57 protein-coding genes and 1 pseudogene (2 of these 58 only partly in view) are annotated in these 54,853 nt (G+C 70.7%); 36 read left to right on the top strand and 22 right to left on the bottom strand.

The annotated features are described in order from the left end of the window. Window positions 1–905, bottom strand: the 5' portion of a protein-coding gene (locus ACFQ6X_RS05100; protein ID WP_383176073.1) for a carbohydrate ABC transporter permease. 58 nt of this gene lie to the left of the window's left edge; 905 of the gene's 963 nt are visible here — the first part of the coding sequence; it begins with the start codon at window positions 903–905; the stop codon falls past the left edge of the window. Between the two features lie 3 nt (window positions 906–908). After that, window positions 909–1,835 (bottom strand): carbohydrate ABC transporter permease, encoded by a 927-nt coding sequence (locus ACFQ6X_RS05095; RefSeq protein ID WP_383176070.1) that lies wholly within the window; start codon window positions 1,833–1,835, stop codon window positions 909–911. 271 nt (window positions 1,836–2,106) lie between these two features. On the opposite strand from ACFQ6X_RS05095, the gene ACFQ6X_RS05090 reads away from it, so the two are divergent. The 5 genes from ACFQ6X_RS05090 to ACFQ6X_RS05070 all read left to right on the top strand — a co-directional run bounded on the left by ACFQ6X_RS05090 (window position 2,107) and on the right by ACFQ6X_RS05070 (window position 9,234). Beyond that, window positions 2,107–3,096 (top strand): LacI family DNA-binding transcriptional regulator, encoded by a 990-nt coding sequence (locus ACFQ6X_RS05090; protein ID WP_383176181.1) that lies wholly within the window; start codon window positions 2,107–2,109, stop codon window positions 3,094–3,096. A 221-nt stretch (window positions 3,097–3,317) separates the two neighbouring features. Beyond that, window positions 3,318–4,145 carry a PP2C family protein-serine/threonine phosphatase gene (locus tag ACFQ6X_RS05085; protein WP_383176067.1) on the top strand — a complete coding sequence of 276 codons (828 nt, stop codon included), beginning with the start codon at window positions 3,318–3,320 and terminating at the stop codon, window positions 4,143–4,145. Window positions 4,146–4,231: 86 nt separating this feature from the next. Next, the gene (locus tag ACFQ6X_RS05080; RefSeq protein WP_383176064.1) at window positions 4,232–5,203 is read left to right on the top strand and encodes an MASE1 domain-containing protein; all 972 of its coding nucleotides are present in this window, start codon (window positions 4,232–4,234) and stop codon (window positions 5,201–5,203) included. Between the two features lie 406 nt (window positions 5,204–5,609). Further along, the gene (locus ACFQ6X_RS05075; RefSeq protein ID WP_383176061.1) at window positions 5,610–7,058 is read left to right on the top strand and encodes an RICIN domain-containing protein; all 1,449 of its coding nucleotides are present in this window, start codon (window positions 5,610–5,612) and stop codon (window positions 7,056–7,058) included. A 145-nt stretch (window positions 7,059–7,203) separates the two neighbouring features. Beyond that, the gene (locus ACFQ6X_RS05070) at window positions 7,204–9,234 is read left to right on the top strand and encodes a glycoside hydrolase (RefSeq protein ID WP_383176058.1); all 2,031 of its coding nucleotides are present in this window, start codon (window positions 7,204–7,206) and stop codon (window positions 9,232–9,234) included. A gap of 71 nt (window positions 9,235–9,305) precedes the next feature. On the opposite strand, the gene ACFQ6X_RS05065 is transcribed toward ACFQ6X_RS05070, so the two are convergent. Beyond that, window positions 9,306–11,057 carry a beta-galactosidase family protein gene (locus ACFQ6X_RS05065; protein WP_383176055.1) on the bottom strand — a complete coding sequence of 584 codons (1,752 nt, stop codon included), beginning with the start codon at window positions 11,055–11,057 and terminating at the stop codon, window positions 9,306–9,308. A 188-nt stretch (window positions 11,058–11,245) separates the two neighbouring features. Beyond that, window positions 11,246–12,640, bottom strand: a complete 1,395-nt coding sequence (locus ACFQ6X_RS05060; protein ID WP_383176052.1) for a hypothetical protein — start codon at window positions 12,638–12,640, stop codon at window positions 11,246–11,248. A 200-nt stretch (window positions 12,641–12,840) separates the two neighbouring features. Here ACFQ6X_RS05060 and ACFQ6X_RS05055 point away from each other — a divergent pair, with 200 nt between their 5' ends. Further along, a complete protein-coding gene (locus tag ACFQ6X_RS05055) occupies window positions 12,841–14,151 on the top strand; it encodes a molybdopterin-dependent oxidoreductase (RefSeq protein WP_383176049.1) in 1,311 nt (436 codons plus the stop codon). Between the two features lie 325 nt (window positions 14,152–14,476). Here ACFQ6X_RS05055 and ACFQ6X_RS05050 read toward each other — a convergent pair whose 3' ends face one another. From ACFQ6X_RS05050 to ACFQ6X_RS05040, 3 genes are read right to left on the bottom strand one after another with little or no spacing between them, the layout of a single operon-like run. Beyond that, a complete protein-coding gene (locus ACFQ6X_RS05050) occupies window positions 14,477–15,316 on the bottom strand; it encodes a class I SAM-dependent methyltransferase (RefSeq protein WP_383176046.1) in 840 nt (279 codons plus the stop codon). Then, window positions 15,313–15,990: a DUF2064 domain-containing protein gene (locus ACFQ6X_RS05045; RefSeq protein ID WP_383176043.1), complete on the bottom strand. Its 678-nt coding sequence runs from the start codon at window positions 15,988–15,990 to the stop codon at window positions 15,313–15,315. The genes ACFQ6X_RS05050 and ACFQ6X_RS05045 overlap by 4 nt, the downstream gene beginning before the upstream one ends. Next, window positions 15,987–16,691, bottom strand: coding sequence for a glycosyltransferase family 2 protein (locus tag ACFQ6X_RS05040; protein ID WP_383176040.1), 705 nt, complete (start codon window positions 16,689–16,691; stop codon window positions 15,987–15,989). The genes ACFQ6X_RS05045 and ACFQ6X_RS05040 overlap by 4 nt, the downstream gene beginning before the upstream one ends. A 123-nt stretch (window positions 16,692–16,814) precedes the next feature. Between ACFQ6X_RS05040 and ACFQ6X_RS05035 the strand changes: the two genes are divergently transcribed. Both ACFQ6X_RS05035 and ACFQ6X_RS05030 read left to right on the top strand, forming a co-directional pair. Further along, entirely contained in the window at window positions 16,815–17,669 is an 855-nt protein-coding gene (locus ACFQ6X_RS05035) for a response regulator transcription factor (protein WP_383176037.1), read from the top strand. After that, entirely contained in the window at window positions 17,666–18,772 is a 1,107-nt protein-coding gene (locus ACFQ6X_RS05030) for a sensor histidine kinase (protein WP_383176034.1), read from the top strand. Before ACFQ6X_RS05035 ends, ACFQ6X_RS05030 begins: the two co-directional genes overlap by 4 nt. A 14-nt stretch (window positions 18,773–18,786) precedes the next feature. Here ACFQ6X_RS05030 and ACFQ6X_RS05025 read toward each other — a convergent pair whose 3' ends face one another. Continuing rightward, window positions 18,787–19,869 (bottom strand): NAD-dependent epimerase/dehydratase family protein, encoded by a 1,083-nt coding sequence (locus ACFQ6X_RS05025; RefSeq protein ID WP_383176031.1) that lies wholly within the window; start codon window positions 19,867–19,869, stop codon window positions 18,787–18,789. A 333-nt stretch (window positions 19,870–20,202) separates the two neighbouring features. On the opposite strand from ACFQ6X_RS05025, the gene ACFQ6X_RS05020 reads away from it, so the two are divergent. The 9 genes from ACFQ6X_RS05020 (at window position 20,203) to ACFQ6X_RS04980 (ending at window position 27,595) form a co-directional block, all read left to right on the top strand. Continuing rightward, the gene (locus tag ACFQ6X_RS05020; RefSeq protein ID WP_383176028.1) at window positions 20,203–20,817 is read left to right on the top strand and encodes a DUF1707 domain-containing protein; all 615 of its coding nucleotides are present in this window, start codon (window positions 20,203–20,205) and stop codon (window positions 20,815–20,817) included. Between the two features lie 85 nt (window positions 20,818–20,902). After that, entirely contained in the window at window positions 20,903–21,262 is a 360-nt protein-coding gene (locus ACFQ6X_RS05015) for a hypothetical protein (RefSeq protein ID WP_383176025.1), read from the top strand. A 273-nt stretch (window positions 21,263–21,535) separates the two neighbouring features. Next, complete coding sequence (locus ACFQ6X_RS05010) at window positions 21,536–22,420, top strand: HipA family kinase (RefSeq protein ID WP_383176022.1); 885 nt, start codon at window positions 21,536–21,538, stop codon at window positions 22,418–22,420. Continuing rightward, window positions 22,417–22,800: a DUF3037 domain-containing protein gene (locus tag ACFQ6X_RS05005; protein ID WP_383176019.1), complete on the top strand. Its 384-nt coding sequence runs from the start codon at window positions 22,417–22,419 to the stop codon at window positions 22,798–22,800. Before ACFQ6X_RS05010 ends, ACFQ6X_RS05005 begins: the two co-directional genes overlap by 4 nt. A gap of 202 nt (window positions 22,801–23,002) precedes the next feature. Further along, complete coding sequence (fabG, locus tag ACFQ6X_RS05000; RefSeq protein WP_329213274.1) at window positions 23,003–23,764, top strand: 3-oxoacyl-ACP reductase FabG; 762 nt, start codon at window positions 23,003–23,005, stop codon at window positions 23,762–23,764. A 22-nt stretch (window positions 23,765–23,786) separates the two neighbouring features. After that, the gene (locus ACFQ6X_RS04995) at window positions 23,787–24,542 is read left to right on the top strand and encodes an SDR family oxidoreductase (protein WP_383176016.1); all 756 of its coding nucleotides are present in this window, start codon (window positions 23,787–23,789) and stop codon (window positions 24,540–24,542) included. Window positions 24,543–24,660: 118 nt separating this feature from the next. Further along, window positions 24,661–26,238, top strand: coding sequence for an ABC transporter substrate-binding protein (locus tag ACFQ6X_RS04990; protein WP_383176013.1), 1,578 nt, complete (start codon window positions 24,661–24,663; stop codon window positions 26,236–26,238). Window positions 26,239–26,315: 77 nt separating this feature from the next. Continuing rightward, window positions 26,316–26,999, top strand: coding sequence for a uracil-DNA glycosylase (locus ACFQ6X_RS04985; protein WP_383176010.1), 684 nt, complete (start codon window positions 26,316–26,318; stop codon window positions 26,997–26,999). 110 nt (window positions 27,000–27,109) lie between these two features. Then, on the top strand, window positions 27,110–27,595 hold the full coding sequence (locus tag ACFQ6X_RS04980; protein ID WP_383176007.1) for a hypothetical protein: 486 nt from the start codon (window positions 27,110–27,112) through the stop codon (window positions 27,593–27,595). A gap of 655 nt (window positions 27,596–28,250) precedes the next feature. Here ACFQ6X_RS04980 and ACFQ6X_RS04975 read toward each other — a convergent pair. After that, entirely contained in the window at window positions 28,251–28,763 is a 513-nt protein-coding gene (locus ACFQ6X_RS04975; RefSeq protein WP_383176004.1) for a DinB family protein, read from the bottom strand. Window positions 28,764–28,804: 41 nt separating this feature from the next. Next, a complete protein-coding gene (locus ACFQ6X_RS04970) occupies window positions 28,805–29,419 on the bottom strand; it encodes a TetR/AcrR family transcriptional regulator (RefSeq protein ID WP_383176001.1) in 615 nt (204 codons plus the stop codon). Window positions 29,420–29,500: 81 nt separating this feature from the next. Between ACFQ6X_RS04970 and ACFQ6X_RS04965 the strand changes: the two genes are divergently transcribed. Continuing rightward, window positions 29,501–30,712, top strand: a complete 1,212-nt coding sequence (locus ACFQ6X_RS04965) for an FAD-dependent monooxygenase (RefSeq protein ID WP_383175998.1) — start codon at window positions 29,501–29,503, stop codon at window positions 30,710–30,712. A gap of 32 nt (window positions 30,713–30,744) precedes the next feature. Further along, on the top strand, window positions 30,745–31,650 hold the full coding sequence (locus ACFQ6X_RS04960; RefSeq protein WP_383175995.1) for a Gfo/Idh/MocA family protein: 906 nt from the start codon (window positions 30,745–30,747) through the stop codon (window positions 31,648–31,650). On the opposite strand, the gene lnt is transcribed toward ACFQ6X_RS04960, so the two are convergent. The 3 genes and pseudogenes from lnt to ACFQ6X_RS04945 form a co-directional block, all read right to left on the bottom strand. Further along, window positions 31,574–33,217, bottom strand: coding sequence for an apolipoprotein N-acyltransferase (gene lnt, locus ACFQ6X_RS04955; protein ID WP_383175992.1), 1,644 nt, complete (start codon window positions 33,215–33,217; stop codon window positions 31,574–31,576). The two genes, ACFQ6X_RS04960 and lnt, sit on opposite strands and share 77 nt — an antisense overlap. Before the next feature lie 167 nt (window positions 33,218–33,384). Next, window positions 33,385–33,861: a nuclear transport factor 2 family protein gene (locus tag ACFQ6X_RS04950; RefSeq protein WP_383175990.1), complete on the bottom strand. Its 477-nt coding sequence runs from the start codon at window positions 33,859–33,861 to the stop codon at window positions 33,385–33,387. Between the two features lie 79 nt (window positions 33,862–33,940). Then, window positions 33,941–34,120, bottom strand: a pseudogene (locus ACFQ6X_RS04945) (aminoglycoside phosphotransferase family protein); the annotation flags it as partial. A 136-nt stretch (window positions 34,121–34,256) separates the two neighbouring features. On the opposite strand from ACFQ6X_RS04945, the gene ACFQ6X_RS04940 reads away from it, so the two are divergent. Continuing rightward, complete coding sequence (locus ACFQ6X_RS04940; RefSeq protein ID WP_383175987.1) at window positions 34,257–34,625, top strand: VOC family protein; 369 nt, start codon at window positions 34,257–34,259, stop codon at window positions 34,623–34,625. Window positions 34,626–34,640: 15 nt separating this feature from the next. Here the strand turns inward: ACFQ6X_RS04940 and ACFQ6X_RS04935 are convergent, their stop codons facing one another. Further along, entirely contained in the window at window positions 34,641–34,811 is a 171-nt protein-coding gene (locus ACFQ6X_RS04935; protein ID WP_351168434.1) for a hypothetical protein, read from the bottom strand. Between the two features lie 174 nt (window positions 34,812–34,985). On the opposite strand from ACFQ6X_RS04935, the gene ACFQ6X_RS04930 reads away from it, so the two are divergent. The 5 genes from ACFQ6X_RS04930 (at window position 34,986) to ACFQ6X_RS04910 (ending at window position 38,429) form a co-directional block, all read left to right on the top strand. After that, the gene (locus ACFQ6X_RS04930) at window positions 34,986–35,477 is read left to right on the top strand and encodes a hypothetical protein (RefSeq protein ID WP_383175984.1); all 492 of its coding nucleotides are present in this window, start codon (window positions 34,986–34,988) and stop codon (window positions 35,475–35,477) included. Between the two features lie 134 nt (window positions 35,478–35,611). After that, complete coding sequence (locus ACFQ6X_RS04925; protein WP_383175981.1) at window positions 35,612–36,040, top strand: hypothetical protein; 429 nt, start codon at window positions 35,612–35,614, stop codon at window positions 36,038–36,040. A gap of 357 nt (window positions 36,041–36,397) precedes the next feature. Further along, on the top strand, window positions 36,398–36,970 hold the full coding sequence (locus ACFQ6X_RS04920; RefSeq protein WP_383175978.1) for a hypothetical protein: 573 nt from the start codon (window positions 36,398–36,400) through the stop codon (window positions 36,968–36,970). A gap of 470 nt (window positions 36,971–37,440) precedes the next feature. Continuing rightward, window positions 37,441–37,641 (top strand): hypothetical protein, encoded by a 201-nt coding sequence (locus ACFQ6X_RS04915; RefSeq protein WP_383175976.1) that lies wholly within the window; start codon window positions 37,441–37,443, stop codon window positions 37,639–37,641. A 20-nt stretch (window positions 37,642–37,661) separates the two neighbouring features. Next, entirely contained in the window at window positions 37,662–38,429 is a 768-nt protein-coding gene (locus ACFQ6X_RS04910) for an RNA ligase family protein (protein WP_383175973.1), read from the top strand. Window positions 38,430–38,589: 160 nt separating this feature from the next. Here the strand turns inward: ACFQ6X_RS04910 and ACFQ6X_RS04905 are convergent, their stop codons facing one another. Together ACFQ6X_RS04905 and ACFQ6X_RS04900 are read right to left on the bottom strand one after the other, a co-directional pair. Next, on the bottom strand, window positions 38,590–39,462 hold the full coding sequence (locus ACFQ6X_RS04905) for an undecaprenyl-diphosphate phosphatase (protein WP_383175970.1): 873 nt from the start codon (window positions 39,460–39,462) through the stop codon (window positions 38,590–38,592). A gap of 195 nt (window positions 39,463–39,657) precedes the next feature. Continuing rightward, a complete protein-coding gene (locus tag ACFQ6X_RS04900) occupies window positions 39,658–40,368 on the bottom strand; it encodes a TVP38/TMEM64 family protein (protein ID WP_351168424.1) in 711 nt (236 codons plus the stop codon). Window positions 40,369–40,417: 49 nt separating this feature from the next. Here ACFQ6X_RS04900 and ACFQ6X_RS04895 point away from each other — a divergent pair, with 49 nt between their 5' ends. The 3 genes from ACFQ6X_RS04895 to ACFQ6X_RS04885 all read left to right on the top strand — a co-directional run bounded on the left by ACFQ6X_RS04895 (window position 40,418) and on the right by ACFQ6X_RS04885 (window position 43,585). Further along, entirely contained in the window at window positions 40,418–41,134 is a 717-nt protein-coding gene (locus ACFQ6X_RS04895) for a DNA alkylation repair protein (RefSeq protein WP_383175966.1), read from the top strand. A gap of 333 nt (window positions 41,135–41,467) precedes the next feature. Beyond that, the gene (gene tuf / locus ACFQ6X_RS04890) at window positions 41,468–42,637 is read left to right on the top strand and encodes an elongation factor Tu (RefSeq protein ID WP_329213324.1); all 1,170 of its coding nucleotides are present in this window, start codon (window positions 41,468–41,470) and stop codon (window positions 42,635–42,637) included. Window positions 42,638–42,739: 102 nt separating this feature from the next. Beyond that, entirely contained in the window at window positions 42,740–43,585 is an 846-nt protein-coding gene (locus ACFQ6X_RS04885) for a spermidine synthase (protein ID WP_383175962.1), read from the top strand. On the opposite strand, the gene ACFQ6X_RS04880 is transcribed toward ACFQ6X_RS04885, so the two are convergent. Both ACFQ6X_RS04880 and ACFQ6X_RS04875 read right to left on the bottom strand, forming a co-directional pair. After that, the gene (locus tag ACFQ6X_RS04880) at window positions 43,547–44,875 is read right to left on the bottom strand and encodes an MFS transporter (RefSeq protein ID WP_383175959.1); all 1,329 of its coding nucleotides are present in this window, start codon (window positions 44,873–44,875) and stop codon (window positions 43,547–43,549) included. The genes ACFQ6X_RS04885 and ACFQ6X_RS04880 overlap by 39 nt on opposite strands. A 66-nt stretch (window positions 44,876–44,941) precedes the next feature. Then, window positions 44,942–45,982: a hypothetical protein gene (locus tag ACFQ6X_RS04875; protein WP_383175956.1), complete on the bottom strand. Its 1,041-nt coding sequence runs from the start codon at window positions 45,980–45,982 to the stop codon at window positions 44,942–44,944. Between the two features lie 108 nt (window positions 45,983–46,090). On the opposite strand from ACFQ6X_RS04875, the gene ACFQ6X_RS04870 reads away from it, so the two are divergent. Further along, entirely contained in the window at window positions 46,091–46,528 is a 438-nt protein-coding gene (locus tag ACFQ6X_RS04870) for a DUF4442 domain-containing protein (protein WP_383176178.1), read from the top strand. 136 nt (window positions 46,529–46,664) lie between these two features. Continuing rightward, complete coding sequence (locus ACFQ6X_RS04865; RefSeq protein ID WP_383175953.1) at window positions 46,665–47,330, top strand: DedA family protein; 666 nt, start codon at window positions 46,665–46,667, stop codon at window positions 47,328–47,330. A gap of 60 nt (window positions 47,331–47,390) precedes the next feature. Here the strand turns inward: ACFQ6X_RS04865 and ACFQ6X_RS04860 are convergent, their stop codons facing one another. Then, window positions 47,391–47,921 (bottom strand): gamma carbonic anhydrase family protein, encoded by a 531-nt coding sequence (locus ACFQ6X_RS04860; RefSeq protein ID WP_383175950.1) that lies wholly within the window; start codon window positions 47,919–47,921, stop codon window positions 47,391–47,393. Between the two features lie 152 nt (window positions 47,922–48,073). Between ACFQ6X_RS04860 and ACFQ6X_RS04855 the strand changes: the two genes are divergently transcribed. Further along, complete coding sequence (locus ACFQ6X_RS04855) at window positions 48,074–48,820, top strand: acyltransferase (RefSeq protein WP_383175947.1); 747 nt, start codon at window positions 48,074–48,076, stop codon at window positions 48,818–48,820. A gap of 39 nt (window positions 48,821–48,859) precedes the next feature. Here the strand turns inward: ACFQ6X_RS04855 and ACFQ6X_RS04850 are convergent, their stop codons facing one another. After that, window positions 48,860–49,726: an EamA family transporter gene (locus tag ACFQ6X_RS04850; protein ID WP_383175944.1), complete on the bottom strand. Its 867-nt coding sequence runs from the start codon at window positions 49,724–49,726 to the stop codon at window positions 48,860–48,862. A gap of 93 nt (window positions 49,727–49,819) precedes the next feature. Between ACFQ6X_RS04850 and ACFQ6X_RS04845 the strand changes: the two genes are divergently transcribed. Together ACFQ6X_RS04845 and ACFQ6X_RS04840 are read left to right on the top strand one after the other, a co-directional pair. Then, window positions 49,820–50,404 carry a helix-turn-helix domain-containing protein gene (locus ACFQ6X_RS04845; protein ID WP_383175941.1) on the top strand — a complete coding sequence of 195 codons (585 nt, stop codon included), beginning with the start codon at window positions 49,820–49,822 and terminating at the stop codon, window positions 50,402–50,404. A 31-nt stretch (window positions 50,405–50,435) separates the two neighbouring features. Further along, on the top strand, window positions 50,436–50,990 hold the full coding sequence (locus ACFQ6X_RS04840) for a YbaK/EbsC family protein (RefSeq protein ID WP_383175938.1): 555 nt from the start codon (window positions 50,436–50,438) through the stop codon (window positions 50,988–50,990). A 32-nt stretch (window positions 50,991–51,022) separates the two neighbouring features. On the opposite strand, the gene ACFQ6X_RS04835 is transcribed toward ACFQ6X_RS04840, so the two are convergent. Then, complete coding sequence (locus ACFQ6X_RS04835) at window positions 51,023–51,829, bottom strand: aminoglycoside N(3)-acetyltransferase (protein WP_383175933.1); 807 nt, start codon at window positions 51,827–51,829, stop codon at window positions 51,023–51,025. A 35-nt stretch (window positions 51,830–51,864) separates the two neighbouring features. After that, window positions 51,865–52,281, bottom strand: a complete 417-nt coding sequence (locus ACFQ6X_RS04830; protein ID WP_383175928.1) for a CoA-binding protein — start codon at window positions 52,279–52,281, stop codon at window positions 51,865–51,867. Between the two features lie 84 nt (window positions 52,282–52,365). Between ACFQ6X_RS04830 and ACFQ6X_RS04825 the strand changes: the two genes are divergently transcribed. From ACFQ6X_RS04825 to ACFQ6X_RS04815, 3 genes are all read left to right on the top strand, one after another. Further along, window positions 52,366–53,001, top strand: coding sequence for a YigZ family protein (locus ACFQ6X_RS04825; RefSeq protein ID WP_329213347.1), 636 nt, complete (start codon window positions 52,366–52,368; stop codon window positions 52,999–53,001). A 133-nt stretch (window positions 53,002–53,134) separates the two neighbouring features. Further along, window positions 53,135–54,301, top strand: a complete 1,167-nt coding sequence (locus ACFQ6X_RS04820; RefSeq protein ID WP_383175924.1) for an exonuclease SbcCD subunit D — start codon at window positions 53,135–53,137, stop codon at window positions 54,299–54,301. Beyond that, a protein-coding gene (locus ACFQ6X_RS04815) for an AAA family ATPase (protein ID WP_383175921.1) crosses the window boundary here: on the top strand, window positions 54,298–54,853 show its beginning. 2,519 nt of this gene lie beyond the right edge of the window; only the first 556 of its 3,075 coding nucleotides appear in the window; its start codon is at window positions 54,298–54,300; its stop codon lies beyond the right edge, outside the window. The genes ACFQ6X_RS04820 and ACFQ6X_RS04815 overlap by 4 nt, the downstream gene beginning before the upstream one ends.

The raw sequence follows: 54,853 nt of genomic DNA, 5'->3' as shown, positions 1-54,853 counted from the left end.
AAGATCACGACGATCGGCACGATCGTCAGCAGGGAGCCGGTGATGATGAGGTCGAAGACGGCCTCGCCGCCTGCCGTCTGGGCCTGGGCGTTCCAGGCGTTGAGGCCGAGGGTGAGCGGGTACCAGTCCGGGTCCTTGATCATGATCAGTGGCAGGAAGTAGTTGTTCCAGGTAGCGACCATGGAGAAGAGCAGCACGGTGACCGTTCCCGGCATCAGCAGCGGCAGGGCGATACGGAAGAAGGTGCGCAGTTCGCCGGAGCCGTCGACGCGGGCCGCTTCGAGGAGTTCCGTGGGTACCGCCTCGGCGGCGAACACCCACATCAGGTAGAGCCCGAACGGGGAGATCAGGGACGGGATGATGACGGCCCACGGGGTGTTTGTCAGGCCCATGCTGCTGAACATCAGGAACGTGGGTACCGCGAGGGCCGTGCCCGGCACGGCCACGGCGCCGATGACGACCGCGAACACGGCTCGGCGGCCCGGGAATCGGTACTTGGCCAGGGCGTATCCGCCCAGGACGGCGAGGATCGTGGCGCCGCCCGCTCCCGCGGCGACGTACAGAAGGGTGTTGAGCAGCCAGCGGACGAAGACACCGTCGTCGTAGGCCAGCGTCCGGGAGATGTTGTCCCAGAGGGTGAAGTCCTCGCCGAACCACAGGCCCGAGGATTCGAGCAGGCCCTTCTGGTCCTTGGTCGAGTTGATGACCAGCCAGGCCAGCGGAAGCAGTGTGTAGAGCAGGACCAGTCCGGTCAGGAGGGTCAGCGGGATGCTGGGGCGGGGGTTGAGCGGGGTGTGGGGGCGGCGGCGGGGCCGCAGGGCCGGCCGGCCTGACCCCCGGGAGGTGCGCGCGGGCCCGGCGGGATCCGCGGCGTTCGTGTCGACTCCGGCAAGGTTCGTGGTCATGGCTCAGCCCTTCCGCATTCCGCGCAGCTGGACGCTGTAGGCGATGATCGCGGTGATGACACCCATCACGATCGCCACCGTGGCCGCGTAGTTGTGCTGCTGGCCGGAGAAGGACAGCGAGTAGGTGTAGAGGTTGGGGGTGAAGTCGCTCGTGATCGCGTTCGGGGCGAGCTTCTGCAGGATGCTCGGCTCGTTGAAGAGCTGGAAGCTGCCGATGACCGAGAAGATCGTCGCGATGACCAGGGCGCCCCGGATCGCCGGCAGCTTGACCGCGGTGATGACCCGCCACTCGCCGGCGCCGTCGATCGCGGCGGCTTCGTAGAGGGAGCGCGGAACGACCTTGAGCGCCGAGTAGAAGATCAGCATGTTGTACCCGACGAATTCCCAGGTCACGATGTTGCCGATGGAGGCGAGCACCAGTGCGGGGGAGAGCGGGTCGGGAAGGGTGACACCGAAGGCGTCGTTGATGTTGCCGACCAGGCCGAACCGGGTGCCGTAGATGAAGCCCCACATCAGGCTCGCGACGACCGCGGGTACGGCGTAGGGCAGGAAGACCGATATACGGAAGAAGGCCTTGCCGTACAGACGCCCGCTGTCGATGGCCAGCGCGACCAGCAGCGCGATGCCCAGCATGATGGGCACCTGCACGGCCAGGAACAGACCGACCCTGGCCAATCCCTCCCAGAACTGAGGGTCCGTCAGCGCCTGCTGGTAGTTGTCCATGCCGACGAAGGAGTTCCCGCCGATGAGCCGGTCGCGGAAGAGGCTGAGGTACAGCGCGTATCCGATCGGCGCAAGGAAGACGAGGCCGAAGACCGCGACGAACGGACCGGCGAACCCCCACCCGACGAGAGCCTGCCTGCGGAGGCGGAAGCGCGCTCGCAGGCGTGGTGGTGGTAGTGCCTTCGCCGGAGTCGGCAGGAGCGTCATGGCTGGTTCCTTGTGTCGGTGACCGACCGGTCCGTTGTGAGGAGGGACGAGGGCCTTCGGGCCGGAAGCGGCCGGATCAGGCTGTGCCCGATGAGAAATGTTTACGTAATCATCGGTAGCGTGATGGTGACACTCCCGGTGGGGGTCGTCAAGCATGGGGTGGGAGTCGATGGAAGGAAGACCGGTGACGGAGAAAGACGCGGCCGCTCGCGCGGAGACGGCGGACAAGGGCGGCCGGCGCGCCACGAAAGGCAGGCAGCCCCGGGTGTCGATGGCTGACGTAGCCCGGGTCGCCGGCGTCTCGTCGCAGACGGTCTCCCGGGTGTCCAACGGGGACCCGGCCGTCATCGACCGGACCCGGCAGAAGGTGCTGGACGCCATGAAGGAGCTCGGCTACCGGCCCAACAGCGCCGCCCGCGCCCTCAAGCGCGGCGACTTCCGGACCATCGGCGTCATCACCATGAGCCTGTCCAGCACCGGCAACGTGCGGACCCTGGAAGCCATCGCGAAGTTCGCCTCGCACGCGGGGTACGCGGTCACGCTGATCCCGATCGACGCCCCGACCCAGGACAACGTCAGAGGAGCCTTCACGCGGCTCGACGAACTCGCGGTCGACGCGGTCGTCCTGATCATGGAAGTACACCTGCTCGACACGGCGTTGCTGACCCTGCCGCCGCATGTGACGGTCGTCGTCGTGGACTCGGACGCCGGTGACCGCTTCCATGTGGTGGACACCGACCAGCACCAGGGCGCCCGTACGGCGGTGCGCCACCTCCTCGAACTCGGGCACCGTACGGTCTGGCACCTGGCAGGCCCCCAGGAGTCGTTCGCGGCGGGCCGCCGCGCGGTCGCCTGGGAGGCGGCACTGCGCGAGGAGGGCCGGGAGGTGCCACCCCTGCTGCGGGGCGACTGGGCCCCCGCATCCGGCTACGAGGCGGGCCTGCGGCTGGCCGACGAGCCCGACTGCACCGCGGTGTTCGTGGCGAACGACCAGATGGCACTCGGCGTGCTGAGGGCACTCCATGAGCGCGGAAAGCGCGTGCCCGAGGACATGAGCGTCGTGGGCTTCGACGACATCACCGAGAGCGCCTCCTTCATCCCGCCACTGACCACGGTCCACCAGGACTTCGCCCGGGTGGGGGAGTTGTGCGTCGACGCCATCCTGGCGGAGCTGGGCGGCAAGGCCGTCGAGGGCGGCACGACGCTGGTGCCGACCCGGCTGGTCGTGCGCGCGAGCACGGCTCCGTATACGGAGGCCTGATTTCTTCGGATCACCGGCGTTGCCCCATGGCCCTCTCGGACGTCTTCCGGGGTGGACGAGCTGATGCCCGGGCCGGCCTCACCCGGCATGCGGATGGCGCTGCCGCATGCCGGCGCGTGTGGATCACACCCGGCGCGGCCGGGCGGGTGCCGGTCGTCCGCGCCAGGTGGCGGCGACCGGGCTAGGGTTTGATCAGGGGGAAAGGAATCCTCAGGAATGTCATGTACCGACACCGCAAAGCGCCGGACAGTACCCAGGAACTCCTCCTCACCCTTGGGCGCCTTGTCGATCAGGCATTGGAGAACGTCAGGCTCCAGCGGGCCCGGGCTGAGCTCGGCATGGCACTGCAGCGGCACATGCTCCCTTCCGAACTGCCCGATTTTCCGGGCGCCCGACTGGCGGCCCGGTACGCGCCCTCGCAGGACGGTCTGGCTGTCGGCGGTGACTTCTACGACGCCTTCCCGATGAGGGACGGGGTGGCGGGGATCGTCATCGGCGATGTGCAGGGCCACGGAGTGGAGGCCGCCGCCTTCATGGGGGAGGCCCGGGCCAGTCTGCGGGCCCTCGCCAGTGTCACGGCCGACCCCGGGAAGGTGCTGACCAGCGCCAACGACTTGCTGATCTCACTCGGCTGCGACCTCTTCACCACCTGTTGCCTGCTGAGTTTCGTACCGCAGAGCGGCGATCTCCGTATCGCCCGGGCCGGCCATGTCCCGATGGTGTGGGGCACCGACGCAGGCGATTCGGGTGTGTCCCTGGACGCCGGCGGGGTCCCTCTGGGGATTCTGCCCGGCCAGAGCTACCCCGTGGTTCACCGACGTCTGACGCAGCCCGGCTACCTCGTCCTGCTCACCGACGGCGTGGTGGAAGGACCGGCCTACCCGATCGAGGAGGGCCTGGCGGAGGTGGCGGGGCTGGTGGCCGCCGGACGCGGTGTCGCGCCCGACGTCCTGGCCTCGCGGGTGATCCGGGTCGCGGACCGTACCGGACACGATGACGATGCCGCCGTGCTCGTCGTCCGCTACGAGGGTCCGCCGGGCACCCGGTAGTACGGACGTACCGCGGCCGTCCGCGCGGCCGTGGTGTCGGCGCGTCCGTCCGGCCCTGACCGCACGGTGTGGTGTCTGATGCTGATGTGGCGGACTTCTCACAACTCAGGCGGCACAAGGCCACTGCTCTGACGATCCTCGCGGTCGCCGCCCTCTACTACGCGACCGCCCGCCTGGGACTGCTTCAGCAACTGGTGCGCGGCCAGGTCACGCCCCTGTGGCCGCCGACCGGTATCGCGGTCGCCGCCCTGCTCCTGTTCGGCGCCCGGGTCTGGCCCGGTATCGCCGTCGGCGCCCTCGCGGTCAACATCTCCATCGGCCCCACGGTCCCGTCGGTACTGGCGATCGTCGTCGGCAACACCCTCGCCCCGGTCTGCTCCTACCTGCTGCTGAACCGCGCCGGTTTCCACAACGGCCTCGAACGTCTGCAGGACGCACTGGCCCTGGTCTTCCTCGGCGCCCTGGCTCCCATGCTGATCAGCGCGACCATCGGCAGCAGCACCCTTCTGCTGTCAGGGGTGCTCCCGGCCAGCGGCTTCTGGCCGACCTGGTCCGTGTGGTGGACCGGCGATGCCATGGGCGTGCTCGTCGTCACCCCCTTCCTTCTCGTGGTCCGATGGGCCCGGTGGCCACCCGCTGTCAGCCCCATGATCTGGGTCGAGGCAGCGGCACTGGCGGCGTGCACCCTGACCGTGACGCTCCTGGCGACCAACGCCGGCAGCTCGTCGCTGCTCTTCCTCGTGTTCCCCTTCCTGATCTGGGCCTCGTTCCGCTTCGAACGTGCCGGAGCCGCACCGTGCGCCCTGGGGGTCTCCACGCTCGCGATCCTCGCCTCCGGGCGGATGACCGGCCCCTTCGCCCACCAGGACCTCCTCACGAACATGGTCACCCTCCAGGCGTTCAACGGCACGGTCTCCCTCACCGCCCTGCTCCTCACTGCGGTCGTCACCGAACGCAACCGCACCCACGAAGAGATCGAGCGCCTGTGCGCGCAGCTCTCCGACGCGGTCGCGCACCAGGACGACGGGTCCCGCCGCGGCACTCCCCCCGACGCCTGAGACCGCGGCGTGCGCCCTCACCGGACCCGGTGGGGCCGGAGGTGGTGCCGGACCGTCGGGGCTGTCCCGCCCCCGTCCGGGCAACCCCTCACCGACAGTGGCATGGGTCCACGTGCGCGTGTTGACGCAAACACCGTTGACGGGCCAACCGGCAGGAGTTCCTGTCCAGGTCCTTGACAGGCTCCGGGGCTGCTTCCAAACTCTCTCCACAGCACAGGTGTTTACGCAAACATCTCGGGGGTGACGTCTCGGCCCGACACGGCGGTGCCCCTTCCTGCTCGTCCCCGGCCGCTGCCCTCGGATCCCCTCCGGCGCAGACCGACGTACGACCGCGCTCCCCCCACCGATCGGCCTCCTTCGCGCCCGAAGCGCGATCCCCTGCCCGACCGACAGCAAGAGGTACGTGATGACGCGACACAGGAATCCAGGTACGGCAAGGGTCTTTGCCGTCCTGTCCGCCCTCCTCATGGCACTGCTCGGCGTTGCCGGCACCGCCCAGGCCGCCCCGGTGACCATCGCCAACGCGACGCAGTTCAGCGATCCGAACGGTGACCCCGTGCACGCCCACGGCGGCGGGGTCGTCAAGGTGGGCCAGTACTACTACTGGTTCGGCGAGAACCGGAACGCCGACAACAGCTTCCGGTACGTCTCCGCCTACCGTTCCACCGACCTGAAGACGTGGGAGTTCCGCCACCACGTCCTCACCCAGGCCACCGACCCGGAGCTCGAGTCCGCCAACATCGAGCGGCCCAAAGTCATGTACAACAGCGACACCGGCCAGTTCGTGATGTGGATGCACAAGGAGAGCTCCACCGACTACGGCGAGGCACGGGCCGCGGTCGCCGTCTCCTCCACGGTGGACGGTGACTACACGTGGCGCGGCAGTTTCCGCCCGCTCGGCCACATGTCCCGCGACATCACGACCTTCGTCGACACCGACGGCGCCGGCTACATGATCTCGGCAGCCAACGAGAACGCAGACCTGCACGTGTACAGGCTGACCTCGGACTACACCGCTGTGGAGTCCCAGGTGCAGAAGCTCTGGGCGGGACAGTCGCGAGAGGCGCCCGCGGTGTTCAAGCGGAACGGTGTCTACTTCCTGCTGACCTCGGGGGCCACGGGATGGTCCCCGAACCAGCAGAAGTACGGCACCGCCACGAGCATGACGGGCGCCTGGAGCGGTCTGAAGGACATAGGGGACTCCACCGCCTACCGCAGCCAGACCGCCTACGTACTGCCGGTCCAGGGCACCGAGGGCACGAGCTACCTCTACATGGGCGACCGCTGGGGCAACTCCATGGGCGGCACGGTGAACGACTCCCGGTACGTCTGGCTGCCGCTGACGTTCCCCACCGGCACGACCATGACCATGGACTACTCCCCGAACATCACCGTGGACACCACCACCGGGACCGTCGCAGGCATGAACGCGACCTGGGAGACGCTGACGGCACGTCACAGCGGCAGGTGCGCCGATGTGGCCGACTTCGCGATGAGCGATGCGGCGCCGTTGGTCCAGTGGGGCTGCGGCGCGGGCGTCAACCAGCACTTCTGGATCAAGGATCTCGGTACGGGGCATGTCCAGATCATGGCCAGGCACAGCGGCAAGTGCCTTGACGTGAGCGGCGCTTCGACTGCGGACGGTGCGTTCGCCGTCCAGAACCCGTGCAACGGCCGGACGTCCCAGCAATGGCAGGTCCAGACGACGGACAGCGCGGGTTACGTCCGGTTGGTCGCCCGCCACAGCGGCAAGTGCCTGGACGTGGTGAACCAGTCGACGTCCGACGGCACCGCTCTTGCTCAGTGGGCCTGCAACACCGGCGACAACCAGAAGTGGCGCCGCACGGCAGCCTGACCGGCGCCGGGCCCTCCCTCGAGCCTTCCCCCGCGTCCCTCACCCGGTCGGCGCGGGGCGCGCCCCGGCATGCCCACGCACCGCAGCGCCATCGGGATCCGCCCGGCCACCGCACCCATCACCCCCACTCATCAGGGAGTAGCACGTGGTTCCCACCCGCAAGCAGTCAGTGCCCCGTCCCCGCCACCGCTCCGGCTTACGCGGTCCTGCCGCGGCACTCGCCGTCACCGGCGTCGCCGTCGCCGTCGCCGCGACCGGTCTCACCGCACCCCGGGCCACCGCGACCGAAACGCGGGCCGCGGCGCTGACGGTCCGTCTCGACCCCAGCTACCAGCAGCCGTCGTTCCAGGGGTGGGGGACAGCCCTCGCGTGGTTCGCCAACGTCACCGGCGGCTGGCCCGACGCCCAGCGCAACCGGTTGGCCGACGACCTCTACGGCCCGGGCGGGCTCGGGTTCACCATCGCCCGCTACAACATCGGCGGCGGCGACAGCCCCGACACCGCTCCCTACATGCGTGCCGGAGCGGCGGTCCCCGGCTACTGGAACCGGCCGGGACCGGAGTCGCCGGGCTGGTGGGACCCGGCCGACCCGGACCACTGGAACGCGAACGCGGACGCCAACCAGCGATGGTGGCTCACCGCGGCCAAGGCCCGCGGCGCGCAGACCTTCGAAGCGTTCTCGAACTCCGCGCCCTACTTCATGACCAACAGCGGGCTCGTCTCCGGCGCCGTGGACGGCTCGCAGGACAATCTCCGCGCCGATCAGTTCGACAGGTTCGCCGCCTATCTGTCCGGTGCCCTCCAGCGCGCGCAGGACTCCACCGGCGTGACGTTCGACTCCGTCTCACCGGTCAACGAGCCGAACACCGGCTACTGGCACGCCGGCGGTGGCCAGGAGGGATCGCACTGGGATCAGGCCTCGCAGGCCCGCATGATCTCCGCCCTCCGAGCCGACCTGGACGCGAAGGGCGTGACCACCTCTGTCGCCGCGATGGACGAGACGAATCCCGGGTTGTTCCGCTCCAACTGGGAGGCGTACGCACCCGGCGTCCGCGACGCCGTCGGCCGGCTCAACACGCACACGTACGGGACGAACGGCCGCACCGGTGTGCGCGACATAGCCAAGGGCGAGGCCACCCCCCTGTGGATGTCCGAGGTGGACGTCGGCGGCAGCGTCCCGCAGAGCTTCACCGACATGAGGCCCGCACTGGACCTGGCCGGTCGCATCAACGACGACATACGGGAGCTGGAACCCCGGGCATGGGTGCTGTGGCAGGCGGTCGAGGACTACGAGAACATGACCCCCGCCCACGAGAACTCCAACTGGGGCCTGATCCAGACGGACTTCACCCCGGCCGACGCGGCGACCGAACCGCTGCGCAAGAACAAGAAGTACTGGGCGATGGCCAACTACAGCCGCTTCGTCCGGCCGGGTGCCCGCGTCATCAACACCGACGACGCCCACACCCTGGCCGCACTGCGCCCGGGGGGACAGGGGGCCGTCGTCGTCCACACCAACACCACGGGGGCGGACCAGGACATCACGCTCGACCTGAGCGGATTCCGTAGCGTCGGCAGTGCCCCCGTCGAGCGCTACACCACCGACGCCACCAAGAACCTGCAGCGTGAGAGGGACGTGGCCACGGCGGGCAGGAGCCTGAAGGCCACCGTCGGCGCCGGATCCGTCACCACGTTCGTCCTGCCGGGAGTCGCCGGAGTGAACACCGCTGCCACCACGGCCCCCATCGGTGCACCCCGCCAACTGGTCGCCGACCACAGCGGTATGGCGCTCGCCGTCGGCTCGGTCAGCGGCACGGCCACACCCGTGCAGCGCACCGCCGACCCCGCCGATGCCGCGCAGCAGTGGACCTTCACCAAGTCGGCCCCGGCGGACTGGGGCAACACCGCGGCGTACCGTGTCACCAACATCGGGACGGGCAAGGCCCTTTCCGTGTCGGGGGGCGTGCTCCGCTTCGCGTCGCCCGGATCCTCGACCGAGCAGCAGTGGATCCGCTCCACCACCGGTGACGGCCGCGCCACGCTGATCAACAGGGCCACCGGCTTGCTCCTCGACGTCACCGGAGCCGCCACGAGCGACGGAGCCCCCGTCGGCGTCCACCGGCCCACGACGGGCAGCAACCAGTCGTGGACCTTCCGCGGCGCGTCGGGCGGATAGGGGTGGACCGCCGGACGGGCGGGCACCGGCTCGAGGCCGGTGCCCGCCCGTCCGGGTGCTGGAACCTGCTTCTACTCGTCGGTGGGGCCGAGATCGTGGGTCTCCCGGAAGTCGACGGTACGGGCGCGGTGGGCTGCGTGCAGTTCGAGCACGACGATCTCGTTGGTGCCCTCGTGAAGCACCGGCGCGGGTACGTACAAGGACCGCTGGGGCCCGCGGGACCAGTAGCGGCCCAGTGCGAAACCGTTGATCCACGCGTTGCCCTTGGTCCAGCCGTCGAGGTGCAGGAACGTGTCCGCCGTCCCGGCGAGTTCGAAGGTCCCGCGGTGGAAGGTCGGACCCGTCGGCGCTGTGGTGGTGGCGGTGAAGCCCAGCCCGTCGAGCGAGGTCAGCGGCAGCGGCCGGTTGGTCCAGCCGACGAGCTCCGTGTCGTCCAGCACGACCTTGCCGGGCAGCCCCTTGCGGTCGTGGATGCCCGGCCCGTAGTTGACGCGGCCCTGGTTCTCGACGAGCAGGCTGAGGACGCAGCCCGCACGCGGCACGGTGAAGGAGAGGGCGTGCTCGTGGTTCTCCCGCTCCAGGACCCCGACGCTCCGGCCGTCGAGGAAGACCTGGGCGCGGTCGCGGACCTGCTCGAGTTCGAGCAGGGCGGGTCCGGCGGCCGGCAGGACCGTCTCGTAGAGGACGAATCCGAAGTCCTGCCGGAGCTGCTCCATCGTCAGCGGATTCAGGGACTCGACGGCGTCACCGAGGCTCGGGGCCCGGTCGAGCAGGCCGGCGCTCTCGTTCAACGCCACTGCTGTCAGGGCGAGTTTGTCCGCGCGCGCGGGAACAGGCTCGGCGGGGACCGGCGCGTACTTGGCGATGACCTCGCGGAATGCGGTGAACTTCTCGGTGGGGTCACCGGCTTCGTCGAGGGGTGCGTCGTAGTCGTAGGAGGTGACGGTCGGCCGGTAGGTGTGCTTGTCGTTGGCGCCGTTGGTGAAGCCGAAGTTCGTACCGCCGTGGAACATGTAGAGGTTCACCGAGGCCCCTGCCGCCAGCGCCTCGTCCAGCTCCTGGGCTGCCTGGCCCGGGTCGCGGACCACGTGGTGGCCGCCCCAGCGGTCGAACCAGCCGATCCAGAACTCCGTGGACAGCAGCGGTCCGGTCGGCCGGTGTGCGCGCAGGGCCGCGAGGTTCTGGGTGGAGCGGCTGCCGAAGTTGGCTGTGGCGAGGACCCCCGGCAACCCGCCACGCTCCAGGTCCGCGGGCTGGTCGCAGGTGAACAGCGGCACGTCGACACCGCAGCGGCGGAGCGAGTCGGCGAGGTGCTCCAGGTAGGCGGAGTCGTCGCCGTACGCCCCGTACTCGTTCTCCACCTGCACGGCGAGTACCGGTCCGCCACGGGTGGCGAAGTAGGGCTGGAGAGGGGTGAGGAGCCGGGTGAAGTAGTCGTCGACCGCGGCGAGATAGCGGGGGTCGCGGGTGCGCAGGCGGATGTCGGGCTGCTCCAGGAGCCAGGAGGGCAGGCCGCCGCCCTCCCACTCGGCGCAGATGTAGGGCCCGGGGCGGAGCAGGACGTGGAGGCCCTCGGCGGCGGCGAGGCCGAGGAAGGCGGGCAGGTCGAGTCCGCCGTCCATGTGGAACCGGTCCGGACGCGGCTGGTGGAGGTTCCAGGGGACATACGTCTCGACGGTGTTGAGGCCCATGAGGCGGGCCTTGCGGAGTCGGTCTGCCCACTGCGCCGGATGGACCCGGAAGTAGTGCAGCCCACCGGACAGGACCCGGAAGGGTTCGCCGTCGAGTCGGAATCCGCCGTCGTCGATCTGAAGAACGGACATGTGCTGCTGCTCCTGTGCTCAAGGGGGTGCGCGAGCGATCCGGCGCGCGGCGGCCGGAATCCCTGCCCTGCACATGTTTGCGTAAACATGAGGGTGATGGCAAGCCTTGCGGGGAGGGATGGGCACCCCCGCCACGACAAGCGGATGTGCGGACGTGCGGACGTGCCGCGCACGGTCCGGCCCCGCGCCTACCATCCGGTCCAGAACACGTGGTTGACCGTCAGGGCCACGACTGCCTGTGCGGCCAGCCAGCCGCGTCGGCCCGGTACGGGCAGGAGGGCGGTGGCGGGGAGCAGCCAGAGGATGAAGGGCTGCCAGATCCGTTCCGTCTCCGCCTTGCTCATTCCCGACAGGTCGGCGGCCAGCAGCGCGAGGAACGCCGCCGACACGAACAGGACCAGGCGCTGCGGCGAATCCGTCGTCCCGGTTCGCAGGGTGCGCACGGCTCCGGGGACCCCCTCCGCTGTCCGGCGCAGGCCCGCGAGCGTCGCAGGTCCGACGGCGATCGCGGTGCAGGCGAGGTTCGCCCAGACCCAGTAGGAGTACGGCCGGAGTCCCCCCGCCCCCTGGTAGTAGCGATCGACGAGCAGGCGGTACGCCTCCCACCAGTTGAAGCCCGCGAGCGTGAAGGCGGCCGGCACGGCCAGCGCTCCCAGTACGAACAGGGCGAGCGGCCGGGCGGTGCGCGTCAGCACGAGGACGGCGAGGAGCAGGACTGCGATCAGCGTCAGACCGTAACTGAGGTAGCAGACCAGGCCGTACAGCAGGCCCGCACCCAGCGCGGCGGCTGCGGGGCTGCGGACCGAGCGGGTCGCGGCCAGGGCGAGCAGGGTGACGGACCACGCGGCCACCGCGGTGAAGTAGCCGTCGGCCGAGGTACCGGCCCAGACCGCGACCGGCGCGAGGACGATGAACGGGGCGGCGCGGCGGGCGGTGTGCTCGTCCGCCAGGGCGCGGACGGCGATCAGGGCGGCCAACCCAGCGGAGGCACCGGTCACGATGCACCAGACCCCGGCCCAGGCGCCGCCGCCGAGCCCGATGCGGTCCAGCAGGACGAAGGTGAGGGTGGCGCCCGGCGGGTGTCCTGCGACATGGGCGGGCCAGTTGCCCGGCGGTCCGATCAGGATGTGGTCGTTGAAGCCCCGCAGGGCCGCGCCGATGTCGTCGAAGCGGCCGATGACCCTGAGGTACTCGTGCTTCGTGGTGAGACGTGCGGCGATGCCACGCTCCCAGCCGTCGATCAGCGCGAGCGAGAAGACCCAGGCGAGAGCGGCGCCGTAGCAACTGAGGAGCAGGGCTCGCCAGCGCATCCGGCCGGCGAGGACAGGGCCGTACGCGACGACGGCCACGGCGACGGCGGGAGCGGCCACCGTGCCGGGGCCGACGTGCGGGTACCAGGTCGCCAGCAGGGGCGCCCAGCGGACGTAGAGGGTGTGGTCGGCGTTCTCGATGGCGTGGCCGACGAGCACGGCGGCGGTGACCAGCACGATGCCCGCGCCGGCGGCCGCCAGGTCGCGGCGGTGCCCGGAGCGCCGTGCGGGCATCGGCTCGGTGGTGTGCTCGGTACGGTCCTCGGTCTTCACGCAGGCACCGTACGCACGGCGGGGCGGCGGTGACGGGTGCCGGCGGGGCGCGTCACCGAACCGTCAGATTCCGGGCTGCTCCGGTGGGGCTTTCGGCGGGAGAGGCAGGGTGCCGGGCCCGTACGTCCCAGGGGTGACGTCATCGTTTCGTCAGGAGTCGCACCCGCCCCGCCCAGGTCCCGCGGGCATAGCGTCGGGACATGGGCGACAGCCGTCGGAACGGTCCGACACCTCCCGCTTCCCTTTCCCGGCTCCTCTCCGGCCGTGCCGCGACGATCCCCGGACGGCTCCCCTCGGCGCCCGGGTTCTGGCGCAGTCCCGTACGGGGAGTGCGGTTCACCGCGGTGCTCGGCCTCGTCCTGCTCGTCGGGATCACGCTGCTCTTCGTGACGGGCCTGTTGTCGTACGCCGCGTACAACCCGGACCTGGATCCGGTCAACGACAAGACGCCCGGCAAGGGGCTGCTCGGCTTCTACCTCTTCGCCTGGCCGACCGGTCCGCACTGGCTGTACCGGCTGACGCAGGGGCTCCACGTCACCGTGGGGATCGTGCTCGTACCGGTCCTCCTGGCGAAACTCTGGTCGGTGGTCCCCAGGCTCTTCGCAATGCCGCCGGCCCGCTCCCTCGGGCACGCGCTGGAGCGGATCTCGCTGCTGCTGCTCGTGGGCGGCGCGCTGTTCGAATTCCTCACCGGTCTGCTCAACATCCAGCTGGAGTACCTGTTCCCGGGCTCCTTCTACCCGCTGCACTTCTACGGGGCGTGGGTGTTCTTCGCCGCGTTCCTCGCTCATGCGGGGTTGCGGGTGCCGCAGGCCGTTCGGGTACTGCGGTCCGGCGGACTGAGCGGGCCGGTCCGGGGTGATCGGCTGGAGGCTCCCGCTCCCGCCGCGCCGACCCTGTCCCGGCGCGGCGCGCTGGCCATGGTGGGTGCCGGCTCAGCGGTCCTGCTGGTCACCTCGGCCGGGCGGAGCTTCGACGGGCCGTTGAGGCGTCTCGCGGTGCTCACCCCGCACGGTGCCGCCGAGCCGGGCTCCGGACCCAACGGCTTCCAGATCAACAAGACGGCCGCCGCGGTGGGTGTCACCACGGCCGATACGGGGGAGGGCTGGTGGCTCACCGTCAGCGGGCCGGCCGGTGACCTCCGGCTCACCCGGGAGCAGCTCCTGGCCATGGACCAGCACAGTGCGGCGCTTCCGATCGCGTGTGTGGAGGGCTGGTCCACCTCGGACCAGTGGTGGCGCGGCGTACGGCTGAGGGATCTGGCGGCGCTCGCCGGGTACCCGGACCGGCCACCGGGCGTGCTGGTCGAATCGGTCCAGCGCAGCGGGCCGTTCCGCCTGGCGGCGCTCCGCGACAACCAGGTACGGGACCCGCGTTCGCTGCTGGCGATGCAGGTCAACGGCGAGGAACTGTCCCTCGATCACGGATACCCGGCACGGACCATCGTCCCGGCCGCACCCGGCGTGCTCAACACCAAATGGGTGACCCGGCTGACCTTCGGAGAGCTGTGAACAGAACGGACCCCCGCACCCTCCTGCGGCGTTGGTACGGGGAGGGGCCACTGCACCTCGTCCTGATGGCCGCATCCTTCGCCCTGGCCGGATACGCCGGTGTACGGCTGCTGGAGGGGGACACCCTCGGCGTCATCGTCTGGTTCGTCGGCGCGGCCCTCGTGCACGACCTGGTGCTGGTTCCCGTCTACGCGTCGGCGGACCTGCTGCTGCGCAGGACCCTCCGCCCGCGTTCCGTCCCGGTGAACTTCGTCCGCGTGCCGGCGTTCCTCTCCGGACTGCTGCTGCTGGTGTGGTTCCCGCTGATCACCCGGCAGGCGGAGCGCTACGAGCCGGCCAGCGGTCTGTCCCCCGATGTGTTCCTGGGGAACTGGCTGCTGATCACGGCCGCGCTGTTCCTGGTGTCCGGGCTCTGGCTCGTGGTCCGGACGGTCCGGCTGCGTCGCAGGGAGACGAAGGAGCGGCCGGCCGCGTCCCACTGAGCGACGCAGTGCAGCCCGTGGGGGCGGGCGTACCTCATCAGCGCGGGTGTGCCGAGCCGGGCCCAGGGGAACGGTGCGGTCCGTGCCGGTCCGGGGCCCGAGGCGCGTCCGTCGTCCAGATGTACCCGGACCCGTTCGTCGATGTCCTGCGGCGCGGTCTCGGCGATGAGGAGTCCGCCCGGGGCGAGCAGGTCCGCCGTGCGGTGCAGCAGCTGTCGCGGATCGCCTCCGATACCGATGTTGCCGTCGACGAGGAGAACGGTGCCCCAACGCCCCTCGCCCGGCAGCGGTTCGAAGACGGACCGGTGCAGGGCGGCAGCTCCGAGCCGCAGGGTGCGGTCGACCGCGGCCTCGCTGACGTCGATGCCGAGTGCGCGGTGGCCGCGGGCCGCCAGCGCGGCGACGAGACGCCCGGGCCCGCACCCGATGTCCAGGACGGGGCCCTCGCACCGCCGCAGCGCCGAGAGGTCCGCGGCGTCCGCGTCGGCGCACCAGCGTTCGACGTCCAGCGGCAGCAGCCAGCCGTCCGTACGGCGCAGGAAGAGCGGCCCGTGTCCGTTGCGCAGGGCATTGGCGTACGGGTCGGTGCCCCATGAGGTGACGTCCGGTCGCGACGGGATCGTCACCCCGCCGTCCGGGGTGGTGCGGCTCTTCGGGCTGCCGTCCGGGGTTGTGCGGGTCATCGGACCGCCGTTCCGGTCAGCCGGGCGAGCTCGGCGGCGAACCGCCCGTACGGCGCGAGGGCGGCGACCGCGGCGGCATCGGCTGCCGTGTCCACGTCCCGCAGCCGGGGAAGTTCGCGAACGGTCAGCCCGGCATCCACCAGCCTGCGCCGCTGCACGGCACCGGTCTCGGGTACGGACATCGGTACACCGCGCAGGAGTTCGGGATCGGGATCGGCCAGGCCCAGCGCCCAGAAACCGCCGTCCTCGGCAGGGCCGAACCAGGCGTCGCAGCCGTCCCAGGCGCCGAGCGACAGTACGGGGGCCAGATCGGCCGCGGTGACCTGCGGGGTGTCCATGCCGATCAGGAGCGTCGGCCCCGTGCAGGCGCCGAACGCGGCGGCGAGCCGTTCGTCGAGCCCTCCCGAGCCCTGTGCCACCACCTCGATGCCGGGCGGCAGCCATGGTCCGGGCGCCCCGTCCAGGACGACCGCCCGCCGCGCGGCGGGCAGTGCGCCGACGGTGCGCAGGGTGTCGCCGAGGGCGGCCTCGGCGAGCCGTGCGGCCTCGACGGGCGAGAAGGGTGGAGTGAGCCGGGTCTTGACCCGGCCGGGCAGCGGCTCCTTCGCGATGACCAGCAGGGTCGTCGACCCGGCCGGCGCCGAAGGGCCGGCGCCGGGCTCGGATGCCCTCATCGGGAGGCCCCCGCGCGGACCGGTGGCTCACTCAGCACGGCGCGCATGTCGCGCACCGCGTGCCAGGTGCCCAGCCAGGTGCCGGTGACCTTGGACTTTCCCGTCCGCGCCACGTACGGGACGTCCGTCTCGGTGACGCGCAATCCCGCGTCGGCCGCGCGCACGACCATCTGCAGCGGGTAGCCGCTGCGCCGGTCGGTGAGATCGAGCGCCAGCAGATCGGTCCGGCGCGCGGCGCGCATCGGCCCCAGGTCGTGCAGCCGCAGTCCCGTGCGGCGGCGCAGCATGCGGGCCAGCGCCGCGTTGCCCGCCCGCGCGTGCAGCGGCCAGGCGCCGCGCTCCTCGGGACGGCGGCGGCCGAGCAGCAGATCGCTCTCCCCGTCGGCGACCCGGCGGACGAAGCCTGGCAGCAGCCCGGGATCCAGCGAACCGTCGCAGTCGCAGAAGCAGACGAACTCCGCCTCGGAGGCGAGAAGACCGGCCTGACAGGCCGCGCCGAACCCGCGCCGGGGTTCGTGCACCACGGTCGCGCCGAGGGACCGGGCCAGCTCGGCCGAGCCGTCGGTGGAGCCGTTGTCCACGACGATCGCCCGCCAGCCACGGGGGACCGAGGCCAGCACCCCGGGCAGCGCGGCGGCCTCGTCCAGACACGGCAGGACGATGTCTGCACGGAGGGCGGAAGTATCGGAAGGAAGGGTCACGCGGATCACCCTACGGAGCGAAAACGGACAATTCGGGTTCCAGATTCTTACGAAACGTGGACGTCGCCCGGCAGCGGCACACGGGCGTCCCCCGCTCCGCGCCGCGGATGCCAAGGTGGAGACATGCAGACGACTCCGGACACCCCGCCGTCCGTCCCCGCAGGCGGGGGGCCTCCGGCGGAGGAGAAGCCCTCGGCCACCGGTACGGAAGCGGGAGCCCGCGGCCACGTACTCGTCGTGGACGACGACCCCACCGTCGCGGAGGTGGTCGCCGGATACCTGACCGGTGCCGGATACGAGGTGGCCCGGGCGTCGGACGGGCCGGCCGCGCTCGAGCAGTACGCCGCACGTCGCCCCGACCTGGCCGTCCTGGACCTGATGCTGCCCGGGATGGACGGCTTCGAGGTGTGCCGCCGCATGCGGGCACAGGGACCGGTGCCCGTCATCATGCTCACCGCGCGCGGCGACGAGGACGACCGCATCCTCGGTCTGGAGACGGGGGCGGACGACTACGTGACCAAGCCCTTCAGCCCCCGCGAACTCGTCCTGCGCGTCGACTCCGTACTGCGCCGCGTCCGGGCGGTCGCGACCGCCGGCGGCCGCTCCGCGCTGCTCGAAGGCGCCGGTCTCGTCCTCGACCCCGCGGCCAGACGCGCGACGTGGGAGGGCCGTGCGCTGGCCCTCACCCTGCGGGAGTTCGACCTGCTCGCCTTCCTCCTGCGCCACCCGGGGCAGGTGTTCACCCGGGAGGAGCTGATGCGCGCGGTCTGGGGCTGGGACTTCGGGGACCTGTCGACCGTGACCGTCCACGTCCGCCGTCTGCGCGGGAAGGTCGAGGCCGATCCGGCCCGCCCGGAGCTGATCCGCACGGTCTGGGGTGTCGGCTACCGCCTGGACCTCCCCCCGGACCCTGCCGCCACCACCGCCACCACTGCCACCACCGCCTCCATCGGCTCCGGCTCCGGAACACCGTCATGACCGACATCCTCCTCATCGCGCTCCTCGCCTTCCTGGGCGCCGCCGCCGCCGGACTGCTCGGCGCACTCGTACTGCGGCTGTCCCGGCACCGTTCGCTCGTCGTGTCGCTGACCGTCGTGGCCGCCGTGGCCGTCACCGCCATGCTTGCCGGGACACTGGCCGTCGCCTGGGCGATGTTCCTGTCGCCGCACGACCTGACGGTGGTCACGACGGTCCTCGCCATGGCCGCCGTCGTCTCGCTCGTCACCGCGATGCTGCTGGGCCGCTGGGTGGCGGCGAGGAGCCGCGATCTGACCCTCGCCGCCCGCTCCTTCGGCGACGGCGGCACCTTCGCGGCCCCCGAGGCCCCTGCCACGGCCGAACTCGCCGCTCTCACCCGTGAACTGGCCGCCACCAGTGCCAAGCTCGACAGTTCACGCGAGCGGGAGCGTGCCCTGGAGACCTCGCGGCGTGAGCTCGTTGCCTGGATCTCGCACGACCTGCGCACCCCGCTCGCCGGGCTGCGTGCCATGTCCGAGGCGCTGGAGGACGGCATGGCCGTCGACTCCGGGCGCTATCTGCGGCAGATACGCACCGAGGTGGAGCGGATGAATGACATGGTCGGCGACCTCTTCGAACTCTCCCGCATCCATGCCGGCTCACTCACCCTGAGCCCCACGCGGATCTCCGTCTACGACCTGGTGGGTGACGCGCTCGCCGGCGCGGACCCGCTGGCCCGCGAGCACGGTGTGCGGCTGGTCGGCGACCGGATCGAGGCGGTGCCCGTCGAGGTCGACGGCAAGGAGATGAACCGGGTCCTGGGCAACCTCCTGATCAACGCGATCCGCCGAACCCCCGCCGACGGCACCGTCGCCGTGGCCGCGCAACGCACGGACGGCGGGGTGGTCCTCTCGGTGACCGACGGTTGCGGCGGCATCCCGGAGGAGGACCTGCCCAGGGTCTTCGACACGGGCTGGCGCGGCAGCCATGCCCGTACACCACCGGCCGGCGCGGGACTCGGGCTCGCCATCGTGCGGGGGATCGTCGAGGCGCACGCCGGCCGGGCGGAGGTCCGCAACGTGACCGGCGGCTGCTGCTTCGAGGTGACCCTGCCGGTGGCGTGAGCCTCGGACGGACCTCAGACGGACAGACCCGCGGCCGCCTCCCGCAGGGGCGCCGCCGCGAACCGGGCCATGCCCTCGGCGAACCCGACCTCCGGCTTCCAGCCCAGTTCCTCCCGCAGGCGTCGCGAGTCCGCCGTGACATGACGTACGTCCCCGAGCCGGTACTCACCGGTGGTCACCGGCTCCGGGCCTCCGTGCGCCGAAGCCAGCACGGCGGCCATCTCACCGATGGTGTGCGGCTGTCCGCTCCCGGTGTTGTACGCGGCGAAACTGCCCGGCCCGCGTCCCGTGACCGCCTCCAGCGCCACCGCGTTCGCCGCGGCCACGTCCCGTACATGGATGAAGTCCCGCCGCTGGCCGCCGTCCTCGAAGACACGGGGCGACTCGCCCCGGGCCAGGGCCGAACGGAAGAAGGAGGCGACACCCGCGTACGGGGTGTCCCGCGGCATCCCCGGTCCGTACACGTTGTGGTAGCGCAGCGACATCGCGCGTCCGCCCGTCGCGCGCGCCCAGGCAGCGGCGAGGTGTTCCTGGGCGAGCTTGGTCGCCGCGTACACGTTGCGCGGGTCGGCGGGAGCGTCCTCCGCGACCAGCCCGGACTCCAACTCTGCGCCGCAGTCAGGACAGCGCGGTTCGAACCGGCCCGCCGCCAGGTCGGCCTCCGCCCGTGGGCCCGGCCGGACCCCGCCATGACTCGGACAGGTGTAGCGGCCCTCCCCGTAGACCACCATCGAACCGGCGAGCACCAGGCTCCGCACCCCGGCCGCGGCCATCTCGGCAAGCAGCACCGCTGTTCCCAGGTCATTGCAACCGACGTACTCCGGGGCGTCGGCGAAATCCTTCCCCAGCCCGACCATCGCCGCCTGGTGGCACACCACGTCCACCCCCCGCAGCGCACGGCCCACGGCCTCGCGGTCACGTACGTCCGCCACGATCAGCCCGCCGTCACGGCCGTCGCCTCCGGGCGGGGCCGCGGTGCCGCCGTGCGCCGAGGGGAGCAGGGCGTCGAACACCACCGCCTCGTGCCCCGCCGACACGAGTGTCCGCACGATCTCCGAACCGATGAACCCGGCGCCGCCGGTGACCAGTACACGCATACGCCCACGTTAGGACGCCCGGAGCGGAATCATCCGCCTCCGGACCGGCATGTCACGGGACCGTAAGCGGTCGGCCAGGACGGCCCCCCGGCTTCCTCCGAAGGACCGCCCGGTGCCCGGGCGGTAGAGGTCGGCGGCCTCGGGGAACGGTCTGCTTCATGTCTCCGCCCCGGGGCCTTCAGCGCTTTAGCAGCGAGATCTCGTGTCGTGGGGCCCCTTCCTCAAGGACCAGCCGGCCGTCTGCCGCCGGTGCGGCCCTCGGCATCGCCGCCAGGGCCCGTTTCGGATGTGCAGCCCCGGTACGGTGGCTGCTTGTTCCCCTATTCTTGCGCCATGACTGCCGAGCTTCCGGAGCCCTCGCCGCGCCCTGGTCCCGCAGGCGAGCTTCGAGCCTCTCATGACGACCGAGAAGCGGTGGTGGAGCAGCTGCGCGATGCTGCAGCCGAGGGGCGAATCGATCTCGACGAGCTGGGCTCGCGCCTGGAGGTGGCGCTGAAGGCCAAGACCTATGGTGAGTTGGCCGTACTGACAGCTGACTTGCCGAGGCCGAACTCCGAGGTGCAGTCGCCGCTCGTGCTCAGGGGCGGCATGCATGGCGTGTCTCGGGGCTCCGGACGCTGGGAGGTGCCCGGGCACGTGATCGCTCGCGGAGGCTGGGGCGGTGTGAAGGTGGACTTCACCAGGGTCCAGTGCCGCCTCACCGAGGTCGCGGTGGAGGCGTACGGCGAGATGGCCGGTGTCACGATCGTCATCCCCGACGCTTGGGGCGCGGACACCAGCGGCATGGACCCCGGTGTCGGCGGCTTGACGGACAGGACCACCCCCGACAGGCTCCGGGGAACTCCGCTGATCCGGCTGACCGGGGCCGGCGGCATGGCCGGAGTGGTCATCCGCCACCCCAACCGATGGGAACGACGTAAGTTGCGCAGGAATCCGCCGAACTTCTAGAGGGCGGGGCTTTCGTGCGTCCGGGGCGGGAATCGGCAGGGCAATGCGTTCGACTTCGGGTGGCCCTGCGTCCGAGAATCGGCGCATGACTCTCCTTGTGCACACCTACGTCTACGACGCCGACGGCAAACGCGACCTCCTGGAGGATCCCGAGTACGCCGACACCATGGCCGGATTCGAGAGCACCCGCAGCCGCCTGTGGGGATCCGAAGCCGTCCGGGCTCTGGGGGCGCGGTTCTTCCCCCAGTTGGACGGGAGTGACCTCTACGTGGAACCGGCCGAGGTCGACGACTTCCTTGCCGAAGGCGAAGTGATACGCCCTCACTTCGATCGGCTTGCTGAACTGAGCGGCTACGGCGCCGATTACATCACCGCGCGGTTCGACAACATCTTTGCTGCCGCCGTGCGAGCCAAAGCCGAGGGCGGCGGGGTCCTCGTCTGGTGACGGACGGGTCGGTTGACCGGGGTGCGATTGGGTATTCGCCCACGCCCACACTCACGGTGAACAAGAAGGATCCGTGAAAAAGGCTGGAACCTCTGCGGGGGTCGTGTTTCCTTACAACGTCCCGGAAACAGCCGGATAAGAGGCTGCGGCCACCTTGCGGCGGGTGGGCGATGCAATTCAGAAACCTGAAGAAAGCGTGCTGCAACGAAGCCACCGCGGTGACCGACCCCGGTCCGTGGATCTGTAAGGAGTGGCGCCGTATAGCCTGGGGAAATGCTGACCGAAGTCACCGCGACCCGCTACGTCACGCCCCTGCGTGAGGGTGGATCGCTCCCCGGGATCGTCGAAGCCGACGACCTCGGCACGTACGTCATGAAGTTCACCGGCGCAGGGCAGGGGCGCAAGACCCTCGTTGCGGAGATCATCTGCGGGGAGCTCGGCAGGCGGCTGGGGCTGCGGGTCCCCGAACTGGTGACCATCCAGCTCGATCCCGTCATCGGGCTCGCGGAGCCGGACCAGGAGGTGCAGGAGCTCCTCAAGGCGAGCGGCGGACTGAACCTGGGCATGGACTATCTGCCCGGCTCGCTCGGCTTCGATCCGCTCGCCTACGAGGTGGACCCGGCGGAAGCCGGCCGGGTCGTCTGGTTCGACGCGCTGATCAACAACGTGGACCGCTCGTGGCGGAACCCCAACCTGCTGGTCTGGCACGGCGATCTCTGGCTCATCGACCACGGGGCCACGATGATCTGGCACCACAACTGGCCGGGAGCGCAGGCGTCGGCAGCCAAGCCGTACAACGCATCCGACCATGTCCTCGCCCGGTTCGGACCGGATATCGCGGCCGCGGCCGCCGAGCTGGCCCCGCTCGTCACCGAGGAACTGCTGACCGAAGTGGTCGCCGACGTGCCCGAGGAGTGGCTGGCGGGCGAACCCGGCTTCGACTCGACGGACCAGCTGCGCCGGGCGTACGTGGCGCCGCTGCTGGCACGCGCCGGAAGTGTCCACGAGCGGATCACGATGGAGGAGCCCACGAAGACACGGGCCTCCCAGGCCCCGGGCTGGCTCACCGAGCGCCTCGCGCCGCGGCCGCACCCCACCGGTGAGGTCCGCGCGGAGCAGGCGGACGCCGGACAGAGCAGCAAGGACGGCGGCCGATGACCGAGCGCACTGTTTTCGAGTACGCGCTGCTGCGCGTCGTTCCGCGGGTCGAGCGAGGCGAGTGCTTCAACGCGGGCGTGCTGGTGTACTGCCGGGCGAAGTCCTTCGTCGCGGCGCGCACGCATCTGGACGAGCACAAGCTGAAGGCCCTGGATCCGCACGCCGACGTGGTGGGCGTCCGGGCCGCCCTGCGCGCGGTCGAGGGAGTCTGCTGCGGTGGTGACGCCGCGGGTCAGGCAGCCGGTGACGACGCGGGGCGGCGCTTTCGCTGGCTGATCGCCCCGCGCTCCACGGTGGTCCAGCCGGGCGCCGTCCACAGCGGTCTCACCACGGACCCGGAGGCCGAGGTCGAGCGGCTGCTCGACCTCCTGGTGCGCTGAGCCCGCGGCCCGTGGCGCCGCCTGCGACGGGTCAGGCAGCGGCGCCTTCCGGTGTGACATGCGCCCCTGCCCCCGTGGGCCGTTGACACCGGGTGCCAGGGCTTCTAGCGTCTCGTCTGCTGAAGGTACTAAGCGGTTGCTCAGTTATCGGGAACTTCCTGACGTCCGCTGAGCCGCGATCCAAGGGCGAGGAGAACCAAGCATGTCCACCACCGAGCAGCGCGTCGCCATCGTGACGGGAGCGGCGCGGGGCATTGGCGCCGCCACCGCCGTACGCCTGGCGGCCGAGGGCCGCGCCGTCGCCGTACTCGACCTCGACGAGGCGGCCTGCAAGGACACGGTCGAGAAGATCACCGCCGCCGGGGGCACCGCCCTCGCCGTCGGCTGCGATGTGTCGGACAGCGCCCAGGTGGAAGCCGCCGTCGCGCGCGTCGCCGCCGAGCTCGGCGCCCCGACGATCCTCGTCAACAACGCGGGCGTGCTCCGCGACAACCTGCTCTTCAAGATGAGCGAGGCCGACTGGGACCTCGTCATGAACGTCCACCTCAAGGGTGCGTTCCTGATGGCGAAGGCCGTCCAGTCGCACATGGTGGGGGCCAAGTTCGGCCGCATCGTCTCGCTGTCCTCCTCCTCGGCCCTCGGCAACCGGGGTCAGGCCAACTACTCTGCCGTGAAGGCCGGTCTGCAGGGCTTCACGAAGACCCTCGCCAAGGAGCTCGGCAAGTTCGGCGTCACCGCCAACGCCGTCGCCCCCGGCTTCATCGTCACGGAGATGACCGCCCAGACGGCGGCCCGCGTCGGCATGGGCTTCGAGGAGTTCCAGGCCGCGGCAGCCACCCAGATCCCCGTGCAGCGCGTGGGGTGGCCCGAGGACATCGCCAACGCCATCGCCTTCTTCACGGGCGACGACGCGGGCTTCGTCTCCGGTCAGGTCATGTACGTCGCCGGCGGACCGCTCAACTGACCCCGGAAGGGCAACGGACATCATGACTGTGCAGGACAGTGGCAAGGTCGCACTCATCACGGGTGCGAGCCGGGGCATCGGCTACGGCGTCGCCGAGGCGCTCGTCGCCCGGGGCGACCGTGTCGTCATCACGGGCCGTGGCGAGGACGCCCTCAAGGAAGCCGTCGAGAGGCTCGGGGCCGACCGGGCGATCGGCATCGCGGGCAAGGCCCACGACGAGGCCCATCAGGCGGCAGCGGTCGAGCGCGCCATGGAGGCGTTCGGCCGGGTCGACTACCTGATCAACAACGCGGGTACGAATCCGGTCTTCGGCCCGATGGCCGAGCTCGACCTCAACGTCGCCCGCAAGGTGTACGAGACCAATGTGATCTCGGCGCTCGGCTTCGCCCAGCAGACCTGGAAGGCCTGGCAGAAGGACAACGGCGGGGCGATCGTGAACATCGCCTCCGTCGCCGGTGTCTCCGCGTCGCCCTTCATCGGCGCCTACGGGATGAGCAAGGCCGCCATGGTCAACCTGACCCTCCAGCTGGCGCACGAGTTCGCGCCGGTCGTCCGGGTCAACGCGATCGCTCCGGCCGTGGTCAAGACCAAGTTCGCCGAGGCGCTCTACGAGGGCCGGGAGGCGGAGGCGGCAGCCGCCTACCCGCTCGGCAGGCTCGGAGTTCCGGAGGACATCGGAGGGGCCGCGGCCTTCCTCACCTCCGCGCAGTCCGACTGGATCACGGGGCAGACTCTCGTGGTCGACGGAGGTATTTTCCTGAATGCCGGCGTGGCCTGAGTACGGCCTGAGCCGGTTTGGCCCTGAATGAGTCAAGCGCCCCGCCGGGCCAGCGGATTGACCTGGCGGGGCGCTGCGGTATGGTCTGCCGACCCATGGCTGATCGAGGAGCGTTCACGTGTTCTACCGGGCCAGTCTGCAGGCTGCTGCAGCCCTTGCATCTCTTTCTCTGCTGGCCGGCTGCGGTTTGCTGTCCGACAGCAGTTCGGAAACCGACCAGCAGATAGCAGTCGGGACGACGAGTTCGCCCTCGACACTCGATCCGGCAGCGGCCTGGGACGGCTCCTGGGAGCTGATGAGGAACGTTTTCCAGACCCTGGTGAGCTTTCCCACCGGCACGATGAGCCCCGAGCCCGACGCGGCGGAGGACTGCCAGTTCACCGATTCCACGAGCATGGCCTACCGGTGCAAGCTCCGTAAGGGCCTGAAGTTCTCCAACGGCGAGGCGATCAACGCCGAGGCCGTCAAGTACTCCATCGACCGGATCGTGAAGATCAAGGTCAAGGGCGGCCCGGCCGGTCTGCTCGGCTCCCTCGACCGGGTGGAGACCAAGGGCGACGACACGGTCATCTTCCACCTCAGCAAGGCGGACGCGACCTTCCCGTTCATCCTGGCGACTCCGGCGATGTCGCTCGTCGCACCCAGTGAGTACCCCGCGGACAAGATCCGTGACGACGGGAAGGTCACCGGGTCCGGGCCGTACGTCCTGGAGTCGTACGAGCCCGGGAACAAGGCCGAGCTGACGAAGAACCCCGACTACAAGGGCTTCGCCAACCGCAAGAACACCGCCGTCACCATCCGCTACTTCAAGGACTCCGCCCCCATGGTGGATGCCCTGAAGAAGAAGGAGATCGACGCCACCTACCGCGGTCTGACCGCCGAGGAGGTCGTCGGCCTCGAGGACAACAAGAAGGACAACGCCGGTCTGCAGATCGTCGAGACCGTCGGCGCCGACATCCGCTTCCTGGTCTTCAACCCCAAGGACCCGGCCGCAGGCAAGCCCGCTGTCCGGCGGGCCATCGCGCAGCTGGTGAACCGTGACGCCCTGGTCGCCAAGGTCTACCAGGGAACCGCGGAGCCGCTGTACTCCATGGTCCCCAAGGGCATCGCCGGCCACACCACGAGCTTCTTCGACGCCTTCGGTGACGCGAACAAGACCAAGGCCAAGGAGATCCTCACCGAGGCGGGGATCAACGAGCCGGTCGAGATGACGTTCTGGTTCACCACGGACCGCTACGGCTCCTCCACCGCCCCCGAGTTCGCCGAGATCAAGCGCCAGCTCGAGGACTCGGGTCTGTTCAAGATCACTCTGAAGAGCGCGCCGTGGAAGACCTTCCAGGAGGGCTTCACCAAGGGCGAGTACCCGGTCTTCGGCCGTGGCTGGTTCCCCGACTTCCCGGACCCGGACAACTTCATCGCCCCGTTCGTCGGCAAGGACAGCGTCACCGGGACGCCCTACCTGACCGCGGAGATCGATCAGCAGCTGGCCTCGTCCCGCCAGGAGAGCGACCGCGGAGCCGTTGCCGCGCAGTTCAAGAAGGCCCAGGAGATCCTCGTCGAGGATGTCCGGCTGCTGCCGCTGTGGCAGGGCAAGCTGTACGTGGCGGCCGGTGAGGACATCGGCGGCGGCGAGCGCGCCCTGGACCCGCAGACGGTCATGCAGATGTGGGAGCTGTACCGCAAGGCCAGCTGGTAGGGCTCGGGGCGGCCGTTGTCAGTGGCCCCCGGTAGGTTCTGTGGTCAAGAACCGATTGTGTACCGGAGGTTGTGGACGTGACCGACACCGACCTGCTGCCCGAATCCTGGCGCGGCGTCCTCGACGAAGAGCTGCAGAAGCCGTACTTCAAGGAGCTCACGGAATTCGTCGAGGAGGAGCGGGCCAGGGGGCCGGTGTATCCGCCGCGCGAAGAGGTCTTCGCCGCCCTGGACGCCACCCCGTACGACCGGGTCAAGGTGCTCATCCTCGGCCAGGACCCGTACCACGGCGAGGGTCAGGGCCACGGGCTCTGCTTCTCGGTGCGGCCCGGCGTCAGGACGCCCCCTTCGCTGCGCAACATCTACAAGGAGATGAACGACGAGCTCGGCCTGCCGGTCCCGGACAACGGATACCTGATGCCGTGGGCCGAGCAGGGCGTCCTCCTGCTCAACGCGGTGCTGACGGTGCGCGGCGGCGAGGCCAATTCGCACAAGGCCAAGGGCTGGGAGAAGGTGACGGACGCGGTGATCCGCGCCGTCTCCGAGCGGCCCGACCCCGCGGTGTTCGTCCTCTGGGGCAACTACGCGCAGAAGAAGATCCCGCTGATCGACCAGGAGCGCCACGTGGTGGTGAAGGGCGCGCACCCCTCGCCGCTCTCCGCGAAGAAGTGGTTCGGCTCCCGCCCCTTCACCCAGATCAACGAGGCGATCGCCGCCCAGGGCCACGAGGCCATCGACTGGCGCATCCCGGACCTGGGGTGAGGGTCGACCCGGTCGGCAGTTCCGGTCCGCGCCTGAGCGGGTTTCCCGGCGGCTGCGGCTAGCGTTCGACCGACCGGAACGGGCTGGACGGGCTGACCAGGGAGACCGCGGTGGCGGAGCAGCAGGAGGCGTCGAAGGACGCCGTCATGACCAGGATCGGCCAGGCGATCATGCTGCTGCACGGAGGCGACAGGGAAGAGGCCCGCAATCGCTTCGGGGCCATCTGGTCGGAGATCGGCGAGGAGGGCGATGCCCTCCACCGCTGCACCCTCGCGCACTACATGGCCGACACCCAGGACGATCCCGGCGACGAGCTCGCGTGGGACCTCCGGGCGCTGACAGCCGCGGAAGGGCTGAGCGGCGAGCCGGTCGCGGAGCACCGGGACGCGACCGCGGTCCGGGCCTTCTTCCCCTCCCTGCACCTCAATCTCGCGGCGGACTACCTCAAGCTCCAGCGCCCCGAGTCCGCCCGGATCCATCTGGACCGGGCGTGGGACGCCGCCGGCGTGCTCGGGGACGACGGATACGGCGGGGGCGTCCGTGCCGCCATCGGACGCCTGGAGCAGAGGATGCGGGGCAGCGCCGCGGGGGAGTGAGGTGCGGGCCCGCCCATGATCCGGCGGGCCCGCCCCGTACGGGCCTTCGCGGCTCAGCGGCCGTATGTCTCGTCGCAGATGAGGGACTGCGGGCTGCCCGCCGGCCAGCGCCCGTACCCACGCCCGAGTCTGCAGACGTCGCTCCCGGTGACGACGGAGCCCGGCACGGCGGGGAGCGCCGCGCGCGGAACGGCGGCCACCCGGCGAGGTGTCCGCACGCTCGGGGTGCCGGCCGGTTCGTACTGCCGTGGGGCCCGTGGCGTCGTTCTCCGGGCCGGGGAGGGAGCTCCCGGGGGAACGGCCCGTACGGACGTCACGGGATCCGGCAGGGCCTCGAGGGAGTCCCGGACGGGCGGCTGCACGATCTGGGGTGCCACGTCCTGGACGGGTCTGCCGGCCCCGGAGCGTGGCGCGACGGTTCTCTTCGAGGGTTCCACCGACACGCAGCCGGAGACAGCTGTGACAGCAATCCCCACCAGCAGCGTTGCTGTGATTCTGATTCGATGCACCCGGGTAACTCTGCTCGGTCGTTCCGCCCGGTGACAGCCGGTGAGCAAGGATTGGCCCGCACGAGTGACCCGGTCAGCGACGTGCCCCGGAACCGGCGGCGGAGAGTCAGGAGCGTCAGGGGGGCGTGGGGCGATGGTCCGCGCCATCACTCCCCGGTCGCGCCGTCGATCCGCTCCCGCACGAGGTCCGCGTGACCGTTGTGCCGGGCGTACTCCTCGATCATGTGCGTGTAGATCCAGCGGAGGCTGAAGGGCTTGCCCCCGCGGCTCAGGCCGACCGAGAGGCCGTCGAGTTCGAACTTCGCCGCATTCAGCCGTGCCACCTCGATCTCCGCCAGCCAGGTCGCGTGCGCCTCGTCCCAGGTGTCCGCCTCGGTGAGGTGGAACTCCCCGTCCGGGTCCTCGTCGCTGCCGTAGATCGGCGGCACGTCCTCGCCGACCAGCACCTCGCGGAACCAGCCGCGCTCGACCTCCGCCAGATGCCGCACCAGTCCGAGCAGCGTGAACTCCGAAGGAGGCACGGACGCCTCCCGCAACTGGGCGTCGGTGAGGCCCGCGCACTTCATGACGAGCGTCTCGCGGTGGTAGTCCAGCCATCCCTCGAGCATCTGGCGCTCGGCGGCGTCGAAGGCGGGTTCGGTACGTTCGTCTGTCGTCATGCCGGCCATCCTCGCTCAATGATCATGAGCATGGCCAGTGGTTACCGGTGGTCGGCGGCCTGGACACCGAGCATCCCGCGCAACAGCTCGGCGCAGCCGGTGCGCAGTTCGTCCTCGGTCGGCACGGAGCGGTGGTACGAGCCCGCGGCGCAGGCGAACATCATCCCTTCCGCCCAGGCCACGAGCGACAGCGCGTGGCGCTCCGGTTCGGCGGATCCGGCCGCGGTCATCAGGGCGACGAGGGGCTCGCGGAACTGCCGGCCCGCGGCATCGAAGAACGCCCGCAGTTCGGGGCGCCTGGTGGCCTCCAGGGCGAGTTCGTAGCGGCATACCAGAAGTTCCGGATGGCCGGTCAGATAGCGGTGCAGTGCGCGTGCCAGTCCGGCGGCAGCGGAGCCGGGGGCGCCGTCCGCCGGAAGCTCTCCGGGGGCGAGCACCTGCGCCTCGCGTTCGGCGAGCCGGCGCACGGCGGCTTCCAGCAGCGCCTGGCGGGTGCGTGCGTGGTTCGACGTCGACCCCTGGGGGAGTCCGGCCCGCTCGTCCACCGCGCGATGGGTGAGGCCCCGCATCCCGCGCTCCGCGAGCAGCGTGAGCGCGGTGTCGGCGATCAGGCCTGCGCGGGAGGTGCCGGTTGTCCCGGTGGTGCGTGTGGGCATGGGGCCAATCTACCGCCGTCACTACGGCTGTAGTACGGTGGATCTCGCAACTACAGGTGTAGTTCCGAGGAGGGCTCAGTCATGACGACACCCCACGCGGTGATCATCGGCAGCGGAATCGGCGGACTCACCGCCGCCACGGCGCTGCACCGGGGCGGCTGGCATGTCACCGTCCTGGAGCGCGCGCCCTCGGTGGAGCCGGTCGGTGCCGGCATCAGCCTCTCTCCCAATGCCCAGCGCGCACTGGACGTCATCGGCCTCGGCGACACGATCAGGTCCCTCGCCGCCTGGCAGGGCGACGGCGGGATGCGCAATCCGGCCGGCCGCTGGCTCGCCCGTACGAACAGCGCGGCAGCGGCGGAGAGGTTCGGCGGCCCCCTGGTCCTGCTGCACCGCTCCGTCCTGATCGACCTGCTCCGCGCCGGAATTCCCGACACCGCCCTGCACACCGGTACACCGGCACAGCTCGTCGGCGCCGGCAGCGCGGGCGGCCGCCGGGCCGTCGTGAGGACACCCTCCGGGGACATCGAGGCCGACCTCGTCATCGGGGCCGACGGCATCGGCTCGTCCGTACGCTCCGCGCTCTTCCCGCGTCACCCTGGTCCCACCTACAGCGGTTTCACCACCTGGCGTGTCATCGCCCCTGCGCCCGGCAGCCCGATCGGCTCGCAGGAGACCTGGGGCCGAGGCGCCCTGTGGGGCAGTCATCCGCTGAAGGACGGCCGGATCTACGCCTACGCGGCGGCCACCGCGCCGGCCGGAGCGGTCGCACCCGACGACGAGAAGGCGGAACTGCTGCGCAGGTTCGGCGACTGGCACGCCCCGGTTCCCGGAATCATCGACGCAGTCACGCCCGATGAGGTCCTGCGTCACGACGTGTACCACCTGACCGACCCGCTGCCCTCCTTCCACCAGGGGCGCACGGTGCTCGTGGGTGACGCCGCACACGCCATGGCGCCCACGCTCGGCCAGGGCGGCAACCAGGCCATCGAGGACGCCATCGTGCTCGCCCACCACCTCACACCGGACGGCGACCTGGGGGAGGGGACGGCCGCCTACAGCGCGGCCAGGCAGCCCCGTACGACGGCGATCGTCCGCAAGGCCGCACAGGTCTCCCGGCTGATGCAGCTGTCCAGCGGGCCTGCCGCCGCACTCCGGAACGGGCTGATGTCCACCGTCTCCCGCCTCGGCCCGGGGCTCGTCCTGCGGACCTTCGACGGGATCGCCGACTGGCAGCCGCCGCAGCGCACGTATGCTGCCGGAACCAAGGACGGGCACAGGACGCGGCCGTGACACGGGCGTGCGAGAACCACAGGGAGACACTGGTGAAAATCGGCTGCATCGGGCTCGGCGACATCGCGCAGAAGGCATATCTGCCGGTTCTGACCGCACTGCCCGGGGTCGAGCTGCACCTGCAGACCCGTACACCGGCCACCCTGGCGGCCGTCGCGGAAACCCATCGGATCCCCGAGCGACAGCTCCACGCGGACCTCGACTCGCTCCTGGCCCAGGGACTGGACGCCGCCTTCGTGCACGCGCCGACCCCCGTGCACCCGGAGATCACCGGCCGGCTGCTCGAAGCGGGTGTGCCCACCTACGTCGACAAGCCGCTCGCCCATGAACTCGCCGACTCCGAACGGCTGGTGGCCCTGGCCGAGGAGCGGGGCGTGAGCCTCGCCGTCGGGTTCAACCGCCGTCTCGCCCCGTCCTACGCGCAGTGCATCGAGCACCCGCGCGAGCTGATTCTGATGCAGAAGAACCGGGTCGGGCTGCCCGAGGACCCCCGCAGCATGGTGCTCGACGACTTCATCCACGTCGTCGACACGCTGCGCTTCCTGGTGCCCGGCCCGGTCACCGCTACCGTCGTGCGGGCACGGATCGTCGACGGTCTCATGCACCATGTGGTTCTTCAGCTGTCGGGAGACGGCTTCACCGCCATCGGCATGATGAACCGGCTCAACGGATCGACCGAGGAGATCCTCGAGGTCTCCGGCCAGGACTCCAAGCGCCAGGTCCTCAACCTCGCCGACGTCGTCGACCACAAGGGCCAGCCCACCGTCCGGCGGCGCGGTGACTGGGTACCCGTCGCACGCCAGCGCGGCATCGAGCAGAGCGTGCTGTCCTTCCTGGACGGGATCAGGGCCGGGAAGGTGCTCAGCGCCCAGGACGCCCTGGAGACTCACCGTCTGTGTGAGCGCGTGGTCCGGGACGCGTGGGAGCAGGCGTCCTGAGGGACCGCACACCCGTCACCGCGAAGAAGGCGGCCAGCACCGCCAACGCCGCGTACACCGGCCACGCGCCGAGCCGCACATAGAGCGTCGTGCCCCGGGCGAGCGGTACGTCGAACACGGCAGCCTCACTCGCGTCCGTACCGATCCACCCTCCCACCCGTTCGCCCTGCGGGCCGTACACGGCGCTGACGCCCGTCAGGGTGGCATGCACCATCGGGCGCCCGCTCTCGGCCGCGCGCAGCGCCCCGAGCGACGCATGCTGCTCCGGCGCCCAGCTGTGCTGGAACGTCGAGGTGGACGACTGGGCGATCAGTACCTGTGCGCCGTCCTTGGCGAGCCGTCTGCTCATGTCGGGAAACGCCGACTCGAAGCACACCAGCGGCCCGAGCCGCAGCCCGTCCTCACCCGGCAGGCGCATCACCACCGGACGGCTGCCGCGCAGCCGGTCCTCACCTGCCGCCTTGCCCACCGAGGTCGCCCAGCCCAGCACCGCACGGGCCGGGACGTACTCACCGAACGGCACCAGGCGCATCTTGTCGTAGCGGTCCCCGGTCGGCCCGTCCGGACCCACCAGTACGGCCGACTTGAAGATCCCGGCGCGGTCCGGGCCGTCCGTCCGCCTGGCGTCCATGTTCACCAGCACGTCGGCCCCGACCAGCCGCGACAGCGCCGCGATCCGGGCCGCCGTCCCAGGGCTGCGCGAAAGATCGACACCCACACTGCTCTCGCCCCACACCACCAGGTCGACATCCCGGCCGGCGAGGCCACGGGTCAGCTCCTCGCTGCGCGCGAACCGGCGCTCGACGCTGCCCGGGCCGTCGACGACACCCGGCTGCACGACGGCGATCCGGGCCGTTCCGGTGGTCTCCGGCCGCGGTGCCCATACCCACAGCGCGCCGACGAACAGCGTGCACACCACCAGGGAGGCTGCCGCGGCAGTGCGGGCCCCAGGCACGGCGAGCAGCAGAGCGACCGCCGTGTTCACCGCCAGGACGAGCAGACTGACCAGCCACACACCGCCCACCGACGCGGTCCGCAGAGCGGGAGCGAACTCCCACTGGCTGGCGCCCAGCAGCCCCCAGGGGCCGCCGAGCCCCTCCCAGGAGCGGACGAGCTCGATCATCAGCCAGCCGGACGGCACCACGGCGACGGCCGCGACCGAGCGGAGTACGGACGGCGATCCGCCGGTCAGCCTGGCCACCAGCAGGCCCCAAGGGGCCCACAACAGGCCGAGCAGCGCCGCGAGAACCACGATGAACACGTGCAGGCTCGGAACGAGCCAGTGATGCACGGCAAGCATGAAGCCCATGCCGCCGAGCCATCCGTCGAGGGCGGCCCGCCGCCCGGTGTCCGCCGACCGGATCAGGAGCAGCCAGGGGACCAGTGCGACATAGGCGAACCACCAGAGCGACGGCTCGGGAAACGCCAGGGCGGGCAGTGCGCCCGCGAGCAGGGCAGCGGCGGCGCGCCACCCGGGTGAGCGCAGCAGGCGTACGCCGGGCCGGAACCCGGTGGCCGGGCCGTCCGAAACCCGGTCTGCAGGAACCCGCCCGCCCCGCAACGGCATGCCGTGTCCTCCTTGCCGGTCCGCCCACGTGATCCCAGTGTGGGGCAGAAGATCGGCAGCGCACAGTGGGCGTGCCGTCCGGCACGGCCCCGCGGGCCCCGGGATCAGGCGGTGACGCCGGCGCCGGGCGCGGATTCAGCCCGTGACGCCGGCGCCGGGCGCGGGGCTCAGCCGGTGGCGGCCCCGGGCGCGCACCGCCACAACTCGCGGGCCTCGACGGTACGGATCCGCCAGCCCGGCTCCGTACGCAGCAGGTCGAAGGCATACCTGCCGCCGGAGACGAAGGCCGGCACCGTCCCGTGTTCCCCGGCTTCGGCTGCCGGGCCCATCGGATTCAGATAGTCCGCCCGCACCCGTGCCTGGTCACCGGGGTAGCCGCCAAGATCCTGGAGATCGAGCCGCCGGTTGACGATCAGGTGCTGCCGGACGGGAGAGGCGCGCAGGGTCCGGGCGAGCCACTGCGCGGTCTCCGGTGCCGTGCCCTCGGCCCCTCCCGCACCGCGGTAGTCGGCACGGCCGTCCTCGGTGAACAAGGCGATGTAGTCGTCCCAGGTGCCGTCGTCCACCGCGACCGCGTAGTCAGTGATCACTGCATCGATGGAGAGCCGGTCCATCACCGTCGCGAGAGCCACGCGCTGTGTCATCGCGCAAGTCTCCGCCAGCGGGAGCGGCAGGCCAAGGGTCCGGCACCGGCCGTGGCCGGACCGTGCCCCGGCGGGAGACGATTTTGAGCACGAGCTCGTCCCCGACCGCGTACACCGGCTGAGAGCCTTCCGGGAAGCGGGCGAGGGGGGCTCCGGCGAGCCCGAGGCGCGCACAGAGGTCCTCCGCGCCGGGACGCATCACGGCCTCGTCCGGAACGACCGCGTCCCACTCCTCGTCCGTATCCACCTCAGGCAGCATGCGCTGCACCGTATGGAGGGCGGGAGCAGAGGGCAACGCGGTTTCCCGGCGGCCGGTCGGCACGGCGGAGTGCCCCGGGGCGCGGCCGACCGTAGCGTGGACGGAAAGTCTCCGAGCGGACGGACAGGTACCCGCGATGGCCGGTGAGGTCTCCTTCTTCGAACTGGGTGCGGGCGACCCCGAGCAGGCGCGGACGTTCTACGGCGGGCTGTTCGGCTGGACCTTCGACCCCGGCCCGGCCGACGGCGGCGGGTTCGCGATCGGCACGCCCAATGTCCCCGGCGGGTTGCACGGCGGGGACGCGGGCGCGAGCCCGTACCTGTTCTTCGCCGTCGACGACATGGCGTCCGCGGTGACACGCGTCCGCGAACTCGGCGGCCGGGTCGATGACATCGACCTGGGAATTGACGAGGTGTCGGTCGCCCGCTTCGGCCGCTTCCAGCTCTGCCACGACGACCAGGGTTCCCCCTTCGGGCTGCACCAGCCGCCGGAGCGAAGCTCCTGACGCGCGCACCTACCGTCAGGCCGCCTCGACGCCGCCCTGCACCGAGGCCCCCCACTCGACCAGCAGCCGTTCGTACTCCCGGCGGGACTCCGGGGACACCAGGCCGCCGTCGACGAGCGCGCGGATCTCCGCGTTCAGCTCGGTGAGTGAGCGGACAGGCGTCGGCTCGGAGGGCGGGGTGGGCATGCGCAGATTGTACGGGCGACCGGGGTGTCACGGCGGCGACGGGTCACTGGTCGCCGCTGACCTGGGCGTTGTGGTGTCGCCGGCTCCTGCCGTCGCCCGCGGGCCGGCGTCGGCCGCGGTGCCGCCCCGAAATCGACGTGCGATGCGGCTCGGGGGAGTGTCACAGTCCCTGTCGTGACCTTGATGGACGTACTTGTCGACTTCTCCCGCACCGGCCGGATCGGGCCCCTGAGCTGCGGAATGTCCCTGGACGAGGCGGAAGGCCTTCTCGGCCCCGGGCGCCCGCACCCCGCCCACATCCTGCTGGGACCCGATACCGACGGCTACCCGTACTCCTGGCACGGGCTGCAGCTGGTCATCACCCAGCGGGCCGTGAGCGGCCTGTGGCTCAACATCCGGCCCGGTTCGACCGCCAAGCTTCCTCCGCTGGTCCTGCCCGATTCCGAGTCCTACGGGACCACCGTCCTCCGCGAGGACCTGACCGCCGCCCTCGACGGCGCCGGCTGCCGGCATGCGGTCAACAGCACTCTCACCTTCGGCCGCCAGTCAAGCCTCCTCACCCGCCCCGCCGAGGTCTGCGCGGTCTTCAGCCTGCCGGGACGGGACATCGACGTGCCGCACCGTGATCGGCACTACCTCGACGTGATGCACAAGCACGCCGATTGACGCAGAGGCGGCATCGACGCAAAACCGCCCACGGCCGGACTAGGCGAGTCAGATGGCGACCCGAACGCGACCGAAATCCATCAACATAGGGAAATTGGCGGACACATCGGCAGGCGGCACGGATGATGAATCGGATGAGAGCCACAGTCGGTACCGTCCTCGTCGCCCTCGCCGCCACCCTCGCTCTGAGCGGTTGCGCCGACGGCGACGGCAACAGCAGGAACGGCGGAAGCAGCACGGGCATCGACGGGGTCCAAGGCGGGAGCAAAGCCGCTGCGGTCGCCTACAAGATCACCGAACGGGAAGAGGCGGGCGCCGTCAGGAACGTCCTCGTCCAGGTCGACAGCGATGACCAGCTCCGTGCCGTCTTCGATGCCGTGAAGGCCGAACTCACCGAAGAGGCCGTCTACGTCGTCGGCATCGAATGCACGACCGGCGGGGACGAGTACGACCGGCGCCTCGCCAACGGGCGCTACGTCGTAGGGGCAGCTGGAGCAGCAGAGGCGGGACTCCCGGCAGGCACCACCGAGTACCAGGCCGCAGGCGGCACGTGCCCGGCCTGACGCCCCACCGCACGGCAAAGCCCCGGGCCTGCTGGTCCGGGGCGCCGTCATCGTCCGGGACTGTTGCCGTCCAAGTCCTCCACCCGCGCTTCCCCGGGGAACGAGCGGTACTCGCTGTCCGCGGAGCCGACGCCATGGACTTCGGTAGGCGGCAGCGCTTAAGTCCTCCACATCGACAAACGGGCCCGTCACCCAGGACTCCCGCAGCATCCACACCCGGGAACCGCGGGCCGTCATCGTCGGCACCCGCAACCAACTGCCCAACTGATCGGGCAGACCGGCACCAACCGGGCTCCATACCCGGTACATTCACGATTCCCCCACGGATCACCCGCACCGCGACCATAAGGGGAACCAGTGAGTCAGCAGTACCCGCAGCAGCCTTACGGTCAGCAGTACCCCGGCCAGACCTACGTCGGTGGGCCCGGCTACCCTCCGCCGCCGAAGAAGAAGATGGGCGCCGGAGTGATCGTTGCCATCGTCTTCGGGAGCATTTTCGGAGTCCTCGTGCTCCTCGTCATCCTTGGGGCGATCGTCGGCGACGACACGGCGAACACTGGTAAGACTGTGACCGCCGAAAGCTCCAAGCCCGCAGCCAAGAAGACTGCTGCCGCCGCCGAAGTTGACGACAAGCCCGCCGCAAAGCCCACCGAGAAGCCGACGCCGGCGGCGAAGCCCAAGCCCAAGCCGAAGGAGTATCCGGACGGCGACTACGTCGTCGGCGAGGACATTCCAGTAGGCACGTACACATCGGCTGGAGCGGAGAAAGGCATCTTCGAGGTATGCATGATCTCGACCGAGCCGACCAGCGACTCGGAGTTCCCGCAGCTCAAGTCAGCGAACGCCGACGAGCGGATCATCATCACCCTGAAGAAGGCCGACGGCGTTGTCAGCATCAGCGGCTGCGAACCCCTCAAGCCCCGCAAGTAGTCACCGGACGAGCAACGAGCCCGCCGACCACCTTCGATATACCAAGGGAAGAAAGGGACGAGGAGCCGATGAAACCGCGACTCACACATGAGGAACACGCTGCGGTGGGACTGCGCCTTGCGGCAATTCGCGACGAACTCACGCACCTGTCGGTCCAACTCGGCAACGCTTACCCGCAGCAGGGGCCCGAAGCTGTCCCTGCGAAGAAGCTGGACGTTGCTCGGCGAGCTCTCGATGAGGCCCGAAGCACCCTGGAGAATGCTCTCTTCAAGGAGCACCCGGATACGGCAGAGACGACGGTCTACTATCCGCCCACTGGGAATCGGTAGGCCTGAGACAACCGGCCACTCACCGCACGGCAAAGCCCCGGGCCTGCTGGTCCGGGGCTTCTGTACGTTCAACACGAGCAGTCCACCGGTCACCCGAGCGGCCCGTCGGCAGCAACGTTCCCGGAGGATGTCGACTACCGCGTGCAGAGCGGTGCTTGCCGCGTCGGCCGCCGCGAACTCGTAGTGGCGGTCTCCGGTCCTTCGTCGCGCGAAATTGACGAGCAGTCCCGCGGCCGGCGGTGGAAGATGTCCGTCGGCCGGCGCAAACGGGAGCACCCCGGAGTGGAGCAGATCAATGCCCGCATGCTCGCCCGGCGCAGCGCCCGGATGAAGAGGACCTGACCGCCCCCGAGGAGTCCCACATGAGCGACAGCATCGATCTTCCCGCCCTGAACTCGGCAACCAAGTACCCGTCCATCCCGACCTATCACGTACTCGGTGAGCGTGGCGCTCTTACCGAGGACGCCACCCCGTTCGTCGGCGATGTGGTGCTCACCGAGAAGGTCGACGGGACGAACGCCCGCATCATCCAGCTTCCGGGCGGGGACTGGTTCATCGGCAGCCGCGAGGAGCTTCTTGCCTCCCGGGGCGACCGGGTCACCAACCCGGCCCTGGGGATCGTGGGGGCGCTGCGCACCGTAGCCGAAGGTCTCTCCGCGAGGGACGGCATCAACGTCTTCTACCTGGAGGTGTACGGGGCGAAGGTGGGTGCTGCGGCGAAGCAGTACACCGGGACCGGGAAGGTCGGGTACCGGTTGTTCGACGTGGCGACGGTGCCGCTGGAGGTTTTGGGCCGGCCGGTCGAGCACATATCCGCATGGCGCGAGGGGGGCGGGCAGTCGTTCCTCGCCGAGGATGCCCTGACCGTCGCCGCCCACAGGGAAGGCATCGCGCTCACCCCCCGCCTCGACGTCATCGCGCCGGGAGGTCTGCCGACCAGTGTCGACGGGATGAGCGCCTGGCTCAACGCCAGTTGGCTGCAGACCCAGGTGGCGCTGGACGGCCGGGCGACGGGCCGTGCGGAGGGTGTGGTGCTCCGTACCGCCGACCGTTCGGTGATCGCGAAGGCGCGGTTCGAGGACTACGCGCGGACCCTCAAGCGCCGTACCCAGACGGGCCGCACCCGCTGACCGTCATGCCCCGCAAGGGGCGATGTTCTGCGTGCCCCGGGTCCCTGAACCGCCGCCCATGGCATCGACGCCGTGACCACGGTCTGCCGATGACCAGCACGCGACCGGGTCCGCCCTGAACCCCAGGGCGGACCCGGAGGGCGCCCGCACGGGGCCCTGCTCAGCCCGCAGACTCACCGGCGTGAGGACTCAGGACACCCGCGCCGATCAGGATGAACAGGAGGATGCCCAGAAGCACGCGGTAGATGACGAACGGCATGAAGCTCTTGGTCGTGATGAACTTCATGAACCATGCGATGACCGCGTAGCCGACCGCGAACGCGATGATCGTCGCGAAGATCGTCGGTCCCCAGGAGACATGCCCCTCGCCCGCGTCCTTCAGCTCGAACGCGCCCGAGGCCAGCACCGCGGGAATCGCGAGAAGGAAGGAGTAGCGGGCCGCTGCCTCACGGGTGTAGCCCATGAGCAGACCACCGCTGATCGTGGCGCCCGAGCGGGAGACGCCCGGGATCAGGGCCATCGCCTGGCAGAAGCCGAAGATCAGGCCGTCCCTGACCCCCAGTTCCTTCAGCGACTTGCGTTCCTTGATCGCCCGGTGCTTGCCGCCGGTCTCGTCACGGGCCGCGAGGCGGTCCGCGATGCCGAGGACGATGCCCATGACGATCAGCGTCGTCGCGATCAGACGGAGGTCACGGAAAGGACCCTCGATCTGGTCCTTGAAGGTCACGCCGAGCACGCCGATGGGAATCGAACCGATGATCACCAGCCAGCCCATCTGGGCATCGTGGTCGCCGCGCATCGAGGAGTTGGTCAGTGACCGGAACCATGCCGAGATGATCCGGGCGATGTCCTTGCGGAAGTAGATGAGGACCGCAGCCTCGGTGCCGATCTGCGTGATGGCGGTGAACGCCGCACCCGGGTCGTGCCAGCCGGCGAACGCGGCGGTCAGCCGCAGGTGTGCGCTGGAGGAGATCGGCAGGAACTCGGTCAGTCCCTGAACGAGGCCCAGGACGAATGATTCGAACCAGCTCATGGGGCTTTGGCCATCCCGGAGGTGATCATGCAACGTCCGACGGAGACTCAGGCCGTCGACAGCGTGCGGAAGCGGTCAAAAAGGAAAAAGAGGGCAGGATGTAACGCCCCGGAGATCGTCTTTCGGTCGCGCGCAGCGTATCGCCTGTACGTGAACGGACTCCCGGCTGCCCCCGCTACGCCGCCCGCGCACCGTTCAGGAACCGCCCAGCCGGTGACGCTTGCGCCAGGCGAGCAGGGCCGCACCCGCCCCCGACAGCACGATGAAGCCCATGGCCGCCAGGAAGGCGGGAGAGGTCGGCGAGGAGGCCTCGCTGCCCGCGATGACGTACGCCGCCGTGTTGGGGATCGAGCCGAGCCCGGTGGCCAGCAGGAACGGCGGGTACCCCATCCGGGAGGTCGCCGCACAGTAGTTGGCGGCGGCGAACGGCACCCCGGGGAAGAGCCGCAGCGCCAGCATGGAGCGGAAACCGTGCCGGCTCAGCAGCCCGTCCGCGGCCTTCATCCACCGTCCGCGCAGGAGCGTCCGGAGGGCGTCCTGCCCCAGTACCCGACCGAGCATGAACGAGACGCCCGCGCCGAGCACGGTGCCTGCCAGAGCCGCCGCCAGGCCGGTCTGCGCACCGAAGAGCGCGCCGGCGGCGAGATTGAGGAGAGGACGCGGTACGAACGCCACCGTGCACACGCCGTACGCGACGCCGAACAGCATGGCCGCGGCCGAACCGGTCAACTGGGGTGGCCAGCCGGAGGCGAGCAGCCGCTGTGGTTCGAACAGCAGCATCGACGTGGCGGCAGCCAGCAGCACCGCCACGAGCAGGGAGAACCGGGACCAGGGTGAGAGCAGCACCCTCGTACAACGCACTGCGAGACCGCCGGCGGGCCGGGCGGCGGGGACGGGGTCGAACATTTGGGGAGACTAACCGAAACAGACGTGTGATCGCCGTAATGTGCAGCCCATGAGGCCCGCAGCGCACGCCGCGCCCACCGTGCCGGACAGTGAGCTCGCCGACACCGTGCTCGAGCGGCTCACGGCTGTCTACCCCCGGGCCGCCGACCCGGAACGGGCGGTGTCGGCAGCCGCGTACATGAAGAACATCGCCCCGTTCCTCGGCATCGCCACCCCGCAGCGGCGGGCGCTCTCACGGACCGTGCTGGCCGGTACGGGGCGGCCGGACGAGGCGGACTGTACGGCGATCGCCCTGCGCTGCTGGGAGTTGCCGGAGCGCGAGTACCAGTACTTCGCCGTCGACCACCTGCGCCGTCATGTGGCGCGCTGCTCCTCCGGGTTCCTCCCGGTCCTGCGCCATCTCGTCTCCACCAGGGCCTGGTGGGACACCGTCGACCTGCTCGCCGCCCATGTCGCCGGCCCGCTCGTGACCGCCGATCCGGTGCTCGCGACGGCGATGGACCGGTGGATCGAGGACGACGACATCTGGATCGCCCGCACGGCCCTGCTGCACCAACTGCGGTACAAGGAGCTGACCGACACCGGGCGGCTGTTCGGCTACTGCCTGGTGCGGGCCGACCACCCGGACTTCTTCATCCGCAAGGCGATCGGCTGGTGTCTGCGCGAGTACGCGAAGACCGACCCGGCTGCCGTGCGCGACTTCGTCGAGGGTGCCCGGGACAGGCTGTCACCGCTGTCCGTCCGCGAGGCGCTCAAGAACATGTGAGCACCGCCGCCGGCTGAACTCCCGTGTGCGGCAGGCCCGTCCGGCCCGGCCGAAAACCATTCGACGACGCCGCGCCGCTCCGCCATGATCAGGGGCATGTTCCGGTACGCCTTCCTCGCAGCGCAGTCCGCAGTCGCGGACACGCCGAAGGCTGCCGTGAACACCGCGGTCGCAACCGCAGCAGCAGTCGAAGCAGCGTTCCTCGCTGCAGCAGCGCCCATCGGCGGCGCCCGAAGCTGACCCTCCCCCGACAGTCCGGCGGACCCCGTAAGGGGAGGGTCGGCGGGGCCCTGGGGTCTTCTTTTCTCAGCTTCGAATTCCAAGGAATGAGCCATGCCCAAGACGGCATACGTGCGCACCAAGCCGCACCTGAACATCGGCACCATGGGCCACGTCGACCACGGCAAGACCACCCTGACCGCCGCCATCACCAAGGTGCTGAGCGACCGGGGGACCGGCACCTTCGTGCCGTTCGACCGGATCGACCGGGCGCCCGAGGAGGCGCAGCGCGGCATCACCATCAACATCTCGCACGTCGAGTACGAGACCGACACCCGGCACTACGCGCACGTCGACATGCCCGGCCACGCCGACTACATCAAGAACATGGTCACCGGAGCGGCTCAGCTCGACGGGGCGATCCTCGTCGTCTCCGCGCTCGACGGGATCATGCCGCAGACCGCGGAGCACGTCCTGCTGGCCCGTCAGGTCGGCGTCGACCACATCGTCGTCGCCCTCAACAAGGCCGACGCGGGTGACCCCGAGCTGACCGACCTGGTCGAGCTGGAGGTCCGTGAGCTGCTCTCCGCGCACGGCTACGGCGGCGACACCGTGCCCGTCGTACGGGTGTCGGGCCTCAAGGCCCTGGAGGGGGACCCGCGGTGGACGGCGTCCATCGAGGGGCTGCTCGACGCGATCGACACGTACGTGCCGATGCCGGTGCGCTACATCGACGCGCCGTTCCTGCTGTCCGTGGAGAACGTGCTCACCATCACGGGCCGCGGCACCGTCGTCACCGGTGCCGTGGAGCGCGGCACGGTGCGCGTGGGGGACAGGGTGTCGGTGCTCGGCGCGGACATCGAGACGGTCGTGACCGGCCTGGAGACCTTCGGCAAGCCGATGGAGTCCGCGGAGGCCGGGGACAACGTCGCGTTGCTGCTGCGCGGAGTGGAGCGCGACCGCGTCCGCCGCGGCCATGTGGTGGCGGCCCCCGGGAGCGTCAGTCCGAGCCGGCGCTTCACCGCGCAGGTGTACGTCCTGTCGGCCCGGGAAGGAGGCCGCACCACTGCGGTCACCACCGGCTACCGGCCGCAGTTCTACATCCGTACGGCGGACGTGGTCGGCGACGTCGACCTCGGCGAAACGGCCGTGGCACGGCCCGGCGACACGGTCACCATGACCATCGAGCTCGGCCGTGACATCCCGCTGGAGTCCGGTCTCGGCTTCGCGATCCGCGAGGGCGGCAGGACCGTCGGCGCCGGTACGGTCACCGGCCTGCTCTGAGGCCGGGGAACCCGCCTCCCGCTCTCCGCGGGGGGCGGGTTCCGCATGTCCGGCACCCCCGGGAAGGTCCGTCACGCCCGGGAGTCAGGGAACAATGGGGGCGTGAACGAGCCGATACCCGTCATCCGCGCCGCCGACTTCGGCACCGCCCGGCTGCTGCCCGATGTGGACCGGGACCGGGCGTGGCTGCTCACGGTCGACGGCGCCCCGCAGTCGTACGTCGACCTCGACGATCCGGAGTACCTCGAGTTCGAGTACGTGCAGCGGCTCGCCCACGTCGTGGACCTCGCGGGCGAGCCCGGCGCGCCGCTGGACGCCGTGCACCTCGGCGGCGGCGCGCTCACACTGCCCCGCTACGTCGCGGCGACCCGCCCCGGCTCCCGGCAGGACGTGGCCGAGGCCGACCGGGGACTGATCGAGCTGGTCCGTGAGCACCTCCCGCTGCCCGCAGCGGCCGGGATCACCGTGCACGGCACCGATGCCCGGGGCTGGCTCGAGCAGGCACCGGAGGATTCCGCGGACCTGCTGATCGCCGACGTCTTCGGCGGCGCACGGGTACCGGCGCACCTCACGTCCGTCGAGTACGCACGGGCCGCCGGGCGGGTCCTGCGGGCGGGAGGAATCTACGCGGCCAACCTGGCGGACAGCGCGCCCTTCGGCTTCCTGCGCCCGCAGCTCGCCAACTTCGCCGAGGTCTTCGACGAGCTCGCGCTGATCGCCGAGCCGGCCGTACTGCGCGGCAGGCGCTTCGGCAACGTCGTGCTCGTCGCCTCGCGGAGCCCTCTCGGCATCGCACCGCTGACGAGGCTGTGCGCCGCGGACGCGTTCCCCGCCCGGGTCGCGTACGGGACGGCGCTCACCAGGCTCGTGGACGGCGCCGAGCCCGTACGGGACGCCGACGCGGTCGCCTCACCCGAGCCCCCCGACGGAGCCTTCAGCATCGGCTGACACCCGGCGCTCCTGCGCGGGCGGCACCGGCGTCGCGCCACCGGCCGCCTTCACCGTGCCGCGCCGGGTCAGGTTCCGTACGTCCGGGACGAGCAGCACCCCCGCCGTCACCACCACGATCAGCGCGGCGCAGCCCCACAGGGCCTCGCTGCGGCCCACCAGCGTCTCCACCGGACCGGCCGCCGCGGTGGCCACCGGCACCATCGCGACGGAGCCGAACCAGTCGTACGCCGAGACCCGGGACAGCTTCTCCTCCGGGATCTCCTGATGAAGAGCCGTCATCCAGGAGACGCCGAACACCTCGATGGCGACCCCGGTCACGAACATCACCCCGCAGAGACCGGCCACCGGCAGCGGCACGGCGAGGCCGGCCGAGGGAAGCGCCAGCGGGAACACACAGAGCGTCCCGGCGAGCAGCAGCCGTCTGGGCTTCCAGCGCATCATCAGCAGCGCCCCGCCCAGCGTGCCGACGCCGAACGCGGCGAGCGCGAACCCCCATGGGCGCGCCCCGCCGAGTTCGTCCCGGGCCACGAGGGGTCCGTACACCGCCTCGGCGGCGCCGACCACGGCCACGACCACGGAGAACTGCAGCACGATGGCCCAGAGCCAGGGGCGGCTCGCGACCTCCCGCCAGCCGTCGCGCAGATCGGCGAGCAGCCCACCGCCCGGAGCGCGCTTCGGAATGTGGCTCACGTCGAGGAAGGCCCGCAGCGCGCCGGCGACGGCGAACGCCGCCGCGTCGGCCGCCAGCACCCAGCCCGGGTCCATGGCGGCGATCATGGCGCCGCCGAGCGCCGCGCCGCCGATGGCCGCACCGTGCATGGACATCCGGAAGAGGGCGAAGGCGCGGCTCGCCTGTTCGCCGCTGACGCTGGACATCAGCATGCCCTCGGCGGCGGGACTGAAGAACGCCTGCCCGGTACCGCACAGCGCGGTCAGGAGCATCATGTGCCACAGCTGGGCCCCGCCGGTCAGGACCAGCCAGGCGAACACCGCCTGGGAGACGCAGTTGAGCGCGTTCGCCGCGACCATCACCCGGTGGCGCGGCAGCCGGTCCGCGATCGCGCCGCCGATCAGCAGGAAGAGCACCAGTGGCGCGGTACGCGCGGCGGCGACCAGGCCCACGTCGCCGCCGTCGCCGCCGGACTCCAGAACGGCGAATGCCGCCGCGATCAGCGCGCCGTGGGTACCCAGGCTCGTGATGATCGCGGCGGCTGTCAGCAGGCCGAAGTTGCGGCCGGTCCGCAGGGAGCGGAGCGAGGGGGGCGGAGATGCGGCGGCGGAAGTCACCAGGGGACTATCCCCGCCGCGGCCCCCCGGTGCCAAATGGGCCGGCCGTTCCGAGGACGCGGAGGGTCAGGACGTGCTCTCCGCGAGCCGGACGGTGCTGAGGATCTTCTGGATGGTGGCGTCCGGGAGTTCGTCGTCCACGCCCGCGTTGGCGTAGAGGATCCAGGACGAGTACTCGGCCTTGGCGTTCTTGAAGGTGAAGGCGATCGACTTGCCGTCGGTGTCGCACTTGTCCTTGTTGGCCAGCCCTGTCGCGGTGGCGGTCACCACGCTGCCGGAGAGGCCGGACTTGGTCGTGTACGGCTTGGGCTTGCCGATCTTGACCTTCTCCTTCGGGTCCTCCTGGGCATAGGCGGCCCACACCCAGTTGGCGGCCTCGTTCGTGGCGGCCTCGTCGGTGCTCTTGGCGCCCTGGCCGCCCTTGGTGCCGACGCCGGCCAGACCGGTGTCCTCCTTGGTGCCGTCCTTGTCGGCGTCGTCGATGCACCACTTGCTCTTGTAGTAGGCCGGCGCGGAGAAGCCGACGGCGGGCGGGCCCTCGGGCTTCTTGACGTCCTCGAAGCCGGAGAACACGCCGGCGCCCGAGACCTCCCAGTCGCCGGGCACGTCGAACTGCGTGCCCCACTTGGGGTTCGTGACGACCTTCCAGCCGGGGATCGTCGGCGCGGCGTCCTCACCGCCCCGCGGATTGGCCGTGGGGGAGGAGGCGGTGTCGGAGGGCTTCGCGGTCGGCGACGCCTTCTTGTCGTCGGCGACGGTCTTGCCCTTGTCGTCGTCCTTGCCCAGGACGACGACGCCGGTGACGACGGCCGCCACGACGACCGCGGTGGCGGCGACGATCGCGACGATCGTCGTCTTCTTCTTGTCGTCCTGCGGACCTCCGGGCGGCCCCGGCACCGCGTACTGCGGCATCGTGGGCTGCTGGTACGGGTTCGGCTGCGGGTAGCCCGGCTGCTGCCCGGGCTGGCCCTGCTGCGGATAACCCTGCTGCTGATATCCCGGCTGCTGATAGGGATTCGGCTGCTGGTACCCCGGCTGCTGGTACGGGTTCTGATTCTGGTCCTGCGGGTTTTGCTCGCCCCCGGGCGGCTGCTGTCCTGGCCACATGGCCAGTAACCATAGAGGGGTGCGCCGCCCACTGCTACGGCCGCCCCTGTGAGGAGATGGTCAAAGCCCCTACTCGCGAGTAACATCCCGTTCATGAGCACTGAAGAGATGACAGTCGGCGAGATGCTGTCCGCGACCGTTCCGATGGTCAGGACCCTCAACCTGCAGTACCTCGAAACGAGCCCGGAGCGGGCTGTCCTCTCGCTGCCGGACCAGGCCGAGTACCACAACCACCTCGGCGGACCGCACGCCGGAGCGATGTTCACCCTGGCCGAGTCGGCGAGCGGTGCGATCGTCGTGGCCGCTTTCGGCGACCAGATGGCGCGGGCCGTGCCGCTTCCCGTCACCTCGGAGATGTCCTTCAAGAAGGTGGCCATGGGGGACGTCACGGCGACCGCGACGCTCGGCCGCCCGGTGGCGGACGTCATCGCCGAACTCGACGAGGGCAAGCGACCGGAATTCCCCATCACCGTCGAGATACGGCGAGCCGACGGCGCCGTGACGGGCGAGATGACCGTGGTCTGGACCCTGCGTCCGAACCGCTGACCCGCACCCTTCCGCACCGGGCCGCCGCACACCCGCCAGGGGAGCGGCGGCCCTTCGCGCTGTCTGGGCCAGGTAGGCTGCCCGCCGTGCGCCGGCGGAGTGCACAGCGGCAGGATTTCTTACGGAGGGACCGGCGTTGCACGTCCAGGAGTGGCTCGAGACCGTACCCGCGGTCAGCATTTACCTCCTGGTGGGGGTCGTCATCGGGCTCGAGAGCCTGGGCATTCCGCTGCCGGGCGAGATCATCCTCGTCAGTTCGGCGCTCCTCGCCTCCCAGCACGGCGACATCGACCCCGTGGTGCTCGGCGCCTGCGCGTCCGCCGGAGCGATCATCGGTGACTCGATCGGCTATGCCATCGGCCGCAGGGGAGGCCGCCCTCTGCTCGCATGGCTCGGCGGCAGGTTCCCCAAGCACTTCGGTGAGCCCCAGATCGCACTGGCGGAGCGGTCGTTCGAGAAGTGGGGCGTGTGGGCGGTCTTCTTCGGCCGCTTCGTCGCCCTGCTGCGGATCTTCGCGGGTCCCCTCGCCGGCGTTCTGCGCATGCCGTACTGGAAGTTCCTGATCGCCAACGTGTTCGGCGGCATCGTCTGGGCCGGTGGCACCACGGCCGTCATCTACTCGGTGGGTGTCGTCGCCGAGGCGTGGCTCAAGCGCTTCTCGTGGCTCGGCCTGGTGGCTGCCGTGCTGATCGGCCTGACCTCGATGCTGGTGCTGAAGAACCGGGCGAAGAAGGCCGCACAGCAGTCGGCGGACAGCTCCCCGGCGGCAGCCGAGCCGGACGCGGTACCTGCCGTCGACTGACCCCGGCACCCGCGGCCCGTACCCCCTCCGGGGAGTCGGCCGCGAGCCCGGCTGCCGGCATCAGGCCTGGTGGGCCTGACGGTGCGCCTTCGCCAGTTCCACGTAGCCGACGGCGTTGAAGCGGATGTTCGCGAGCTCCTCGGCGGTCAGTTCCCGCTTGACCTTGGCGGGCACGCCGGCGACGAGCGAACCCGGCGGCACCTGCATCCCCTGCGGGACGAGGGCCTGCGCGGCGATCAGCGAGCCGGCGCCGATGTGTGCCCCGTTGAGCACCGTGGCGCCCATGCCGATCAGGACGTCGTCCTCGATGACGCAGCCGTGCAGGACCGCGTTGTGGCCGACGGAGACCCGGGCGCCGACCGTGAGCGGGAAGCCGGGATCGGTGTGGACGCTGCAGTTGTCCTGGATGTTGCTGTCGGGGCCGAGAGAGATCGGGCCGCAGTCGGCACGCAGCACGGCCTGGTACCAGACGCTGGAGCCCGGGGCCAACGAGACCTCGCCGATGACGACGGAGGTCGGTGCCACGAAGGCGTCCGGGTCGATGTCCGGCTCCTTGCCGCCGATGCCGGTGACCAACGCCTGCTCTGTCATCGTGTGCTCCTCGGTTGCGGGTGCGGTGAGGACACGTCCTCCCACCGGTGAAACCGTAAGCGACGTCCTCCTCGTCCCGCCGGGCCGGGGTGGGGTGAACATCACAGCCTGGCGCGAGGGCCGGTCCCGTTCCGTCCGACTACCGTGAGCGGGTGCCGAAGAACAGAAACACGTTCTCGTCCGTGGCCCTCTGGCGGCGCCGCGTCCTTTCCCGCGCCGTCCACCGGGGCTGGGCCTGGGTGCAGGAGTCCGGCGCGGTCACCGCGCAGCACCCGGGGCGACTGCGGTTCGGCCGCATCGGCGCCGGGACCCGGCTCGCCTTTCCGCAGGGCACCGTGTTCGGCGAGCCGTGGATCGAGCTCGGAGACCACTGCATCATCGGCGAGCAGGTGACGCTCACGGCCGGGATGATGCCCGATCTGGATCTGGGGTCCGATCCGATCCTGACCCTGGGCGACGGTGTGGTGCTCGGCCGCGGCAGCCATGTCATCGCCGACACGACGGTGACGATCGGCTCGAACACGTACTGCGGTCCGTACGTCTACATCACCTCCACCAACCACAGCTACGACGACCCCCACGAGCCCGTCGGGAAGCAGTGGCCCCGCATGGAGCCCGTCGCGATCGGTCCAGGCTGCTGGATCGGCACCGGAGCGGTGATCCTTCCGGGGGCCAGGCTCGGGCGCAATGTGGTGGTCGCCGCCGGAGCCGTCGTACGGGGAGAGGTGCCCGACCATGCGGTCGTGGCGGGAGCGCCCGCCCGGGTCGTACGGAGCTGGGACCCGGAGAACGGCTGGCAGCCGCCGCTGCGCACGCCCGCACCGGTGCCGATCCCGGAAGGTGTCACGCCCGAGCAGCTGCTGGCCGTGGCGCAGCTCGAGGACACGTCCCGCGGCTGAGGCACCTCCCGCGGCCGAGGTACCTCCCGCGCCGAGTGCCTATCCCGTGGCGAGCAGGACGGTGCCGAGCAGGGCGAGGCCCGCGCCCGCGGCCTGGACCGCGCGCAGCCGTTCACCCAGCACGACGCGTGCGCCCAGCGCCGTCACCACCGGATACAGCGAGGCCAGGACCGCGGCCACGGTGACCGGGCCGTGCTGGGCCGCGATGGAGTAGGTGCCGTTCGCTGCGACATCGGCGAGGCCGACGAACGCCAGCGCGGGCAGCGCGGCGAGGACGACGGCCCGGCCGCCCTCCTCGGGCAGGGCGCGGCCCCCGCGGCGCACCGATACGTACAGGGCCGTGCCGCCGACCGTGATGTTGGTGACGCGCTGGACGAAGAGCGCCAGGAACAGTCCGGTGACCGTCGTGGACGCCTCGGCGATCAGCGCCATCACCGCTCCGAAGCCGAAGGCCGCCAGCAGGGTGAGCACGACGGCCTGGCGCTGCACCGGTGCCCCGCGCAGTTGCGGGCCGCCTGCCAGGACCACGCCGACGACGGCCACGGCGACACCGGCGAACTGCAGCAGTCCCGGCTGTTCGCCGACGACCAGGCCGACCCCGACCGGAACGGCGACACCCAGCGCGCCGAGCGGGGAGACCACGCCCATCGGCCCGAGGGCCAGAGCCTTGTAGAAGCTCAGCATCGCCACGGGTCCGACGGCCCCGGCCGCGACCGCGAACCAGAGCCGTCCGTCCAGCTCGCTCCATGCGCCCGTCGCCGTCACGACGACGCCGAGCACCACGGCGGCGATGCACTGCGAGATCACCACCACGGTGAGTGCGGGCGTCCGCCGGGTCAGCAGCCCGCCACCGAAGTCGGCCAGCCCCCACAGGAGGCTCGTGGCCAGGGCGAACAGTGCTGTCATCGCGTGCCTCGCAGTACAGTGCGGTGATCGGGTGGGTACACCACACCGTAGTGCAGTATTTTCGACCCTGTCATCCAAAATATTGGACGGAACGTGTCTGACCTCGATCAGCTCACCCAGTCGCTCGCACGCAACCTCAAGCGCTGGCGGGGCGAGCGCGGCTTCACCCTCGACGCCCTGGCCGCCCGTGCCGGGGTGAGCCGCGGCATGATCATCCAGATCGAGCAGGCGCGTACGAACCCGAGCGTCGGCACCACCGTCAAACTCGCCGACGCACTCGGTGTGAGCATCACGACCCTTCTCGACTACGAGCAGGGGTCCCAGGTGCGCCTGGTGCCCGAGAGCCAGGCCGTGCGCATGTGGTCCACGGAGGCGGGCAGCTCGACCACGCTGCTGGTCGGCACGGAAGCACGAGGGCCGATCGAGCTCTGGTCCTGGCACCTGATGCCCGGCGAGGGAAGTGCCTCGGACCCGCACCCCGAGGGCACGGTGGAACTCCTCCACGTCAGCGCGGGCGAACTGACCCTGATCGTCGACGGTGCGGAGCACTCCGTGCCCGCAGGCACCGCCGCGACCTTCGAGGCACACGTGCCCCACAGCTACCGCAACGACGGCACCGAGCCGGTCGACCTGACCATGGCGGTCTCGATCCCGCCGGTACGCCGGGACGGCAACTGACCTCGGGCGGAGGGCTGTTAGCGTGACACGCATGCGCGCACCACTGGGTAACTTCGAGGACGCCTCTCCCGCCGCCGACCGTCTCGGCCTGCTCCCCCCGCCCGTCGCCGAGGCAGTGGCCAAGGGCTGGGGCGACATCCCCGCCGACCGCATCGTCCACGTCGACACGGATCCGGCGATCGCCGACACCTCCGTCTTCGTCGAGCACTACGGTCCGCAGCTGCTCGACCAGTCGGCCAACTGCGTCGTCGTCGCCGGCAAGCGGGGCGGCGAGGTCACCCTGGCCGCGTGCGTGGTCCTCTCGCGCACACGCGTCGATGTGAACGGTGCGGTACGCAAGCACCTCGGCGCACGCAAGGCGTCCTTCGCACCGATGGATGTGGCCGTCGGCGAGTCAGGCATGGAGTACGGCGGGATCACCCCGATCGGCCTGCCCGCCACCTGGCCGCTGCTGCTCGACGCCGCGGTGGTCGACGAGGAGTGGGTGCTGATCGGCAGCGGCCGGCGCCGCGGCAAGCTGATCGTCCCGGGCAAGGCGCTTGCGGCACTGCCGGGTGCGGTGCTGGTCGAAGGCCTGGGGATCTGAACCCGTAGCGGGAGGGCGCGGACCCGCCCGCTTCAGGTCCGGGCGCGGTTGTCCTTGAACCAGCCGACGGCGAAGTCCACCGCCGAGGTCAGCCGGATCAGCCGGCTCTGCGCCGAGCCCACGCGCCCCCTCCGTACGGCCCCGTCGGTGTCCGCCCGTTCGAAGTCGCGCCCCAGCGCCGCGAAGTCACTGTCGTCCAGCGCGACGTCCTCGTACTCCCACCACTGGCGCCTGCCCTCGGGTGCCACCACACAGCGGTAGAGGCGGCGCGGTGGGTCGGGGAGCCGGTACTCGGCCAGATGAAAGGCCGTGCACGTGTCGAAGCCCGTGCCCAGGAGCAGAATCCGGGCGTCGGATTCGTACAGACGGGCGAGGGGGGAGTCCTCGCCCAGATGGCAGGTCGGACGGTGCCGGGTGAGCAGCCTTTCGGCCGCCGGGCCGATCGCGGCGAACGACGTCTGGGGGTGGGCGCTGCGCTCCGCGCCCCGTGCCAGACGGACCGTCTCGGCCAGCGTGCCCATACCGATCGCGGGCGAGGCGGCCGGGTCGAACGGTGGCATCGACGCGCGCACGGCTGCGCGCGCCGCGTCGCTCAGCCCCCGTACCCGGTCCAGGTACGGGGGCGAGGTGTCGGAGTTCTCCGTGGTGAACGAGGGGACGACCAGCGTCCCCTCCGGTCCGAGCGCCTGCCGAAGGGCGTCGACCATGTCGTCGGCGTCACCCCCCACCGCACGCATGGAGGTGTGGACCAGCAGGACACCGCCCCGCTCCACCCCGAGCCGGGACAGCTGGGCCACCGCCCGGTCGTTGCTGATCAGCTGCTCTGTCACGGCAGACATTGTCCCGGTCGCGGGACGGGTACGACACCGTCCTGTCAGGAGCGGCGGGCGAGTGTCGGAATTTCGATGGCCGGGCAGCGGTCCATCACCATGTCGAGACCGGCCGCCCGAGTACGCTCGTACGCCGCCTCGTCGACGACCCCGAGCTGGAACCAGACCGCCTTCGCGCCGGCCGCGACCGCCTCGTCGGCGACCGTGCCCGCCAGATCGCTGTTGACGAAGACGTCCACGACATCGACCGGGAACGGAATGTCCGCCAGCGCCTTGTACCCCTGCTCGCCGTGGACCGTTTCCGCCTTGGGGTGCACCGGGACAACACGCTTGCCGAAGCGCTGAAGGACCTCGGCCACCCCGTAGGCCGCCCGCGAGCGGTTGCCGGACAGGCCGACCACCGCCCAGGTGTCGCCCGAGTCCTGAAGAATCCTGCGTACCGTCTCATCGTCTGCGTACATGCCCGGGACAACGGACGGTCCCGCCGGACCATTCCCGTACAGCCGGGGGAGGGGCGGCCGCCGGCCGGCGCATAGGGTGGCCGGATGCAGGAGCAGTACCGGACAGTCGCTCGCGCGGGTGTGCACGAGACCGAGGTCAACCGATCGCGCTTCCTCTGCGCGCTCGCCCCCGCCGCCACCGAGCAGGAGGCGCAGGAATTCGTCGCACGCATCCGCAAGGAGCACCCCACCGCCAGCCACAACTGCTTCGCCTACGTGATCGGCGCCGACGCCTCGGTACAGAAGGCGAGTGACGACGGGGAGCCGGGAGGCACCGCGGGCGTCCCCATGCTCCAGATGCTGATGCGCCGGGAGGTGCGGTACGCCGTCGCCGTCGTCACCCGCTACTACGGCGGCGTCAAGCTCGGCGCCGGTGGGCTGATCCGGGCGTACGGGGGCGCGGTCGGGGAAGCGCTCGACACGCTGGGCACGATCACCCGGCAGCGCTTCCGGCTGGCCACGGTCACCGTCGACCACCAGCGGGCCGGCAAGCTCGAGAACGATCTGCGCGCCACCGGCCGCTCCGTGCACGACGTGCGCTACGCGGAGGCGGTGACGATCGAGATCGGGATCCCGGACGCCGACGTCGAGGACTTCAGGGTCTGGCTCGCCGATGCGACGGCAGGCTCGGCAACGCTCGAACTGGGTGGCGAGGCCTACGGGGATGTACGGGCCGGATGAGGGATCGGAGGCCCCGCGGCATTAGCGTGGTCGGGCCGGCTGCGGAAATCCGCGGCGGGCGGGGGTGCGGGGCCGGTGCGGCTCCGGGGCGGAGGAAGCGGAAGATGCAGGTCGGAGCCGTCGGAGTGATGTCGTGAGGATTCTGCATACCTCGGACTGGCACCTGGGGCGGTCGTTCCACCGCGTCCCCTTGCTCGACGCCCAGGCCGACTACCTCGACCACCTCGTGCGGACCGTACGCGAACACGAGGTCGACGCGGTCCTCGTGGCAGGGGATGTCTACGACCGGGCCGTGCCGCCGCTCGCGGCCGTCAGGCTGTTCGACGACGCACTGCACCGGCTCGCGGCCGCCGGCGTGCCGACCGTCATGATCTCCGGCAATCACGACTCGGCCCACAGGCTCGGCGTCGGCGCGGGCCTGATCGCACGGGCCGGCATCCATCTGCGTACCGATCCGGCGGACTGCGCGACCCCCGTCGTGCTGCACGACGCGCACGGGGACGTGGCGTTCTACGGGCTGCCCTATCTGGAACCCGCGCTAGTCAAGGACACCCTGGGCGCCACGAAGGCCGGACACGAAGCGGTCCTGACCGCCGCCATGGACCGGGTCCGTGCCGATCTCGCCGGCCGGGCCGCCACCACCCGCTCCGTGGTCCTCGCTCACGCGTTCGTGGCGGGCGGCGAACCCAGCGACAGCGAACGCGACATCACGGTCGGCGGTGTCGCCGCCGTCCCCGCCGGAGTCTTCGACGGTGCCGACTACACCGCCCTCGGGCACCTGCACGGCTGCCAGACCGTCACCGAACGGGTCCGCTACTCGGGCTCCCCGCTCGCGTACTCCTTCTCCGAGGCCACCCACCGCAAGACGATGTGGTTGATCGACCTCGGTGCCGGCGGAGAGCTCTCCGCCGAACGCATCGACTGCCCGGCCCCACGTCCGCTCGCACGGCTCCGGGGGCGGCTCGACTCCCTCCTCGACGAGACCGCCCTGGAACGGCACGAGGAGTCCTGGGTCGAGGCCACCCTCACCGACCCGGTACGGCCCGAAGAACCGATGGCCCGCCTCCTGGCCCGTTTCCCGCACACCCTCAGCCTCGTGTTCGAACCGGAGCGTGCCCCGGAGGACCCCCTCGCCTCGTACGCCCAGCGCCTCCGCGGCCGGGACGACCAGCAGATCGCGGAGGACTTCGTGGCACACGTGCGCGGCGGCAGCGGACCCAACGACCAGGAGCGTACGGTGCTGCGCGCCGCATTCGACGACGTACGGGTGAGCGACAGCGTGCACGAGGTGTCCCGTTGAGACTGCACCGGCTCACCCTCACCGCCTTCGGCCCCTTCGGCGCCACCCAGGAAGTCGACTTCGACGCACTCTCCTCGGCCGGCCTCTTCCTGCTGCACGGTCCGACCGGCGCGGGGAAGACCTCCGTCCTCGACGCCGTCTGCTTCGGGCTGTACGGAGCCGTGCCCGGCGCCCGGCAGAGCCCGGGCACCTCCCTGCGGAGCGACCACGCCCCGGTCGACCTGCCGACCGAGGTCCGGCTGGAGCTCACCGTCGGAGGGCGCCGCCTGGAGGTCACCCGCCGGCCTGCCCAGCCCCGCCCCAGGAAGCGGGGCGGCGGCTTCACGACAGAAAAGGCACAGAGCCTGCTGCGCGAGTACGGCGCGGAGAAGGGCTGGCAGGCGCTCAGCCGCTCGCACCAGGAGATCGGCGAGGAGATCGGCCGGCTCATCGGGATGAGCAGGGATCAGTTCTGCCAGGTGGTCCTGCTGCCCCAGGGAGACTTCGCGCGCTTCCTGAGGGCCGACGCCGAGGCACGCGGCAAACTCCTGGGCAGGCTCTTCGACACCCGCC

The sequence above is a fragment of the Streptomyces sp. NPDC056452 genome, assembly GCF_042796085.1.
Lineage (GTDB): Bacteria > Actinomycetota > Actinomycetes > Streptomycetales > Streptomycetaceae > Streptomyces.
Note: the sequence above shows the minus strand (reverse complement) of the source record. Positions and strands in the feature narration are given on the sequence as shown.

What these genes read in the sequence shown, in the direction of transcription:
- ACFQ6X_RS05095 (WP_383176070.1), bottom strand. Translation starts at nt 1,835, where the DNA reads ATGACGCTCCTGCCGACTCCGGCGAAGGCACTACCACCACCACGCCTG.
- ACFQ6X_RS05090 (WP_383176181.1), top strand. Translation starts at nt 2,107, where the DNA reads ATGGCTGACGTAGCCCGGGTCGCCGGCGTCTCGTCGCAGACGGTCTCC.
- ACFQ6X_RS05085 (WP_383176067.1), top strand. Translation starts at nt 3,318, where the DNA reads ATGTACCGACACCGCAAAGCGCCGGACAGTACCCAGGAACTCCTCCTC.
- ACFQ6X_RS05075 (WP_383176061.1), top strand. Translation starts at nt 5,610, where the DNA reads ATGACGCGACACAGGAATCCAGGTACGGCAAGGGTCTTTGCCGTCCTG.
- ACFQ6X_RS05065 (WP_383176055.1), bottom strand. Translation starts at nt 11,057, where the DNA reads ATGTCCGTTCTTCAGATCGACGACGGCGGATTCCGACTCGACGGCGAA.
- ACFQ6X_RS05055 (WP_383176049.1), top strand. Translation starts at nt 12,841, where the DNA reads ATGGGCGACAGCCGTCGGAACGGTCCGACACCTCCCGCTTCCCTTTCC.
- ACFQ6X_RS05050 (WP_383176046.1), bottom strand. Translation starts at nt 15,316, where the DNA reads ATGACCCGCACAACCCCGGACGGCAGCCCGAAGAGCCGCACCACCCCG.
- ACFQ6X_RS05045 (WP_383176043.1), bottom strand. Translation starts at nt 15,990, where the DNA reads ATGAGGGCATCCGAGCCCGGCGCCGGCCCTTCGGCGCCGGCCGGGTCG.
- ACFQ6X_RS05035 (WP_383176037.1), top strand. Translation starts at nt 16,815, where the DNA reads ATGCAGACGACTCCGGACACCCCGCCGTCCGTCCCCGCAGGCGGGGGG.
- ACFQ6X_RS05030 (WP_383176034.1), top strand. Translation starts at nt 17,666, where the DNA reads ATGACCGACATCCTCCTCATCGCGCTCCTCGCCTTCCTGGGCGCCGCC.
- ACFQ6X_RS05025 (WP_383176031.1), bottom strand. Translation starts at nt 19,869, where the DNA reads ATGCGTGTACTGGTCACCGGCGGCGCCGGGTTCATCGGTTCGGAGATC.
- ACFQ6X_RS05020 (WP_383176028.1), top strand. Translation starts at nt 20,203, where the DNA reads ATGACTGCCGAGCTTCCGGAGCCCTCGCCGCGCCCTGGTCCCGCAGGC.
- ACFQ6X_RS05015 (WP_383176025.1), top strand. Translation starts at nt 20,903, where the DNA reads ATGACTCTCCTTGTGCACACCTACGTCTACGACGCCGACGGCAAACGC.
- ACFQ6X_RS05010 (WP_383176022.1), top strand. Translation starts at nt 21,536, where the DNA reads ATGCTGACCGAAGTCACCGCGACCCGCTACGTCACGCCCCTGCGTGAG.
- ACFQ6X_RS05005 (WP_383176019.1), top strand. Translation starts at nt 22,417, where the DNA reads ATGACCGAGCGCACTGTTTTCGAGTACGCGCTGCTGCGCGTCGTTCCG.
- fabG (WP_329213274.1), top strand. Translation starts at nt 23,003, where the DNA reads ATGTCCACCACCGAGCAGCGCGTCGCCATCGTGACGGGAGCGGCGCGG.
- ACFQ6X_RS04995 (WP_383176016.1), top strand. Translation starts at nt 23,787, where the DNA reads ATGACTGTGCAGGACAGTGGCAAGGTCGCACTCATCACGGGTGCGAGC.
- ACFQ6X_RS04975 (WP_383176004.1), bottom strand. Translation starts at nt 28,763, where the DNA reads ATGACGACAGACGAACGTACCGAACCCGCCTTCGACGCCGCCGAGCGC.
- ACFQ6X_RS04970 (WP_383176001.1), bottom strand. Translation starts at nt 29,419, where the DNA reads ATGCCCACACGCACCACCGGGACAACCGGCACCTCCCGCGCAGGCCTG.
- ACFQ6X_RS04965 (WP_383175998.1), top strand. Translation starts at nt 29,501, where the DNA reads ATGACGACACCCCACGCGGTGATCATCGGCAGCGGAATCGGCGGACTC.
- lnt (WP_383175992.1), bottom strand. Translation starts at nt 33,217, where the DNA reads ATGCCGTTGCGGGGCGGGCGGGTTCCTGCAGACCGGGTTTCGGACGGC.
- ACFQ6X_RS04950 (WP_383175990.1), bottom strand. Translation starts at nt 33,861, where the DNA reads ATGACACAGCGCGTGGCTCTCGCGACGGTGATGGACCGGCTCTCCATC.
- ACFQ6X_RS04940 (WP_383175987.1), top strand. Translation starts at nt 34,257, where the DNA reads ATGGCCGGTGAGGTCTCCTTCTTCGAACTGGGTGCGGGCGACCCCGAG.
- ACFQ6X_RS04935 (WP_351168434.1), bottom strand. Translation starts at nt 34,811, where the DNA reads ATGCCCACCCCGCCCTCCGAGCCGACGCCTGTCCGCTCACTCACCGAG.
- ACFQ6X_RS04925 (WP_383175981.1), top strand. Translation starts at nt 35,612, where the DNA reads ATGAGAGCCACAGTCGGTACCGTCCTCGTCGCCCTCGCCGCCACCCTC.
- ACFQ6X_RS04910 (WP_383175973.1), top strand. Translation starts at nt 37,662, where the DNA reads ATGAGCGACAGCATCGATCTTCCCGCCCTGAACTCGGCAACCAAGTAC.
- ACFQ6X_RS04905 (WP_383175970.1), bottom strand. Translation starts at nt 39,462, where the DNA reads ATGAGCTGGTTCGAATCATTCGTCCTGGGCCTCGTTCAGGGACTGACC.
- ACFQ6X_RS04900 (WP_351168424.1), bottom strand. Translation starts at nt 40,368, where the DNA reads ATGTTCGACCCCGTCCCCGCCGCCCGGCCCGCCGGCGGTCTCGCAGTG.
- ACFQ6X_RS04895 (WP_383175966.1), top strand. Translation starts at nt 40,418, where the DNA reads ATGAGGCCCGCAGCGCACGCCGCGCCCACCGTGCCGGACAGTGAGCTC.
- tuf (WP_329213324.1), top strand. Translation starts at nt 41,468, where the DNA reads ATGCCCAAGACGGCATACGTGCGCACCAAGCCGCACCTGAACATCGGC.
- ACFQ6X_RS04875 (WP_383175956.1), bottom strand. Translation starts at nt 45,982, where the DNA reads ATGTGGCCAGGACAGCAGCCGCCCGGGGGCGAGCAAAACCCGCAGGAC.
- ACFQ6X_RS04870 (WP_383176178.1), top strand. Translation starts at nt 46,091, where the DNA reads ATGACAGTCGGCGAGATGCTGTCCGCGACCGTTCCGATGGTCAGGACC.
- ACFQ6X_RS04860 (WP_383175950.1), bottom strand. Translation starts at nt 47,921, where the DNA reads ATGACAGAGCAGGCGTTGGTCACCGGCATCGGCGGCAAGGAGCCGGAC.
- ACFQ6X_RS04850 (WP_383175944.1), bottom strand. Translation starts at nt 49,726, where the DNA reads ATGACAGCACTGTTCGCCCTGGCCACGAGCCTCCTGTGGGGGCTGGCC.
- ACFQ6X_RS04840 (WP_383175938.1), top strand. Translation starts at nt 50,436, where the DNA reads ATGCGCGCACCACTGGGTAACTTCGAGGACGCCTCTCCCGCCGCCGAC.
- ACFQ6X_RS04835 (WP_383175933.1), bottom strand. Translation starts at nt 51,829, where the DNA reads ATGTCTGCCGTGACAGAGCAGCTGATCAGCAACGACCGGGCGGTGGCC.
- ACFQ6X_RS04830 (WP_383175928.1), bottom strand. Translation starts at nt 52,281, where the DNA reads ATGTACGCAGACGATGAGACGGTACGCAGGATTCTTCAGGACTCGGGC.
- ACFQ6X_RS04825 (WP_329213347.1), top strand. Translation starts at nt 52,366, where the DNA reads ATGCAGGAGCAGTACCGGACAGTCGCTCGCGCGGGTGTGCACGAGACC.